Source organism: Pseudomonas sp. SWRI77 (genome assembly GCF_014269105.1).
In the GTDB taxonomy this organism is placed as follows: Bacteria; Pseudomonadota; Gammaproteobacteria; order Pseudomonadales; family Pseudomonadaceae; genus Aquipseudomonas; species Aquipseudomonas capeferrum.
On record NZ_JABWRV010000026.1, the window covers coordinates 1 to 57,671 of the forward strand.

General features: G+C 63.3%; 46 protein-coding genes, 1 tRNA gene and 2 pseudogenes (1 of these 49 running past the window's edge). 25 read left to right on the forward strand and 24 right to left on the reverse strand.

The window, feature by feature from the left end; genetic code table 11:
* Nucleotides 1-148: 148 nt before the first annotated feature.
* Nucleotides 149-1,462 carry an ATP-binding protein gene (locus tag HU766_RS21540; RefSeq protein WP_033703234.1) on the reverse strand — a complete coding sequence of 438 codons (1,314 nt, stop codon included), beginning with the start codon at nt 1,460-1,462 and terminating at the stop codon, nt 149-151.
* Nucleotides 1,463-1,475: 13 nt separating this feature from the next.
* The gene (ompR, locus tag HU766_RS21545; RefSeq protein WP_033703235.1) at nt 1,476-2,216 is read right to left on the reverse strand and encodes a two-component system response regulator OmpR; all 741 of its coding nucleotides are present in this window, start codon (nt 2,214-2,216) and stop codon (nt 1,476-1,478) included.
* Nucleotides 2,217-2,443: 227 nt separating this feature from the next.
* On the opposite strand from ompR, the gene HU766_RS21550 reads away from it, so the two are divergent.
* From HU766_RS21550 to HU766_RS21570, 5 genes are all read left to right on the forward strand, one after another.
* Nucleotides 2,444-4,768 (forward strand): Tex family protein, encoded by a 2,325-nt coding sequence (locus HU766_RS21550; protein ID WP_033703236.1) that lies wholly within the window; start codon nt 2,444-2,446, stop codon nt 4,766-4,768.
* A complete protein-coding gene (locus tag HU766_RS21555) occupies nt 4,768-5,151 on the forward strand; it encodes a PaaI family thioesterase (protein ID WP_186660445.1) in 384 nt (127 codons plus the stop codon). Before HU766_RS21550 ends, HU766_RS21555 begins: the two co-directional genes overlap by 1 nt.
* A 153-nt stretch (nt 5,152-5,304) precedes the next feature.
* Complete coding sequence (gene gshA / locus HU766_RS21560) at nt 5,305-6,882, forward strand: glutamate--cysteine ligase (RefSeq protein WP_186660447.1); 1,578 nt, start codon at nt 5,305-5,307, stop codon at nt 6,880-6,882.
* Nucleotides 6,882-7,517 (forward strand): TetR/AcrR family transcriptional regulator, encoded by a 636-nt coding sequence (locus HU766_RS21565; protein ID WP_095064969.1) that lies wholly within the window; start codon nt 6,882-6,884, stop codon nt 7,515-7,517. The genes gshA and HU766_RS21565 overlap by 1 nt, the downstream gene beginning before the upstream one ends.
* Nucleotides 7,518-7,603: 86 nt before the next feature.
* Nucleotides 7,604-12,763, forward strand: coding sequence for a DUF6543 domain-containing protein (locus HU766_RS21570; RefSeq protein WP_186660449.1), 5,160 nt, complete (start codon nt 7,604-7,606; stop codon nt 12,761-12,763).
* Nucleotides 12,764-12,841: 78 nt separating this feature from the next.
* Here HU766_RS21570 and HU766_RS21575 read toward each other — a convergent pair whose 3' ends face one another.
* The 8 genes from HU766_RS21575 to HU766_RS21610 form a co-directional block, all read right to left on the reverse strand.
* Nucleotides 12,842-13,057, reverse strand: coding sequence for a molybdopterin-binding protein (locus HU766_RS21575; RefSeq protein ID WP_008095172.1), 216 nt, complete (start codon nt 13,055-13,057; stop codon nt 12,842-12,844).
* Nucleotides 13,058-13,101: 44 nt separating this feature from the next.
* Nucleotides 13,102-13,914 (reverse strand): aliphatic sulfonates ABC transporter ATP-binding protein, encoded by an 813-nt coding sequence (gene ssuB / locus HU766_RS21580; protein ID WP_186660451.1) that lies wholly within the window; start codon nt 13,912-13,914, stop codon nt 13,102-13,104.
* A complete protein-coding gene (ssuC, locus tag HU766_RS21585; RefSeq protein WP_033703241.1) occupies nt 13,911-14,708 on the reverse strand; it encodes an aliphatic sulfonate ABC transporter permease SsuC in 798 nt (265 codons plus the stop codon). The genes ssuB and ssuC overlap by 4 nt, the downstream gene beginning before the upstream one ends.
* Before the next feature lie 10 nt (nt 14,709-14,718).
* Complete coding sequence (gene ssuD, locus HU766_RS21590) at nt 14,719-15,867, reverse strand: FMNH2-dependent alkanesulfonate monooxygenase (protein WP_186660453.1); 1,149 nt, start codon at nt 15,865-15,867, stop codon at nt 14,719-14,721.
* A 60-nt stretch (nt 15,868-15,927) separates the two neighbouring features.
* Nucleotides 15,928-16,893 carry a sulfonate ABC transporter substrate-binding protein gene (locus HU766_RS21595; RefSeq protein ID WP_186660455.1) on the reverse strand — a complete coding sequence of 322 codons (966 nt, stop codon included), beginning with the start codon at nt 16,891-16,893 and terminating at the stop codon, nt 15,928-15,930.
* 84 nt (nt 16,894-16,977) lie between these two features.
* Nucleotides 16,978-17,571: an NADPH-dependent FMN reductase gene (gene ssuE, locus HU766_RS21600; RefSeq protein ID WP_186660457.1), complete on the reverse strand. Its 594-nt coding sequence runs from the start codon at nt 17,569-17,571 to the stop codon at nt 16,978-16,980.
* Between the two features lie 220 nt (nt 17,572-17,791).
* The gene (locus HU766_RS21605; protein ID WP_033703245.1) at nt 17,792-18,430 is read right to left on the reverse strand and encodes a peroxiredoxin; all 639 of its coding nucleotides are present in this window, start codon (nt 18,428-18,430) and stop codon (nt 17,792-17,794) included.
* Between the two features lie 567 nt (nt 18,431-18,997).
* Entirely contained in the window at nt 18,998-20,326 is a 1,329-nt protein-coding gene (locus HU766_RS21610) for an OprD family porin (RefSeq protein WP_033703246.1), read from the reverse strand.
* Between the two features lie 514 nt (nt 20,327-20,840).
* Between HU766_RS21610 and tauA the strand changes: the two genes are divergently transcribed.
* The 4 genes from tauA to tauD are packed head-to-tail and all read left to right on the forward strand — an operon-like array spanning nt 20,841 to nt 24,327.
* On the forward strand, nt 20,841-21,812 hold the full coding sequence (tauA, locus tag HU766_RS21615; protein ID WP_033703247.1) for a taurine ABC transporter substrate-binding protein: 972 nt from the start codon (nt 20,841-20,843) through the stop codon (nt 21,810-21,812).
* 13 nt (nt 21,813-21,825) lie between these two features.
* Nucleotides 21,826-22,614, forward strand: a complete 789-nt coding sequence (tauB, locus tag HU766_RS21620; RefSeq protein ID WP_186660459.1) for a taurine ABC transporter ATP-binding subunit — start codon at nt 21,826-21,828, stop codon at nt 22,612-22,614.
* Nucleotides 22,611-23,450: a taurine ABC transporter permease TauC gene (gene tauC / locus HU766_RS21625; RefSeq protein WP_033703249.1), complete on the forward strand. Its 840-nt coding sequence runs from the start codon at nt 22,611-22,613 to the stop codon at nt 23,448-23,450. Before tauB ends, tauC begins: the two co-directional genes overlap by 4 nt.
* A gap of 43 nt (nt 23,451-23,493) precedes the next feature.
* A complete protein-coding gene (tauD, locus tag HU766_RS21630) occupies nt 23,494-24,327 on the forward strand; it encodes a taurine dioxygenase (RefSeq protein WP_033703251.1) in 834 nt (277 codons plus the stop codon).
* Nucleotides 24,328-24,448: 121 nt separating this feature from the next.
* Here tauD and betT read toward each other — a convergent pair whose 3' ends face one another.
* Together betT and epsC are read right to left on the reverse strand one after the other, a co-directional pair.
* Nucleotides 24,449-26,410, reverse strand: a complete 1,962-nt coding sequence (gene betT / locus HU766_RS21635; protein WP_167334472.1) for a choline transporter BetT — start codon at nt 26,408-26,410, stop codon at nt 24,449-24,451.
* Between the two features lie 250 nt (nt 26,411-26,660).
* On the reverse strand, nt 26,661-27,593 hold the full coding sequence (gene epsC / locus HU766_RS21640; protein ID WP_186660461.1) for a serine O-acetyltransferase EpsC: 933 nt from the start codon (nt 27,591-27,593) through the stop codon (nt 26,661-26,663).
* Nucleotides 27,594-27,864: 271 nt separating this feature from the next.
* Between epsC and tcyJ the strand changes: the two genes are divergently transcribed.
* The 9 genes from tcyJ (at nt 27,865) to HU766_RS21685 (ending at nt 36,841) form a co-directional block, all read left to right on the forward strand.
* A complete protein-coding gene (gene tcyJ / locus HU766_RS21645; RefSeq protein ID WP_095064963.1) occupies nt 27,865-28,659 on the forward strand; it encodes a cystine ABC transporter substrate-binding protein in 795 nt (264 codons plus the stop codon).
* A complete protein-coding gene (gene tcyL / locus HU766_RS21650) occupies nt 28,656-29,324 on the forward strand; it encodes a cystine ABC transporter permease (RefSeq protein WP_033703258.1) in 669 nt (222 codons plus the stop codon). The genes tcyJ and tcyL overlap by 4 nt, the downstream gene beginning before the upstream one ends.
* Before the next feature lie 2 nt (nt 29,325-29,326).
* Nucleotides 29,327-30,085 (forward strand): L-cystine ABC transporter ATP-binding protein TcyN, encoded by a 759-nt coding sequence (tcyN, locus tag HU766_RS21655; protein WP_186660463.1) that lies wholly within the window; start codon nt 29,327-29,329, stop codon nt 30,083-30,085.
* Between the two features lie 266 nt (nt 30,086-30,351).
* The gene (locus tag HU766_RS21660) at nt 30,352-31,593 is read left to right on the forward strand and encodes an SfnB family sulfur acquisition oxidoreductase (RefSeq protein ID WP_095064957.1); all 1,242 of its coding nucleotides are present in this window, start codon (nt 30,352-30,354) and stop codon (nt 31,591-31,593) included.
* A 137-nt stretch (nt 31,594-31,730) separates the two neighbouring features.
* Entirely contained in the window at nt 31,731-32,912 is a 1,182-nt protein-coding gene (locus HU766_RS21665; RefSeq protein WP_186660465.1) for an SfnB family sulfur acquisition oxidoreductase, read from the forward strand.
* Nucleotides 32,912-34,303 carry an LLM class flavin-dependent oxidoreductase gene (locus HU766_RS21670; protein ID WP_186660469.1) on the forward strand — a complete coding sequence of 464 codons (1,392 nt, stop codon included), beginning with the start codon at nt 32,912-32,914 and terminating at the stop codon, nt 34,301-34,303. Before HU766_RS21665 ends, HU766_RS21670 begins: the two co-directional genes overlap by 1 nt.
* Complete coding sequence (locus HU766_RS21675; RefSeq protein ID WP_186660471.1) at nt 34,296-35,096, forward strand: MetQ/NlpA family ABC transporter substrate-binding protein; 801 nt, start codon at nt 34,296-34,298, stop codon at nt 35,094-35,096. The genes HU766_RS21670 and HU766_RS21675 overlap by 8 nt, the downstream gene beginning before the upstream one ends.
* A 1-nt stretch (nt 35,097) precedes the next feature.
* The gene (locus HU766_RS21680) at nt 35,098-36,207 is read left to right on the forward strand and encodes an ATP-binding cassette domain-containing protein (RefSeq protein ID WP_186660482.1); all 1,110 of its coding nucleotides are present in this window, start codon (nt 35,098-35,100) and stop codon (nt 36,205-36,207) included.
* Nucleotides 36,197-36,841, forward strand: coding sequence for a methionine ABC transporter permease (locus HU766_RS21685; RefSeq protein ID WP_033703266.1), 645 nt, complete (start codon nt 36,197-36,199; stop codon nt 36,839-36,841). Before HU766_RS21680 ends, HU766_RS21685 begins: the two co-directional genes overlap by 11 nt.
* A 47-nt stretch (nt 36,842-36,888) precedes the next feature.
* Here HU766_RS21685 and dibA read toward each other — a convergent pair whose 3' ends face one another.
* Complete coding sequence (dibA, locus tag HU766_RS21690) at nt 36,889-38,784, reverse strand: phosphodiesterase DibA (protein ID WP_186660492.1); 1,896 nt, start codon at nt 38,782-38,784, stop codon at nt 36,889-36,891.
* Nucleotides 38,785-38,931: 147 nt separating this feature from the next.
* On the opposite strand from dibA, the gene desA reads away from it, so the two are divergent.
* A complete protein-coding gene (desA, locus tag HU766_RS21695; RefSeq protein ID WP_186660494.1) occupies nt 38,932-40,116 on the forward strand; it encodes a delta-9 fatty acid desaturase DesA in 1,185 nt (394 codons plus the stop codon).
* 100 nt (nt 40,117-40,216) lie between these two features.
* Nucleotides 40,217-41,248 (forward strand): sensor domain-containing diguanylate cyclase, encoded by a 1,032-nt coding sequence (locus HU766_RS21700; RefSeq protein WP_186660496.1) that lies wholly within the window; start codon nt 40,217-40,219, stop codon nt 41,246-41,248.
* Nucleotides 41,249-41,370: 122 nt separating this feature from the next.
* Here the strand turns inward: HU766_RS21700 and HU766_RS21705 are convergent, their stop codons facing one another.
* From HU766_RS21705 to HU766_RS21720, 4 genes and pseudogenes are all read right to left on the reverse strand, one after another.
* Complete coding sequence (locus HU766_RS21705; protein WP_186660498.1) at nt 41,371-42,639, reverse strand: response regulator; 1,269 nt, start codon at nt 42,637-42,639, stop codon at nt 41,371-41,373.
* 136 nt (nt 42,640-42,775) lie between these two features.
* Nucleotides 42,776-44,053 carry a 4-aminobutyrate--2-oxoglutarate transaminase gene (gene gabT / locus HU766_RS21710; protein ID WP_033703273.1) on the reverse strand — a complete coding sequence of 426 codons (1,278 nt, stop codon included), beginning with the start codon at nt 44,051-44,053 and terminating at the stop codon, nt 42,776-42,778.
* Between the two features lie 182 nt (nt 44,054-44,235).
* Nucleotides 44,236-45,678 carry an NADP-dependent succinate-semialdehyde dehydrogenase gene (gene gabD, locus HU766_RS21715; RefSeq protein ID WP_186660500.1) on the reverse strand — a complete coding sequence of 481 codons (1,443 nt, stop codon included), beginning with the start codon at nt 45,676-45,678 and terminating at the stop codon, nt 44,236-44,238.
* A 340-nt stretch (nt 45,679-46,018) separates the two neighbouring features.
* Nucleotides 46,019-46,499 (reverse strand): annotated as a pseudogene (locus HU766_RS21720) (aryl-sulfate sulfotransferase); the annotation flags it as partial.
* Nucleotides 46,500-46,724: 225 nt separating this feature from the next.
* Here HU766_RS21720 and HU766_RS21725 point away from each other — a divergent pair.
* Both HU766_RS21725 and HU766_RS21730 read left to right on the forward strand, forming a co-directional pair.
* Nucleotides 46,725-46,801: transfer RNA gene (locus HU766_RS21725), tRNA-Arg, on the forward strand.
* 161 nt (nt 46,802-46,962) lie between these two features.
* Nucleotides 46,963-48,693 carry a dipeptidase gene (locus HU766_RS21730; protein WP_186660502.1) on the forward strand — a complete coding sequence of 577 codons (1,731 nt, stop codon included), beginning with the start codon at nt 46,963-46,965 and terminating at the stop codon, nt 48,691-48,693.
* A 39-nt stretch (nt 48,694-48,732) separates the two neighbouring features.
* On the opposite strand, the gene HU766_RS21735 is transcribed toward HU766_RS21730, so the two are convergent.
* From HU766_RS21735 to HU766_RS21745, 3 genes are read right to left on the reverse strand one after another with little or no spacing between them, the layout of a single operon-like run.
* Entirely contained in the window at nt 48,733-49,566 is an 834-nt protein-coding gene (locus HU766_RS21735; RefSeq protein ID WP_186660504.1) for a hypothetical protein, read from the reverse strand.
* Nucleotides 49,563-51,176: a hypothetical protein gene (locus HU766_RS21740; protein WP_186660506.1), complete on the reverse strand. Its 1,614-nt coding sequence runs from the start codon at nt 51,174-51,176 to the stop codon at nt 49,563-49,565. Before HU766_RS21740 ends, HU766_RS21735 begins: the two co-directional genes overlap by 4 nt.
* Nucleotides 51,177-51,198: 22 nt before the next feature.
* Nucleotides 51,199-52,731, reverse strand: coding sequence for an OmpA family protein (locus tag HU766_RS21745; RefSeq protein ID WP_186660508.1), 1,533 nt, complete (start codon nt 52,729-52,731; stop codon nt 51,199-51,201).
* 254 nt (nt 52,732-52,985) lie between these two features.
* On the opposite strand from HU766_RS21745, the pseudogene HU766_RS21750 reads away from it, so the two are divergent.
* A pseudogene (locus tag HU766_RS21750) lies at nt 52,986-53,422 on the forward strand (CBS domain-containing protein).
* 6 nt (nt 53,423-53,428) lie between these two features.
* Here HU766_RS21750 and HU766_RS21755 read toward each other — a convergent pair.
* From HU766_RS21755 to HU766_RS21765, 3 genes are all read right to left on the reverse strand, one after another.
* A complete protein-coding gene (locus tag HU766_RS21755) occupies nt 53,429-54,067 on the reverse strand; it encodes a hypothetical protein (RefSeq protein WP_033703287.1) in 639 nt (212 codons plus the stop codon).
* Nucleotides 54,068-54,136: 69 nt separating this feature from the next.
* The gene (locus HU766_RS21760) at nt 54,137-54,379 is read right to left on the reverse strand and encodes a DUF2789 domain-containing protein (RefSeq protein ID WP_186660510.1); all 243 of its coding nucleotides are present in this window, start codon (nt 54,377-54,379) and stop codon (nt 54,137-54,139) included.
* Between the two features lie 61 nt (nt 54,380-54,440).
* On the reverse strand, nt 54,441-54,899 hold the full coding sequence (locus tag HU766_RS21765; protein ID WP_033703289.1) for a YbaK/EbsC family protein: 459 nt from the start codon (nt 54,897-54,899) through the stop codon (nt 54,441-54,443).
* A gap of 97 nt (nt 54,900-54,996) precedes the next feature.
* Here HU766_RS21765 and HU766_RS21770 point away from each other — a divergent pair, with 97 nt between their 5' ends.
* Both HU766_RS21770 and HU766_RS21775 read left to right on the forward strand, forming a co-directional pair.
* A complete protein-coding gene (locus HU766_RS21770) occupies nt 54,997-56,328 on the forward strand; it encodes a nodulation protein NfeD (RefSeq protein ID WP_186660512.1) in 1,332 nt (443 codons plus the stop codon).
* An 11-nt stretch (nt 56,329-56,339) separates the two neighbouring features.
* Nucleotides 56,340-57,092 carry a slipin family protein gene (locus tag HU766_RS21775; protein WP_027595137.1) on the forward strand — a complete coding sequence of 251 codons (753 nt, stop codon included), beginning with the start codon at nt 56,340-56,342 and terminating at the stop codon, nt 57,090-57,092.
* Between the two features lie 77 nt (nt 57,093-57,169).
* On the opposite strand, the gene HU766_RS21780 is transcribed toward HU766_RS21775, so the two are convergent.
* On the reverse strand, nt 57,170-57,671 hold the 3' portion of the coding sequence (locus HU766_RS21780; protein ID WP_033703291.1) for a LysE family transporter. The gene runs 131 nt beyond the window's last position; 502 of the gene's 633 nt are visible here — the last part of the coding sequence; its start codon lies off the right edge, out of view; it ends in the stop codon at nt 57,170-57,172.

Genomic DNA, 57,671 nt, shown 5'->3' on the forward strand with positions numbered 1-57,671 from the left:
TGTTGGCCAGAAGCGAAAAGCTTCCTCGAATAGGCCTGATACATAGATGCAACCGGGTTCCAATGCTCAAAAGCAGCTAGACAATGTGGGCGAGTCCATACATAGGAGCGGGTTTGTGTCGCGATGGGCCGCAAAGCGGCCCCGGCAATCACACGGCATTACGCGGCAGCAAAAGCCCCAACGGCAACCTCACCCGCGCCTCGATCCCGCCACCGGACCGATTGCGCAGCTCCACATTGCCGCCATGCTGGGCCGCGATCCGCTTGACGATCGCCAGGCCCAACCCGGTGCCCTTGCCACCCCGGGCGCGGTCCCCACGAATGAACGGGTTGAAGATGGTCTCCAGCTCCGACTCGTCGATCCCCGTGCCCCGGTCCAGCACGCTGAGCACCACGTAAGGCGCGCTCTCGTCGCCCGAAACATAGGCGGCCACTTCGACCCCTTTGCCGGCATGGTGCAAGGCGTTGCCGATCAGGTTGCCCAGCATGCGCTTGAGCGAAACCCGCCGCAGCGGGAACGGCGGTATCGGCTCAAGGCACAGGCGTACCCGCTCGTGCGGCTGGTTGTACGGCGCCACCACTTCGCGCACCAGGTCGGCCAGGTCGACCTCCTCCACCGGCTCGTCACGGCCATCGCGGATGAACGCCAGGAACTGGTCGAGAATCGCGTCCATGTCCTCGATGTCGCGAACCATGTCATCGCTCAAGTCGTTGTCGCTGTCCAACAGCGAAAGCGACAGGCGCAGCCGCGTCAGCGGTGTACGCAGGTCGTGGGAAACCCCTGCCAGCATCAACTCACGCTCACGCCCTGCCTGCTCGACATCCTCGGCCATCTGGTTGAACGCACGGTACACCTCGGTCATTTCGCTGGGAGTGTCGCTGATCGGCAAGCGCACGCTACGCCCCTGGCCCAGTTGCCGGGCGGCGAACACCAAGCGCTTGAGCGGCTGGTTAAGCTGGCGTACGAATATCCAGGCCGACGCGGTGGACAGCAGGCCGATGGCCAGGAACCAGCCGAGCACGTTCCAGATCTTCTGCCCACGCAGCGGATGCGGGTACAACGGCACCTTGAGCCAGCCAGGGCCGAGGCTCGGCGCATTGACCCACAACGCCGGTGGCGCGTGGATGCGCAGACGTACCTCGGTGTCTTCGCCCAGCTCGGCCTGCATCTGCCGCTGGTAAATCTCGCTGTAAGGCCAGTGTTGCTCGCCTTCGGGTACCCCAGAGCCGGTCACCCGGATCAGCCCTGCGGCTTCGGCGATCTTGTCGCGGTTTTCTTCATCGGCAGCCCAATAGGCGCGCAAGGTCAGTGCCACACCATGGCTGTACTGACGGTCGACCAGCACATCCTCGTTCATCAGCAGATAAACGAGGGTCAGCGCCTTGGAAAACAGGACGACGATCAGCACCAGCCACAGCGTGCGGGCGAAGAAGCTTTGCGGAAACCACAGCGGCGTTTTCATCGACGGCAAGGCATCATTTGCCGGCGTTTCCGTCTGGTACGAAGACGTAGCCCACGCCCCAGACCGTCTGGATATAACGTGGCTTGGACGGGTCCGGCTCGATCATGCGGCGCAGGCGCGAGATCTGTACGTCGATGGAGCGCTCCAGGGCGTCCCATTCACGGCCACGGGCCAGGTTCATCAGCTTGTCGCGGGTCAGCGGTTCACGCGCATGCATGACCAGCGCCTTGAGCACGGCGAACTCACCGGTGGTGAGCATGTGCACTTCGTCGCCGCGCTTGAGCTCGCGGGTAGCCAGGGACAGCTCGTAATCACCGAAGGTGACCGATTCGTCCTCGCTGCCCGGGGCGCCGGGCACACTCGGCGCCTGGCGGCGCAGCACGGCCTTGACCCGGGCCATCAGCTCGTCGGGGTTGAACGGCTTACCCAGGTAATCGTCGGCGCCCAGCTCCAGCCCCTTGATGCGGCTGAGCTCGTCGCCCTTGGCGGTGAGCATGATGATCGGGATCTGGTTGTTCGACTGGCGCAGGCGCCTGCACGCGGTCAGGCCGTCCTCGCCAGGCAGCATCAGGTCGAGCACGACCAGGTTGAAGACCTCACGCGACAGCAGGCGGTCCATCTGCTCGGTATTGGGCACCGCGCGGGCACGGTAGCCCTTGCTGGTGAAGAAACGTTCCAGCAGGCTGCTCAGCCCGGGATCGTCGTCGACGATGAGAATCTTGTCACCTTCAGCGGTGTTTGCAGTGCCGGTCATGAATAACTCCTCTGGTATCGCCGCGCATTATGGCGTAGCCATTGCAACGCGTGCCGTGAGCATTGTTAGCAGATTTTTCCCCCAGCGCCAGTTCCGGGCCTCTCGGGCTGGCTTGGCGCCATCACCGCAAGCCGATCACGATGGGTATAATGCGCGGCTTTCATCCAGCGCCGTCAGGCTCCGAGCCCGCGCGCGGCCCCCGTATTCACAATTGTCAGGTGGTTTACATGGACAGCATCAACAGCCGTATCGCCGAGGAACTGGGCGTACGCCCACAACAGGTCGAAGCGGCCGTGGGCCTGTTGGACGAAGGCTCGACCGTGCCCTTCATCGCCCGTTACCGCAAGGAAGTGACCGGCAGCCTGGACGATACCCAGCTGCGCCACCTGGAAGAGCGCCTGCGCTACCTGCGCGAACTCGACGAGCGCCGCGCCAGCATCCTGTCCAGCATCGAGGAACAGGGCAAACTGACCCCGGAGCTGGCCCGCGAGATCAAGTTGGCCGACACCAAGACCCGCCTCGAAGACCTTTACCTGCCGTACAAGCAAAAGCGCCGCACCAAGGGCCAGATCGCCCTGGAAGCCGGCCTTGGCGAGCTGGCCGACGGCTTGTTCAACGACCCGCAGCTGGCCCCGGAAACCGAAGCGGCACGCTTCGTCGACGCCGAAAAAGGCGTGGCCGATGTCAAGGCGGCCCTGGAGGGCGCCAAATACATCCTCATGGAGCGCTTCGCCGAAGACGCCGCCCTGCTCGACAAGCTGCGCAACTTCCTCAAGCAGGAGGCCGTGCTCAGCGCCCGCGTGGTGGCCGGCAAGGAAGAAGAAGGCGCCAAGTTCCGCGACTACTTCGCCCATGACGAACTGCTGCGCAGCGCCCCGTCGCACCGTGCCCTGGCGATTTTCCGCGGGCGCAACGAAGGCATCCTCAGTGCCTCGTTGAAGGTCGGCGAAGAACTGCCCGGCACCCTGCACCCCTGCGAAGTCATGATCGGCGGCCACTTCGGCCTGGAAAACCGCAGCCGCCCGGCCGACAAGTGGCTGGCCGAGGTGGTGCGCTGGACCTGGAAGGTCAAGCTGTACACCCACCTGGAAACCGACCTGTTCGGTGAACTGCGCGACAACGCCGAGGGCGAGGCAATCAATGTCTTCGCCCACAACCTGCACGACCTGTTGCTGGCCGCCCCAGCCGGGCCGCGCGCCACCCTGGGCCTGGACCCGGGCCTGCGCACCGGCTGCAAGATCGCCGTGGTCGATGCCACCGGCAAGCTGCTGGACACCGCCACCGTCTACCCGCACGCACCGCGAAACGACTGGGACCGCACCCTCTCCGTGCTGGCCGCCCTGTGCGCCAAGCACTCGGTGGAGTTGGTGGCAATCGGCAACGGCACCGCCAGCCGCGAGAGCGACAAGCTGGTGGCCGAACTGGTCAAGAAATACCCGGCCCTGAAGGTCACCAAGGTCATGGTCTCCGAGGCTGGCGCTTCGGTGTACTCGGCCTCGGAACTGGCCGCCCGCGAATTCCCGGACCTGGACGTGTCGATCCGCGGCGCTGTTTCCATCGCCCGCCGCCTGCAGGACCCGTTGGCCGAACTGGTGAAGATCGACCCGAAATCCATCGGCGTCGGCCAGTACCAGCATGACGTGTCCCAGCTCAAGCTGGCCCGCGGCCTGGACGCGGTGGTCGAGGACTGCGTGAACGCCGTGGGGGTGGACGTCAATACCGCCTCGGTGGCGCTGCTGACCCGTATCTCGGGCCTCAACGCAACCCTGGCGCAGAACATCGTGGCGCACCGAGACGCCAACGGCCCGTTCGCCACCCGCGCAGCGCTGAAAAAGGTCAGCCGCCTGGGTGAAAAAACCTTCGAACAGGCCGCCGGCTTCCTTCGTGTAATGAACGGTGACAACCCGCTCGACGCCTCTGCCGTGCACCCGGAAGCCTACCCGCTGGTGCAGCGCATCGCCGCCGGCACCGACCGCGATATCCGCTCGCTGATCGGCGACAGCAGCTTCCTCAAGCGCCTCGACCCGAAGAAGTTCACCGACGAGACCTTCGGCCTGCCGACCGTCACCGACATTCTCCAGGAGCTGGACAAGCCCGGCCGCGACCCACGCCCTGAGTTCAAGACCGCGACCTTCCAGGACGGCGTCGAAGACCTCAAGGACCTGGAGCCCGGCATGATCCTCGAAGGCGTGGTCACCAACGTCACCAACTTCGGTGCCTTCGTCGACATTGGCGTGCATCAGGACGGCCTGGTGCACATCTCGGCGCTGTCGGAAAAGTTCGTCAAGGACCCGCGTGAAGCGGTCAAGGCCGGCGACGTGGTCAAGGTCAAGGTCATGGAAGTGGACATCCCGCGCAAGCGTGTCGGCCTGTCCATGCGCATGGGCGATACCCCGGGCGAGAAGGTCGAAGGCAACCGGGGTGGCGGCCGTGGCAACGGTGGCAATCGCCAGCAGCAGGCGCCACGCCCGCGTGAAACCACCACCGCAGCCCCGGCCAACAATGCCATGGCCTCGTTGTTCGCCAACGCCAAGCAACTGAAGAAGAAGTGATGGACGTCCCGCGCGAATACGTCGAAAGCGCCTTCAGCCAGTTGCTCGGCTGCCGCCTGCAACGCCTGGACACCGGCGTTGCCGAAGTGGCCCTGGCGCTTGCGCCGCAATTGCGCAACAGGGGGCAGAAACTGCACGGTGGGGCGATCTTCAGCCTGGTGGACATCGCCATGGGCCTGGCCTGCTCGGCCAGCCATGGCTTCGACCAGCAAAGCGTCACCATCGAATGCAAGATCAACTACATGCGCGCCGTCAGCGACGGCGAGGTCGTGTGCAGCGCCCGCGTATTGCACGCCGGGCGGCGCACCCTGGTGGTCGACGCCGACGTAGTCCAAGGCGACAAGCTGGTGGCCAAAGCGCAAGGAACCTTCGCGGTTCTCTAGCTCACCAAGCACTATCTGCGGTATTTTCAGCAGTGCGCTGGCACTGCTGGAACCGCGTAAACCAGGCGACAACGCCAGTTCCTTTCTCCCTACCCTTGTAGACCGTTATCTCCACCCCCATATTGGGGCGACTGACGCGTGAAGGAATCCATCTTGAGCGACCTCCTCAACCGCCGCCTGAGCCTGCTCGGCGCCAATCTTCCCCTGCTCAAGCAGTGCCTGCACGGTATTGAGCGAGAATGCCTGCGCGTGACCGATGAAGGTCGCCTGGCCCAGACGCCGCACCCGGAAGCGTTGGGTTCGGCGCTGACCAATGAGCAGATCACTACCGATTATTCCGAGTCGCTGCTGGAGTTCATCACCCCGGCCCTCGCAGACCCGGCCCAGGTGTTGGAGAACCTCGAAGAGATCCACCGCTTCGTCTACACCAAGCTGGGTGACGAGTACCTGTGGAGCCCGTCGATGCCCTGTGCGTTGCCGGCCGAGGAAGACATCCCGATCGCCGAATACGGCAGCTCCAACATCGGCAAGCTCAAGCACGTGTACCGCAAAGGCCTGGCCCTGCGCTACGGCCGCACCATGCAGTGCATCGCGGGCATCCATTACAACTTCTCGCTGCCAGAGACGCTGTGGCCCTTGCTGCGCGCAAGTGAAGGCAGCGAAGAAGACGCGCGCGACTATCAGTCGTCGGCCTACATCGCGCTGATCCGCAACTTCCGCCGCTACAGCTGGCTGCTGATGTACCTGTTCGGCGCCTCGCCGACACTGGACAAAGGCTTCCTGCGTGGCCGCCCGCACCAACTCGAAGAGCTGGACGCCGACACCCTGTTCCTGCCCTACGCCACCAGCCTGCGCATGAGTGACCTGGGTTACCAGAGCAACGCCCAGGCCGGCCTCACGCCCTGCTACAACAACCTGGCCAGCTACACCGACAGCCTGCGCAAGGCGGTGGGCACGCCCTACCCGCCCTACGTCGAGGTCGGTACCCACGTGGATGGCGAGTGGGTGCAACTGAACACCAACATCCTGCAGATCGAGAACGAGTACTACTCGAACATCCGCCCCAAGCGCGTCACCTACACCGGCGAGCGGCCGATCCAGGCCCTGACCTCCCGTGGCGTGCAGTACGTCGAAGTGCGCTGCCTGGACATCAACCCGTTCCTGCCCGTCGGCATCGACCTGCCCGAGGCGCGTTTCCTCGATGCATTCCTGCTGTTCTGCGCGCTTGAAGAAAGCCCGCAACTGGACAACGGCGAGTGCGGCCAGTGCACCAGCAACTTCCTGACCGTGGTCAAGGAAGGTCGCCGCCCTGGCCTGCAACTGCAGCGCGATGGCCAACCGATCGGTCTGCAGGCGTGGGCCGGCGAACTGATCACGCGCATTCGCGCGCTGGCCGACCTGCTCGACCAGGCACACGGCAGTGACGAGCACGCCAAGGCACTGGATGCCCAACAGGCCAAGGTCGACGACGCTTCGCTGACCCCATCGGCCCAAGTACTGGCGCGCATGACCGAACACGACGAGAGCTTTATCCAGTTCTCGCTGCGCCAGAGCCGTGTCCATGCCGAGAGCTTGCGCGAACAACCGTTGAGCAGCGCGCGCCAGCAGGCCTTCGAAACGCTCGCCCGCGAGTCCCTGGCCAAGCAGAGCGAGCTTGAACAGACCGAAGTCGGCGACTTCGACCTGTTCGTCGGTGCCTACCAGGCCAGCATCCTGGCGATCAGCAACTGATGAGCCGCACCGCCTCCCTTCGCAAGCCGCGCGCCAGCAGCCAGGCCAGGATCGAAGCGATCCTGGCGGCGGCTCGCGAGCTTCTGGCAGAGCAAGGGGTCGCGGGGCTGTCGATCTACAGCGTTGCCGAACGGGCACAAATCCCGCCTTCGTCGGTGTATCACTTCTTCGCCAGCGTGCCCGCCTTGCTCGAGGCGTTGACCGCCGATGTGCATCGGGCCTTTCGCGAAGCCCTAAGCGCCCCCATCGACAGCGCTGCGTTCAATACCTGGCACCAACTGTCACGGCTGATCGAGCAGCGCATGCTCGACATCTACAACGAAGACGCCGCAGCGCGCCAACTGATCCTTGCCCAGCATGGCCTGAGCGAAGTGGTGCAGGCTGACCGCCAGCACGACATGGAGCTGGGCGAGCTGATGCACAGGCTGTTCGACCAGCACTTCCAGCTGCCAACAATGCCGACCGATGTGGATGTGTTTGCCTTGGCCATGGAATTGAGCGACCGGGTGTATGCCCGCTCGATGCAGCTGCATGAACAGATCACCCCGCGTATGGCCGAGGAAGGCATGCGGGTATTCGAAGCGTATCTGGGGCTCTACCTGCCGCCGTTCCTGGGAAAACGCCACACACACTGAACGAGCAACATGTAACGCAGTTCGCCTCCGATCGAACGTTGAAATGGGCGCTCCTCTCCAGCACTCAGCCAACGTGGATCACGACCATGCCTCATTCTTTCGACTTGTCAGCCGACACCACGCCCATCGGCCTGGACGACTTCGCCAGCCCCCTGCCCCTGCCCACCACCCCCTGGATTATCGCCGGACGCGGTAATGCCCTCGGCAAGGCCGACCTGCGACGACGCCAGGCGGTCAAGGCACTGAATAGCGTGTTCAACCAGGCGCAGCTGCAGCCTTCACCTGGGCACGCCAGCTACTGGGACGCACGTATGCCCGGGCAGTCGATAGCACGCAGGGCCTTTGCCGAGCAGCAGTTGCACGCGCATTTCCAGAGCGCGCTGGAGCTCAACTACGGGCTTGACCGAATCGCAACGAAGGCCTGGAAGCTGGGCCAGCTGGACAGCAGCAGCCGGTATGCGCAACTGCACTGGCATCAGCCAGGCATCCCCGTAGGGGCCTGCCCCACTGCGCTACTGATCACGCCCGCGGGCGATGACGAGCCCTGGCTGCTGTACCGGCCCGACGGCCACAACCCGGTACGCGCCTTCCACAGCGAAGCGGCCCTGCTGCAGTGGGCCCACGAGCATCGGGACCGCCTGTGGCGCACCCCGCCCACCGCGCTGGCCAGCGACAGCGACAGCACGTTCATCGCCGTCATCGCGCTCCCGGGTGATGGCTTCGCCGGCCTGCTCAACAGCCTGCTGACCGGCCAGGGCATGCAACTGCAGGTCGAGCTGCCCGACGCATTGAGCGAGGAGCTGGCTCGGCTGGTCAGTGCCGATGAAGCGTTGGCGGAGGACGAGGTGCATTTCGATTCACTCGACGAACGCTTGCCACTCGGCTGGCGCAAGCAGCGCATCGACCGCCAGGAACAGCTGCTGGCCGCCTACCTGGGCAGCGATACCGGGCCAGGCTCTGCACGCCTGGCGGAGCTGCAGGCCCAGCAAGCCAAGCTCGATGCCCAGGACGCCCTACTGCAACAAGTGCTGGCTGCGCTTCCCGAGTCGCCCACGCCGGAAACCTGGGGGCAAATGCACGGCGAAAACAGTAGGTTCGAACACCTCAGCCAGCACTTTGCAAAGGCCTTGCTGCTGGAGGCCGAGTTCCAACAACACTTGGGGGACCTGAGCGAATCGCGCCTGCAATGGGTTCGCCAACTGGTGGAGCGGCCAAACCCCAGCCTGCAACGGCAGGTCGTGCCCAGCGCTCTGAAACTGGTGGTGGGCCCTCGCAGTTGGGCCCTGACGGGCTTCATCACCCTCCGGGCGATACCCCAGGACGCCACGGGTGAAGCAGACAGCGCCTTGCTGCTCTACAAACCCGGGCACGACGGTGGCCTGGCCTGTTACCCGGACCAGGCCCAACTGGCCGAACGACTGCTGAACACGTTGCAGGGCGCCTGGCCAGAAGTGCTGCTGGAAAGCGTCTGGCCGCAGGACATCGATGCGCTCCTTGAGCTGATCGACAGCGGCGAGCACATACCAGCCCTGATCAGCGAACCCATCACCACCCACGCTTTCGATTACCTGGCCTCGACCCACGTGGCCCTGCTGACCCAGGCCGCCCCCTCGTCGCGCCTGCAACTGCGCTGGAAACTGGGCGCCAGCAACAACGCCGCCAGGATCCAGGCGTTCGAACGGCTGGCCGAGCGTAACCGCACTGCCAACCTGCACACCCGCCTGCATTCACTGAGCCACCTTGATGCGCCCCAGCGCGAGGCACTGGCGGCGCAGTTCGACGCATTGCGCGTCAGCATGCTGGCTGCCAGCGGCTTACTGGCGAGGGACCTGCCTGAGCGCGGGGCGTTTTCACGCAACCTGATGAACGGGCACCTGCGCCAGTCACTCGGCCTGACGACGCTGCCCCAAGTCACCCTGGACATCGCCGACCGCACAGGCAAGCAGCGTATCCCGCTGCCGGAGTCCGGCTTCGCCAATGCCTACAAAGAGGTCACGACGTTCAGTGCCGAACGTAGCCACGTGCCCCTTGAGCAATTTCTGCTGTGGGCATTGGACGACGACCTGACCTTGCGCCTGGCCAACGCCAACATCGTAATCGAAGACACGACGGCGACGCCTGACCTGCAACAAAAGCTCAACCACAGCTACATTGCCACCCTGGTGCAGACACTGGATGTGGCTGGCGCCTACGAGCAGCAGATACGCGATACCTTCAAGGGCAACGCGGAGCAATCCGACTGGCAGGCACAATGGCGCCAGGAAACGCTCCGCGGGCCCTTCGAGCACCAGTTGAAGATCCTGCTGTTGAGCCGGCCCGATACCCTGGATGCACACGGCATGGAGGTATTCGAGCTGTTCTGCCGCGAACAGCAGGGCACCACGCTTACCCGCACCATCGATCACCATGCACTCGACCTGCGGCCTGGCGTAGCTGCGGACGGTAGCAGCGACCGCGTGACGCTTTCAGACATCTTCCTGCTCAAGCCGGCGAGCGGGCCGTGCCTGCTGTTGCTACCCGATGCCCCCAACGGCAAGGTCATCAGCCACTACGAAAACAGCGAGCAGGCATGCCAGGCGCTGGAGGACATGGCCATCGACGAGGCCATGCGCACCTACCTCGCCAGCCGCCCGCTGGAAGGTGACACACGCACGCACCTGTCCTATATCAACCAGGCGCTGCTAAAGCGGTTCACCGGTTTCATCGGCGTGGGTAATGCCCGTTCAGAGCCGATCGCCCAGGTGCGAGCCAACCTGCAGATGGGCCGGCTGATCCTCGAACACCGCGCCTCGTCGCGCAGCCAGGTCGACCTGTACCTGGAAAGCGAGGCGATGCGCCACGGGCGGGTATACGACTACCTCAAACTGGCGCTGGGCTTCGTGCCCGGCGTAGGTACCGCGATTGCCCTCTACGATGGCTGGAGCGCCGCCAATGCCAGCGTCGAGGCATTTCTGCGGAGTGACCCTGGCGAGGGGGTCGAGCACCTGAACAGCGTGTTCCTGTCGTTGGTCGATGCGCTCTTCGATGTGGTGCCTGCCGCCTCTGTGTCGCGCTCGTCCACTGCACTTGCACGCACCCGCACCCACTTGCGCCAGCGCCTCGAAGGGTTGCGGCCCACCACCGTGACCCGCCGGGGGCGCACCGACCCCTTCAGCGGTTATGAAACCGAAGCGCCCTCGGGCCACTGGCGCGACCACCCCGAGGTTCACGGCAAGGGTGTCAACCGGCATGCCGAGACCGGCAACGACTTCATCGTCAGCCAGGGGCTGCACTATCAGGTCGAGTGGGACGCGACCTATCGCACCTGGCGCCTCAAGGGCAGCGCAGCACGCAGCTACAAGCAGCCTGTGAAGCTCGACGAGCTGGGCTCCTGGCAGCCCCACGGCAGCCTGAGCGGGCGTATCGTCGACGGTGGGCTGGCAGGCGGTGGCGCCTACCTCGGCAGGCTGTACCAGCAGGGCTGGCAGCACCTGCGCGGCTACCTTGGCCGGCAGCCCGCGTTGCTATCGCCTAGGCAGGTGGTGCAAGACATCGAAAATGGCCGCGTTGCACACCAAGCCCGTCTCACCGAAAAAGTCTCGGCCTGGAACACCGCACGCGGAGTTGGCCCCAATGGCCCTCAAGGCACACCGGCGCCGTTGCCCGCCATCAGGCAGGCGCTACAGGAGTCCATCGAGCAATTGGAAGCCTTCGTGACATTTCATGAGCAAAGCCTGGAGCGACTGCACAGAATCAAGCCACAGCTGGGTCGCCACTACCAAGGCATGCACAACCAAATGGCCTATAACCTGGGCAGGCAGCACCCCACCTTGATCGTACAACTCAATCTGCGGATGCAGGATGAATACACCCGGATCAAACAGCTCGAACAAGCCTTGGACGCCGCCAGCGACAACTCCTTTGAGCTCCTGCGGCAGATGAGGGGTGCTCAGGAGCGCTTCTGCCACACACTCGGCAAGCTGGAATACGAATTCCATCGAGTGGCAAGGGTCACCCAAAAACTGCGCGGCAATGAGCTCACCGTCTACCAACAAACACTCGATAGACTGCAGATGCCGATGCACCCTCATGAGTACCGAACCGTAAGACTGGCCATCGAACTGAGCCACATCGTCCCGCTGCCAAGCCGGCCAAGCTATGACTACCTGTTGATGCAACGTCAGGTGAGGCAGGAAATCACCGACCTGAGGAGCCTGTTGTTCAGCCATCAAGATCTGGCGACTGCGGGCCTGAGCCGCACCCAGGAGCACCGCTTCCTGCGCCAGCTCAAAGACCGCTATCAGCGCTTTGGCAACTACATGACCAGTTGGCAGGACGACTTCCCTGATTACATCACACCGCAAAGCACCCAGCGAATGCGCCATTCGTTGGCCCAACTGATCGCCGAAGTCGAGGCAGGCATCGACGCCTCAGCCCCCATCACGCGAAAGCCAAACCGTCATCGCGGGCCGAGCAGGCCCCGTCTGTTCGAAACCGTGGACCAACAGTTGTTGATAGGCAGTGAGATCACCATCGACGGCCAGCCGCAGATGCAGGTCAGCAACAGACTGAACCAGGAAACACACATCACCTTCACCCGTACCGCCGATAACTTGTGGCAACCCAGAAGTGTGCAGCCTGCCGCGGCCGCAGCCGACCTGATGGTACTGGTGGCCGCCGCGCGCAAGCGATTGGGCAATGTCGCCGCGCAGCAAGCCAAGCTACAGCAGTACAAGGCCCTGAACATGGCCCCTGCCAGCCTGCAAGACCTGGCCATTGGTTATGCCACGACGCTGGAGGACCTGGCGCGGGACATCGCCCGCCGGGGAGGGAGCGCGCTGACCGAGGCTCAGCGCCAGCTTACAGGCAGTGTCGAACAGGCTGCAGGCGAACTGCGCAGGGTGGGTCGGCAATTGCGCATCGACCAGACCAAAGCCACACAGCGCCCTGAGCCTGGTCATCTGGATTACCTGCAAAGCCAAGGTGAGGTGCGGATCGGTTGGTCACGCGTGCTGGAGCCGGCCAAGAACAGGCAGGGCCAAGCTATCGAGTATCTGGAGGAGTACCGCATCGACGATGCGGCCACTAGCAGCCCTCTGTGGTATGCGCACTTCCACTTCAAGCGCAGGCCAGCACAAGGCTTTGCACGGCTCGAGGCCGGTCACATCAAGCTTGCCCACGAACGCAATCTGGGCGCGGGCGCCTGGCGCGGCGCCCTCACGGAAAGCCAGGCCAACAAACTGTTTGGCGGGTTGCGACCCGCTTAGGGCTAAAGGGTACGGGCCGCCTGGCGGCCCATTCGCGGATCAAGCCCGCGACTGGGTCGCACAGCGCCGCCACTGCCATTACAGCTTGGCGATGGACACTTCGGTGGATTTGACGAACGCGATCACTTCACTGCCCACCTGCAGCTCCAACTCTTTGACCGAGCGGGTGGTGATCACCGAAGTGACGATGCCGGAGGCAGTCTGTACGTCGATTTCCGACAGTACCGGGCCTTCGAGGATTTCCTTCACGGTGCCTTTGAACTGGTTGCGGACGTTGATGGCTTTGATAGTCATGGCTTGATTCCTTCTCTTCGGCTTCAGTGAGGTAAGTGGGTCATTCAGTGCGCCCAACGCAGTTGCGTGGGCAAAGGGGCTACAGGGTCCGGCTCGGGCGCAGTGCCCGGTACCGACAGAACACGGTTGAGCACTTCGCTTTCCAGCGCCGCCAAGCGGTGCGAACCCCGCGCCCTTGGCCGGGCCAGGTCAACAGTGAGGTCGAGCCCGACCTCGCCGTCTTCGATCAAAATCACCCGGTCAGCCACGGCAACCGCTTCGCTGACATCGTGGGTAACCAGCAATACGGTAAAACCGTGCTGACGCCAGAGGCGTTCGATCAGTTGCTGCATCTCGATACGGGTCAGCGCATCCAGGGCTCCCAGCGGCTCATCGAGCAGCAACAGGCGAGGCTGGTGGATCAGTGCCCGGGCCAGCGCTACACGCTGCTTCTGGCCGCCGGAAAGTGCCGCCGGCCATTCATTGGCGCGGTCAGCCAGGCCAACCGCCTCCAATGCGTCCAGCGCACGCGGGCGCCAGTTGCCAGACAGGCCCAGGCCGACGTTGTCGATCACCTTCTTCCACGGCAGCAGCCGAGCGTCCTGGAACATCAGCCGCGTTTCCTCGCGGGCTTCGGCCAACGGCGCAGCACCGGCCAGCAGTTGACCGGCGCTTGGCTGGTCGAGCCCGGCCAGCAAGCGCAACAAGGTGCTCTTGCCGCAGCCGCTGCGGCCGACGATGGCGACGAACTGGCCGGCCGGGATGTGCAGGTCGATGCCTTTGAGCACTTCACGCTGGCCAAAGGTCTTGCGCAGGCCGTTGGATGCCAGGGGGATGCCACGCAGCAGGCGTGGCGGCTGTTCCTTGAGCACGGTCATGCGCCCTCCTTCCTGGCAACTTGATAAGCCGGGTGCCAGCGCAGCCAGACGCGCTCCAGGCCGCGGGCGGCGAGGTCGGCCAACTTGCCAAGCACGGCGTACAGAACGATGGCCAAAACCACCACGTCGGTCTGCAGGAACTCACGGGCGTTCATCGCCAGGTAACCGATGCCGGCATTGGCCGAAATGGTTTCTGCCACGATCAGGGTCAGCCACATGAAGCCCAGGGCAAAGCGCACGCCGACCAGAATCGAGGGCAGCGCACCGGGCAAGATCACCTGGCGGAACAGGCCGAAACCGGACAGGCCATAGCTGCGCGCCATCTCCACCAGCGCCGGGTCAACGTTGCGGATACCGTGGTAGGTGTTGAGGTAGATCGGAAACAGCGTGCCCAGGGCGACCAGGAAGATCTTTGCCGACTCGTCGATACCGAACCACAGGATCACCAGTGGGATCAGCGCCAGGTGCGGCACGTTGCGGATCATCTGCACCGAGCTGTCGAGCAGGCGTTCGCCCCAGTTCGACAGGCCAGTGATAAAGCCCAGCACCAGGCCGATGCTGCCGCCAATGACGAAACCAAGCCCGGCACGCCAGCCACTGATAGCCAGGTGGGTCCAGATCTCGCCGCTGCGCACCAGCTCGACACCCGCGCTGACCACCGCGCTGGGTGCCGGCAGGATGCGGGTCGACAGCCAGCCCGCGCTGACCGCCAACTGCCAGGCTGCCAGCAGCAGTACCGGCAGGGCCCACGGCGCCAGGCGCTGAGCCAGGGTGGAAGAAGTTGCACGACTCATGGTCCGGCCCTCAGCTCTGCGACACGGACTTGGGCAGGATGTCGTTGGCCACCATCTCGCCGAACGGGCTCACGTAACCACCGGCTTTCGGTTGCTCCGGGCGCTGCACGTCGAGATGCGGGAACAACAGCTCGGCCACGCGGTAGGACTCTTCCAGGTGTGGGTAACCCGAGAAGATGAACGTATCGATGCCCAGCTCGGCGTATTCCTTGACCCGGGCCGCCACGGTCGGGCCATCGCCGACCAACGCAGTACCGGCACCACCACGCACCAGGCCGACACCCGCCCACAGGTTGGGGCTGACTTCCAGGTTGTCGCGATTGCCGCCATGCAGGGCTGCCATGCGCTGCTGGCCAACCGAATCGAAGCGCGCCAGCGAGGCCTGGGCACGGGCGATGGTGTCATCGTCCAGGTGCGAAATCAGGCGGCCGGCTGCGGCCCAGGCTTCTTCGTTGGTTTCACGCACGATCACGTGCAGGCGGATGCCAAAGCGTACTTCACGGCCTTGAGCGGCAGCCTTTTCGCGCACCTGGGCGATTTTTTCAGCCACGGCGGCAGGTGGCTCGCCCCAGGTCAGGTACAGCTCGACCTGCTCGGCAGCCAGGTCCTGGGCCGCTTCGGACGAACCGCCGAAATACAGCGGCGGGCGTGGTTGCTGAATCGGCGGGTACAGCAGCTTGGCACCCTTTACCTGAATGTGCTTACCGTCGTAATCGACGCTTTCGCCTTCCAGCACCTTGCGCCAGATGCGAGTGAACTCGACCGAGGCTTCGTAGCGTTCTTCATGGCTCAGGTGCAGGCCGTCACCGGCCAGTTCGTCCGGGTCGCCCCCGGTCACCAGGTTGAACAGTGCACGGCCATTGGACAAGCGGTCCAGGGTCGCGGCCTGACGCGCCGCCACGGTCGGCGAAATGATGCCGGGGCGCAGGGCAACCAGAAATTTCAGATGCTGGGTCACTGGAATCAGCGACGCTGCCACCAGCCAGGAATCCTCGCAAGAACGCCCGGTAGGGATCAGCACCCCACCAAAACCGAGGCGGTCGGCAGCTTGGGCAATCTGCTGCAGGTAGCCATGGTCGACTGCGCGCGCGCCGTCGGACGTGCCCAGGTACTTGCCGTCACCATGGGTCGGGAGGAACCAGAAAATGTTAAGGCTCATTGGAGTTGTCTCCTCAAGGGTGGCTCAAGCCGGAGCGGCGCCCCGGCGCAGGCAAATCAATCAAGGCGCACTGGCGACCTTGGCCGGGGGTGTCCAGATCACGTCCTTGATGCTCAGCGGCTTGGGAATAAGCTTGAGTGCCTGGAATGTGTCGGCGATCTTCTGTTGTGCGGCCACCACCTCAGGGGTGAGCGGCGCGGCGCCGTAGCCTTGGCGCTTGACCGAGGTCAGGGTGATGTCGGCAGGCAGCCCCAGCAGCGATGCGACCTGGTCGGTGACCTCCTGCGGGTTGGCCTGGGACCACTCGCCCACAGCGCGCACTTGCTCGATCAAGGTGCTGATCACAGCCGGGTGCCGAGTGGCGTAGTCACGGGTGGCGAGGTAGAACTGATGGTTGTCGACCAGGCCCTTGCCGTCACGCAGGGTGCGTGCCTGCAGCTGCTGCTCGGCGGCAGCCTGGTAAGGGTCCCAGATTACCCAGGCATCGACGCTGCCGCGCTCGAACGCAGCACGGGCATCGGCTGGAGGCAGGTAAACCGGTTGGATGTCGCTGTACTTGAGGCCAGCGTCTTCCAGCGCACGCACCAGCAGGTAGTGAACGTTCGAGCCATTGTTAAGCGCGACCTTCTTGCCTTTGAGTTCTTTCACCGACTGGATCGGCGAACCCTTGGCTACCAGGATCGCTTCGCTGTGCGGCGCAGGCGGCTCGTAGGCGACATAGAGCAGGTCGGCACCGGCGGCCTGGGCGAACACGGGCGGTGTTTCGCCGGTGACGCCGAAGTCGATGGAGCCGACGTTCAGCCCTTCGAGCAGCTGCGGGCCACCGGGGAATTCGGTCCATTGCACGTGCACGCCCTGTTCGGCCAGGCGCTTCTCCAGCGTGCCCTTGGCCTTGAGCAGCACCAGTGTGCCGTATTTCTGGTAACCGATGCGCAGGCTCTCGGCCTGGGCTTGGGTGATGGCGCCGAAGGACACAGCCGCCGCAAACAGGGCGACCAGACCACGACGCAAGAAGACTGTGCGCATGGCGCTCTCCTGTGCGAATAGGGTTCGGGTTGCACCTGCTGGCCTCGTTGACGGGCGAGTAAGGTGGTACAGCAGTAAGGCGGGTCAGATGCTCCAGCGGGCGCTGATCAGCCGCTCATTCAATACACCGGGCGCTACCGGCCGCGGCCGACGAGCCAGGGCAACGTGGAACGTTTCCAGCGAGTCATGCAGACGTTCTTGCAGGGCGCTCGCCAGCTGGGCTGGCTTGCTGCCTTCTGCGTAGGCGACCTGGCTGTCGTCGGCGAAGATCCCTTGCAGGGTCTCTTGCGCCTTGAGTGCCGAAAGCACCGGTTTCAACGCGTAATCCACCGCCAGCATGTGGGCGATGCTGCCGCCGGTGGCAATTGGCAACACGATCTTGTGCTCCAAGGCGCGTTCGGGCAGCAGGTCGAGCAACGTCTTCAGCGCACCGGCAAACGAGGCCTTGTACACCGGGGTGGCGACGATCAGGCCATCGGCTTGAGCCACCAGTTGCTGAAAGTGCTGCACCTGCGGGCTGTCGAAGCGTGCATGCAGCAGGTCTTCGGCGGGGAAGTCACGGACCTGGAACGTCACCACTTCAACGCCGCGGTCCTGCAGCCACTGGCGCGAGCGCTCGAGCAGCACGCCAGAGCGTGAACGGGTACCAGGGCTACCACCGATTGAGACGACCAGCATTGCAGCGCTTCCTTGTGTTCTGTTGGAGTGACATTAACAGCCTGCTTATATATCTAGAAATCATATTTTTTCATTTGTTTATTCCTTATTGTTATTTATATGGTTTGCGGTTTTGAGGCTGCTCTGCGGCCCCAAGCTGCGCAAATCCCAGGCAAAAAAAAGGGCCGTCGAAACGGCCCGAAAAACCCTGCATGGCTAAGAGCAATACAACGAGGATCCTTTAACGATTAGGCTGCGGCGTCAGGCGCAGGTAGGGCTTTACCGCTCGATACCCTTTGGGGAAGCGCTGCTTGATCTCTTCCTCATCTTTGAGCGAAGGCACGATCACCACTTCGTCACCGTCCTGCCAGTTACCTGGCGTGGCGACCTTGTAGTTGTCGGTCAGCTGCAGCGAATCGATCACCCGCAAGATTTCGTTGAAGTTGCGCCCGGTACTGGCCGGGTAGGTAATGGTCAGGCGCACCTTCTTGTTCGGGTCGATGACGAACAGCGAGCGCACGGTCAGGGTGTCGTTCGCATTCGGGTGAATCAAATCGTACAGGTCGGAAACCTTGCGGTCGGCGTCGGCGATGATCGGGAAGTTGACCACAGTGTTCTGGGTCTCGTTGATGTCATCGATCCACTTGTGGTGCGAGTCGACCGGGTCCACCGACAGCGCGATGGCCTTGACCCCACGCTTGGCGAAGTCGTCCTTGAGCTTGGCGGTCAGGCCCAGTTCGGTGGTGCACACCGGGGTGAAGTCGGCCGGGTGAGAGAACAGCACACCCCAACTGTTGCCGAGCCACTCATGAAAACGGATCTTGCCTTCACTGGAATCCTGTTCGAAATCGGGGGCGATATCGCCGAGTTTGAGGCTCATGGGGTGCGGCTCCTGTGCTGTGTTCTGGCCTGGTGAAGTTCAATGTGCCTGCATTCGGTTAAAAACAAAAAGAATAAATACTGATTTATTCATAACCTAATAGCATACGAAATCGCAGAATCGAGTAGGAGGCGGGTTCACACCCGCCGTCCTCTCACACCACCGTGCGTACGGTTCCGTACACGGCGGTTCAGGTTATGCGGCTAAGCCGGTTGATCGTATCCAGTATCGAGACCAGTCCGAGTCGATCCCATATTTACGTCACAGCGTTCCGTGCAAGTATTGGGCTTTGACGATTATGGCCGCCTTACCCCGCTGCGCCGCCTCTATCCGCTTCCTGTTCGTCAGGCCAGCATTTTGCCTCGGGCTTCCTTCAGATTCGCAGTCACCCGCGACACCCTTGCCTCTGGCTAACACTTCCCCTTGCCGGGTGTGTAGAGGACTTTCACCTCCAAGCCACCAGCGTGGCCACCACAGCCAAGCTGGTTGCGCTAGCGCGCAACGCGCCATGCCTGGCGCACCACAAAAAAGCCTCGCACTAGGCGAGGCTCCTTGTTCAGCTACGGCTTACAGGAAGTTGTAAGTGTAGTTGAAGATCAGACGGGTCTGATCCTGGTCAGCCAGGGAGCTGGTGCCAGTACCGCGGTAGACACCGTGACGCAGGCTGGCGCCCAGGCCCTTGAAGGTGCCTTCCTGGATGACGTAGTCGACGCGGGCGTCACGTTCCCATTCACTGAAGGTACCGTTGCCGTTGGCGTTCTTGCCGTCTTCACCTTTCAGGTAGGAGACCGAGGCTTTCAGGCCTGGCACGCCCAGACGCGCGAAGTCATACGAGTACTGACCGAAGGTGGTGTTTTCACCGGCCTTGGCGAACTGGTTGATCATGCTGTCGGTGAACAGGTAGAAGCTCGAACCACCGGCGCCTTCGTTGCGGCCATTGCCGTCAACCACGTTGCCTTGGTTCAGCCAGACGAAGCCACCGTCGTCATTGACGCGCTGGTGGCCCAGCATCAATGCATGGCCACCCAGGGTGTAGGTGAACATGGCGGTCCAGGTCTTGTTGTCGACCTCGCCAGCGTTCTTGGCATAACCGCCGTTGTTGCTGAAGCGGTAGCCGGCTTCACCGTTCTTGCCGTCGCTGCTGCTGTCGAAGTAGCGCAGGTCGGTCTTGAACGACTGGTCGTCAGCGATCTTGAACACGTGGGTCGCGCCCAGGAAGTGCTGCTTGTAGAAGTCTTCCAGGTTCGAGTAGTAGTACTGCAGGGTCAGGTCTGGAGTGAGCTTGTAGTCCAGGCCGCCGTAGCGGAACTTGTTGCTGTCCTGGGTAGCGCCCGCCACGGACAGGCCGGTACGGTTGCTCGAAGCACGGCCCATGGCGTGGGTCAGCTGACCGGCATTGACGGTCAGGTTGTCGATTTCCTTCGACTGGATGGTGCCACCCTCGAAGGTCTGCGGCAGCAGACGACCATCGTTGGCAACCAGGATCGGCAGGTTCGGCGCCAGGGCGCTACCGTAGTGAACCTCGGTCTTGGAGAAGCGAGCCTTGGCGTTACCGCCCACGCGCGCCCACTGGCTCACAGCAGAGCCGTCGGTATCGCTGGGGAAGAAGCTGCTGTTGTCAGGGTGCTTGCCGCGGCCGCCATCCAGGTGAATCCCCCACAGGGCCTGGACATCGACGCCGAAACCAACGGTGCCTTCGGTGAAACCGGACAGGTAGTCGAGCTTGAAGCCCTGACCAGACTCGCGGTTGTCAGCACCGCCGTCACGGTTGTCGTTGTTGAAGTACATGGTGCGCGAGCTGAGCGACAGTTTGCTGTCTTCAACGAAACCGGCAGCGCCTGCTTGTTGGGCGAGAACCCCCAGTGCCACGGCCAGAGCCAGGCTGGACTTGTACATGTTTTGCTCCTCTACGTTCTAATTCTTGTGTATCTCTGGCGGCGGGATCTGCTGCCCTGCTCACCGTGGATTGGCGATTTAGTCCCAAAGCGTGACCATAAAGTCAATCGTTTCTAAACGTTTCGCGACTTTGGTCTAAGGCCACCTGCGCTACAGGATAATGACAATCCTATAAATCCAAAATGACCGTTTTATGAATTTGTAAGATTATTCCGGAATATATTAGGAACCTTTACTACCCTTTGTTGTAGACAGGCGCATCAATCATAACTCTCAGTTATTTGCAAACGTTTGCTCATAACCTAATTCCAGCCGGGTCTAAGGGGCAAAGAGCCTAGCAGTCCTCTCGGTTTTCGCCATTGAGACAGGTCACCGGCGATTCCCTGCTCTTGCCGCTCCTGCCTTACAGCAATTGGCTCCTAAGCTAATTCTAAAAAGTTATTTATTTTCTATTTTTTAGATCATTTAGTCTTCTCGCCATCCATCACATCGATTGCCTGACGAGAGGTTCACCATGATCCCGCACGCTCCGCTGCGCCTGTTCGCCGCCCTGACTCTCGCCAGCACCAGCTGGTTGGCCCAGGCTGCTGACCTGACCGTGGCTTACCAGACCACAGTCGACCCGGCCAAAGTGGCCCAGGTTGATGGCGACTACGAAAAAGCCAGCAAGGCCAGCATCGACTGGCGCAAATTCGACAACGGCGCCGATGTGATCACCGCCGTGGCCAGCGGTGACGTGCAAATTGGCTACCTCGGCTCCAGCCCCCTGGCCGCCGCCGCCACCCGCAAGCTGCCGGTCGAAACCTTCCTGATCGCCACCCAGATTGGTGCTGGCGAAGCGCTGGTGGCGCGCGACACCATCAAGACGCCACAAGACCTGATCGGCAAGAAAGTCGCCGTGCCCTTCGTCTCCACCGGCCACTACAGCCTGTTGGCGGCGCTCAAGGCGTGGAACATCGACCCCACCAAGGTGCAGATCCTCAACCTCGCACCACCGGCCATCATTGCGGCCTGGAAGCGCGGTGACATCGACGCCACCTACGTCTGGGACCCGGCCCTGGGCGTGGCCAAGGAAAACGGCAAAGTGCTGATCACCTCGGGTGAACTGGCCGCAAAAGGCGCACCTACCTTCGACGCCTGGATCGTGCGCAAGGACTTCGCCGACAAGCACCCCGACGTGGTCAAGGCCTTCGCCAAGGTCACCCTCGACGCCTACGCCGACTACCGCAAAGACCCGCAAGCCTGGCTGGCCGACAAAGACAACGTGGCCAAGCTGGTCAAGCTGTCCGGCGCCAAGGCCAGCGATATCCCGGTACTGCTGGAAGGCAACGTCTACCCCTTGGCCGCAGACCAGGCCAACGCCCTGGGTGCGCCAACCACCAAAGCACTGACCGACACGGCTAACTTCCTCAAGCAGCAAGGCAAGGTCGACGCCGTGCTGCCGGACTACTCGCCGTACGTCAGCGCCAAGTTCCTGCCTAATTGACCCGGAGCCAGCCATGGCCTTGCTTGAACTGGAGCGCATCAGCGCACAGTACCCCGGCGCCAGCACCCCGGTGCTGGCCGACATCAACCTGAGCCTGGGGCCACGCCAACTGCTGGTGGCCTTGGGGCCGTCCGGCAGCGGCAAGACTTCGCTGCTCAACCTGATCGCCGGCTTCGTGGCCCCCAGCGGCGGGCGCATCAGCCTGGACGGCGTGCCGGTCAAAGGCCCAGGCGCCGAACGCGGCGTGGTGTTCCAGGACGACGCCTTGCTGCCCTGGCAGAACGTGCTGGGCAACGTCGCCTTCGGCCTTGAGCTGGCCGGCGTGCCGCGCGCGCAACGTGAAACCAAGGCCCGCGAGATGCTGGCCCTGGTCGACCTGGAAGGGTTCGCCGAGCGGCGCATCTGGCAATTGTCCGGTGGCCAGAAGCAGCGTGTGGGCCTTGCCCGCGCGCTGGCGGCCGACCCACGGGTACTGCTGATGGACGAACCGTTCGGCGCACTCGACGCGTTCACCCGCGAGCAGATGCAAGAGCTGCTGCTGCAGGTCTGGCAGCGCACCGCCAAGCCGGTGTTCCTGATTACTCACGACATCGAAGAAGCCGTATTCCTCGCCAGCGAGCTGGTGTTGCTGGCCCCCAACCCCGGCCGTGTGGTCGAGCGCCTGCAACTGGACTTCGGCCAGCGCTATGCCGCTGGCGAGTCGGCCCGGGCGATCAAGTCCGACCCACGCTTCATCGAAACCCGCGAGCATGTGCTGGCGCGGGTCTTCTCCCAACGCCAAAGCCTGCAGGAGCGCGCATGAGCAGCCTGGACCTGCCGGTCAACGGCAAGCACGATAGCCACACCCGGCCTGCCGAAAAGACACGCCGCCCGCTTTCCACCCGCTGGATCAGCACCCTGACCCTGGCCAGCCTGCTGCTGGTCTGGTGGCTGGTGACGGCAGCTGGCTGGATCGAGCCGCTGTTCCTGCCCTCGCCCGGCGACATCTTGGCCAGGGCCTGGACCCTGCTGACCCAAGGCTACATGGATGCCAGCCTGTGGCAGCACCTGGGCGCCAGCCTGGGCCGCATCGGCCTGGCCCTGGTGGCCGCGACCCTGACCGCCATTCCGGTCGGTATCGCCATCGGTTACAACCGCGTGGCGCGGGGCATTCTCGACCCGCTGATCGAGTTCTACCGCCCTATCCCGCCGCTGGCCTATCTGCCGCTCATCGTCATCTGGTGCGGCATTGGCGAGCTGTCGAAAGTGCTGCTGATCTACCTGGCGATCTTCGCCCCGATTGCCATCGCCACCGCTACCGGCGTGCGCACTGTCGACCCGACCAAGCTGCGCGCTGCGCAGTCGCTGGGCGCCAGCAAGGCGCAGTTGATCCGTCACGTGATCCTGCCCAGCGCATTGCCCGACATCCTCACCGGCATCCGTATCGGCCTGGGCGTGGGCTGGTCGACCCTGGTGGCCGCAGAACTGATCGCCGCCACCAGCGGCCTGGGCTTCATGGTGCAGTCGGCGGCGCAGTTCCTGGTCACCGACGTGGTGGTGCTGGGCATCCTGCTGATCGCCCTGATCGCCTTTGCCCTGGAGATGAGCTTGCGCGCCCTGCAACGCAAACTGGTGCCCTGGCACGGGCAAAGCCACTGACCACGCCGGCATTTCGGCGCCCACAGAACAGATCGAGACCGACATGAGCCTGACCATCACCCCTCTCAGCCCGGCGCTCGGCGCGCAGATCAGCGGCGTGGACATCAGCCGCGCTATCACCGCCGAGCAGCGCGATGCCATCGAACAGGCGTTGCTCAAGCATCAGGTGCTGTTTTTCCGCGAGCAACCGCTCAACCCGGAGCAGCAGGCCAGCTTCGCTGCCCGCTTTGGTGACCTGCACATCCACCCGATCTACCCCAACGTGCCCGAAACCCCGCAGGTGCTGGTACTCGACACGGCGGTCACCGACGTGCGCGACAATGCGGTATGGCACACCGACGTGACCTTTCTGCCGACCCCGGCCCTGGGCGCGGTACTCAGCGCCAAGCAGCTGCCGGCGTATGGCGGCGACACCCTGTGGGCCAGTGGTATTGCCGCGCTGGAAGCCTTGTCGGCGCCGTTGCGCGCGATGCTCGACGGGCTCACCGCTACCCACGACTTCACCAAGTCATTCCCGCTCGAACGGTTTGGCACAACGCCCGAAGACCTGGCGCGCTGGGAGGCGACACGGCGCAACAACCCGCCGCTGTCGCACCCGGTGATACGCACCCACCCGGTGAGCGGGCGCAAGGCGCTGTTCGTCAACGAGGGGTTCACCACGCGCATCAACGCGTTGAACGAGTATGAAAGCGAAGCGTTGCTCAAGCTGCTGTTCGCCCATGCGACACGGCCGGAGTTCAGCATTCGCTGGCGTTGGCAGGAAAATGATGTGGCGTTCTGGGACAACCGCGTGACCCAGCATTTTGCGGTGGATGATTACCGGCCTGAGCGGCGGGTGATGCACCGGGCGACGATCCTGGGGGATGCGCCGTTCTGAAAATTGATGGGGCCTGCACCGGCCTCTTCGCGGGGCAAGTCGGATCGCCGCACCGCCGCTCCCACAAGTACCCCGCTGCTCTCAGGCATTGTGCGGAATCTGTGGGAGCGGCCGTTAGGGTCTAGCGGACCAGGTGCAGGTACTGCATGTGCCGCTCGTACTGGTCGAGGATGTCGTTGATGATCTGCTCCTTGCTGTAGCCCACCAGGTCGTAGTTCTGGCTGCCTTCGCTCAGGTGCACCTCCGCCCGGTAATAGCGGCGGTTTTTCAACTCCTGCGTACCCAGCCCACCCAATGCAAACGACGGCGTGAAATAGCCACGCATCTGCACCTGGTAGATGAACGGTTGCTCTTCACCATGGCCGATCTTCAGGCTGACGTTGTCATGGCTGGGGTCGTCCTGGGTAATCAGCACCAGGCCCTTCTGCTCGAACACTTCACGCACATCGGCAATCGCCGGGCGCACCACGTCGTCCATGAAGCGGTACACCTCATCACGCGACGGAAAGTGCACCGCCTGGCTCAGGCGCTGGCGCCAGCCACCACGCCCGCGGCGTGACTGGGCGAACGGGGCCAGCGAATGCATCTGCGCGATCTGCCGCTGGGACTCCAGGTAGAACGCCTTGTGCAGCCCCCACATCATGCACAGCAAGATCAGCGAGAACGGCAGCGAGGTCAGCACCACCGCCGACTTCAGCGAATCGATGCTGCCGGCAAACAGCAGCGCGCTGGTGATCAGCGCGGTCATCGCACCCCAGAAGATCCGCAACCAGTTAGGCCCGTCTTCATCCGGGTCACCGCCCTTGGCCGACAAGGTCGACAACACCACGGTGCCCGAGTCGGCCGAAGTGACGAAGAACACGAAACTGATGAACACCGTCGTCGCGATCACCGCCTTGCTCCAGGGATACGTTTCCAGCAGCAGGTACAGGCTCATCGACGGGTTATCCAGGGCAGACTGGCCAAGCGCGGTCATGCCGTGGTTGATGACCTGGTCCAGGGCGCTGTTGCCGAAGATCGACATCCACGCCAGGGTGAAGCCCAGGGGGATCAGCAACACGCCGAAGACGAATTCGCGGATGGTACGGCCACGCGAGATGCGCGCAATGAACAAGCCCACGAAGGGCGCCCAGGCAATCCACCAGGCCCAGTAGAACACCGTCCAGCCGCCCAGCCAGTCGCGGTTTTCACCGTAGGCATAGACGTCGAAGCTCTTGCGTGGCAAGGCGCCGAGGTAATCACCCAGGTTCTGGATCAGCGTATTGAACAGGTGCTGGGTGGGGCCGGCGAACAGCACGAACAGCAGCAGGGCGCAGGCCAGGAACAGGTTGATGTCGCTCATCACCCGCACGCCCTTCTCCACCCCGGCGACCGCCACGGCCACCGCCGCCCCCATCATCAAGGTGATCAGGGCCACCTGCACCCACTGGCTGTGGCTGATACCGAACAGGTAGTCGAGGCCGGCGTTCAGGTGCAACACGCCAAAGCCCATGTCGGCGCCCAGGCCAAACACCGTGGCAATGATGCCGAAGCCGTCCACCGCGTAGCCGATCGGCCCGTTGATACGTTTGCCGATCAGCGGGTACAGCGCCGAGCGCAGGGCCAGTGGCAGGTTATGCCGGTAGGCGAAGTAGGCCAGTGCCATGCCGACGAAGGCAAACACACCCCAGCCGTGCAGGCCCCAGTGCAGGAACAGGATCTGCATCGCCTGGCGCCCGGCCTCTGCCGTGCCCGCTTCGCCCTGGGGCGGCTGCAGCATGTGGGTCAGGGGTTCGGACACGCAGAAGAAGAACAGCGTGATGCTGATGCCGGCGGCAAACAGCATGCCGGCCCAGGACAGGTAGCTGAACTCGGGTTCGTCGTGGTCGGCACCGAGTTTGATCTTGCCGTAGCCGGACAAGGCGGTGACCACCACGAAGACCAGGTACAGCGTCATCGCCAGCATGTAGTACCAGCCGACCGTGTTGGCCGCCCAGTTCTGCGCCGCCAGCAACCAGTCGCCGGCAGCTTGCGGGTTGATGATGACCACCAGGCCGAAGAGAAGGATGAAGCTTGCCGCGAAATAGAACACCGGGGGGTTCATGCGGATCTTGCCATTGGCAAGGGATGGGTTCGGTGCACTCATCGGGCATGCACCTCGTCGAGTGACGAAAGGTTCGGAATGAACGGGTTCAGCAAAGGAATCCTCCTGTTGAACACCGGCAGCGGACCAGCGTTTGTCATTGAACAAGCGTTCAAGTTAAACATGGATCGGGATTTGATGCGAACCGCGGTGCTGATCGGCACATGGCAGGCCCGGCCCTTTCGCGGGGCCAGGCTGCAAATAGCTTAGGTCAGTTCTTGTCCTGGCAATCGAGCTGCAGGTTCGCCTGGGTAATGTTGCTCTCGGCCGGCACGCTGCGGGTCAGCCACACGTTACCGCCAATGGTCGAGCCCTTGCCGATGGTAATGCGCCCCAGGATCGTCGCCCCCGCATAGATCACCACATCGTCCTCGACGATGGGGTGGCGCGGCAGGCCTTTGTGCAGCGTCCCCGACTCATCGCTGGGGAAGCGCTTGGCGCCCAGGGTCACGGCCTGGTAGATACGCACACGCTCGCCGATGATGGCCGTCTCGCCAATCACCACCCCGGTGCCATGGTCGATGAAGAAGCTCGGCCCGATCTGCGCCCCGGGGTGGATGTCGATACCGGTTGCCGAATGCGCCAGCTCCGAACTGATACGGGCCAGCAGCGGCAGGCCCGCCTGGTACAGATGGTGCGCCAAACGGTGATGGATGATCGCCAGAATGCCGGGGTAGCACAGCAGCACTTCGTCAACACTGCGCGCCGCCGGGTCGCCGTGGTAGGCGGCCAGCACGTCGGTGTCGAGCAGCACGCGCAAGTTGGGCAACGCCGCGGCAAAGGCCTGGATCAGGCGCAGGGCCTGGGCATCGACGGCTGCCAGGTCGCCCTGGCTGTGCCGGGCGGCGTAGCGCAGCTCCAGGCGGGCCTGGGCCAGTAACGCGGTCAAGGCGGCGTCCAGGGTGTGGCCTACGTAGAAATCCTCGCTCTCTTCACGCAGGTCGACCGGCCCCAGCCGCATGGGGAACAGCGCCCCGCACAACTGTTCGAGGACTTGCCGCATGGCCTCGCGAGAAGGCAGTTCGCGCCCACCCTGCTCGCCAATGCTGCGGCCATTGCGGCTGCGCCACTGCTCGCGGGCGCTGCGCAAACCACTGACGATGCTGTGCAGCTGCCAATGGGCGGATGTTGGTTGTTCGCTCACGGTGTTCTCCTGCCTGGGGCCAATCTGTCGTTATGCAATCCACTCTACGGCAAATCCATCCCTTGGAAAAAACAACGCTTTATTCCATCCTGCGCTAAGTAGGGCATAAGCCGCGATGACGGCGCCAGCATCCTGGCCTAACCTCAAAGCTGACCTACCTCGACAGAAAAACAAAAAAGGAATAATAAGATAATTTTTTATTATTTCCTGGCCTAAGCGGCCAACTCTATAGTCGCCACCCACCACTTCCACAACAAGCGCGGGGCCTGACATGTCGAAATTCGCCAAACCGCTACTCAACGCCAGCCTGGCCATCCTGCTGGGTGCCGGCCTGCTCAGCCAGGCGTTCGCCGGCGAGCAATTGAAGACCATCCAGGAAAAGGGCGTGATCAACGTCGGTCTGGAAGGCACCTACCCGCCCTTCAGCTTCCAGGACGAAAACGGCAAGCTGAGCGGCTTCGAAGTCGAGCTTTCCGAGCTGCTGGCCAAGGAGCTGGGGGTCAAGGCCAAGGTTCAACCGACCAAATGGGATGGCATCCTCGCGGCACTGGAGTCCAAGCGGCTGGATGTGGTGATCAACCAGGTGACCATTTCCGAAGAGCGCAAGAAGAAGTACGACTTCTCCGAGCCCTACACCGTCTCTGGCATTCAGGCGCTGATCCTGAAGAAGAAGGCCGAACAGCTGAACATCAAGACCGCGCAGGACCTGGCAGGCAAGAAGGTCGGCGTGGGCCTGGGCACCAACTACGAACAATGGGTGAAGCAGGACGTGCCGAAAGCGGACGTGCGCACCTACGAGGATGACCCGAGCAAGTTCGCCGACCTGCGCAACGGCCGCATCGACGCCATCCTGATCGACCGCCTGGCCGCGTTGGAATACGCGCAAAAAGCCAAGGACACGGAACTGGCCGGTGACGCCTTCTCGCGTCTGGAAAGCGGCGTGGCCCTGCGCAAGGGCGAGCCTGAACTGCTGGCGGCCATCAACAAGGCCATCGACAAGCTCAAAGCCGACGGCACGTTGGCCAAGCTGTCGGAAAAATACTTCGGTGCCGATGTCACCAAATGATCGCTGAAAGCCTGCAACTCGTTGTCGATTCCACGCCCTTCCTGCTGAAGGGCGCGGGTTATACGGTGCTGCTCAGTGTCGGCGGCATGTTCTTCGGCCTGGTGCTGGGCTTTGCCCTGGCCCTGATGCGGCTGTCGAAGATCTTGCCGCTGGACTGGCTGGCACGCATCTACGTGTCGTTCTTCCGGGGCACGCCGCTGCTGGTGCAGCTGTTCGTGATCTACTTCGGCATGCCGCAGATCGGTATCGAACTCGACCCGATCCCGGCCTCGCTGATCGGCCTGTCGCTGAACATGGCCGCCTATATCTGCGAAATCCTGCGGGCGGCGATTTCCTCGATCGACCGTGGCCAGTGGGAGGCCGCCGCCAGCATTGGCATGACCCGCACCCAGGCCATGCGCCGGGCAATCTTGCCGCAGGCTTTGCGCACAGCCTTGCCGCCGCTGGGCAACAGCTTCATCTCGCTGGTCAAGGACACCGCCCTGGCGGCGACCATTCAGGTGCCCGAGCTGTTCCGCCAGGCCCAGCTGATTACTGCGCGCACCTTCGAAGTCTTCACCATGTACCTGGCTGTGGCCGTTATCTACTGGATACTTTGCAGTATCCTCGCGCACTTCCAGAACCGCATGGAAGCGCGGGTCAACCAACATGACCAGGAGCACTGAGCATGATCGTAGTCAAGGGCCTGTCCAAGCAGTTCAAGGGCCAGACCGTGCTCAACGGCATCGACCTTACCGTGCAGCCGGGCGAAGTGGTCGCCATCATCGGCCCCAGCGGCTCTGGCAAGACCACCTTCCTGCGCTGCCTGAACCTGCTGGAAACCCCCGACGCGGGGCAGATCCAGATCGGCGCCATCAGCATCGATGCCAATCGCCCGCTGGGCGGTCAGCAAAGTGCGATCCGCCGGTTGCGCCAGCAGGCCGGGTTCGTGTTCCAGAACTTCAACCTGTTCCCGCACCGCACTGCCCTGGAGAACGTGATCGAGGGGCCGGTGATCGTCAAGAAAACGCCCCGCGACCAAGCCGTGGCGCTGGGGCGCAAGCTGTTGGCCAAGGTCGGCCTGGCGGGCAAGGAAGACGCCTACCCCCGGCGCCTGTCCGGTGGCCAGCAGCAGCGGGTAGCCATTGCCCGTGCCCTGGCCATGGAGCCTGAGGTGATCCTGTTCGACGAACCCACCTCGGCGCTCGACCCCGAGCTGGTCGGTGAAGTGCTCGCCACCATCCGCGGCCTCGCCGAAGAGAAGCGCACCATGATCATCGTCACCCACGAGATGAGCTTTGCGCGGGATGTGGCGAACCGGGTGATCTTCTTCGACAAGGGGGTGATCGTCGAGCAGGGCGAGGCCAAGGCGTTGTTTGCCGCGCCCAAGGAAGAACGTACTCGGCAGTTCTTGCGCAAGTTTCTCGGTACTGCGGCTTCCGAGTAAGCCTGCACCGACCTCTTCGCGGGTTTGCCCGCGATAGGGGCCGGCACACCCTGTGTACCTCTCAACTTCTATATATATTCCAAAAGGTTAGTTCATAATCTTTTAATAAGCCATTAGGGTATATACACCGGACCACCGGACCAGCAAACGTCTGTCGCCATCAGCTGAAGCGACACAACTACTTTTGTGAGGTTAGGAATGGTCAGGATCACAATCACCCCAGTGCGTATCGCCAGGGCATTGAGTGCAGCCAAGGAGCGGTACTGATGTCCAGCCAGCCAAATACCCTTTTCCACAGCGACCTCGACAGCTCGCCCCTGCTGCTGCCAGCCAAGGTGCTGCGCAACGACGCCGAAGCCCTGCAAGCTGCTCGCGAGCTGGCCGATGTGGCCCGTGAGCAGGCCGCGCGCCGCGACCAGCAACGCAAGCTGCCGTGGGCAGAGATCGAGCAGTTCACCCGCAGCGGCCTGGGCAGCATCAGCGTACCCAAGGCCCACGGCGGCCCTGATGTCTCGTTCGAAACCGTCGCCGAAGTATTCCGCCTGATCAGTGCCGCCGACCCGGCCCTGGGGCAGATCCCGCAGAATCAGTTCGGCATGCTGCAGTTGCTGCGCCTGACGGCCACCGAGGCACAGCAGGCGGTGATCTTCCGCAGCGTGCTGGACGGCTGGCGCATCGGCAACGCCGGCCCCGAGCGCGGCACCAAAGACACCCTGACCCTGAAGGCGAAGATCACCCTCACGGGCGACGGCTATCGCATCAGTGGCGAAAAGTTCTACTCCACTGGTGCCCTGTTCGCCCACTGGGTGGCGGTCAAGGCGCTGGATGACGAGGGCCGCCAGCGCCTGGCCTTCGTCCGCCGTGGCAGCCCGGGCCTGCGCATCGTCGATGACTGGTCCGGTTTCGGCCAACGCACCACTGCCAGCGGCACCGTGCTGCTCGACCAGGTGCCGGTGGACGCGGAACTGGTGATCGACAACTGGCGCCAGCGTGACATCCCCAATATCCAGGGGGCAGCCTCGCAGTTGATCCAGGCCGCCATCGACGCCGGCATCGCCGAAGCAGCCATCGAAGAGGCCATCCGCTTTGTGCGGGAGAAGTCGCGGCCGTGGATCGAGGCCAAGGTCGAGCGCGCCAGCGACGACCCGTATGTGATTGCCGATATCGGCCGCCTCAAGCTTGAGCTGCACGCTGCCGAGGCGCTGCTGCGCAAGGCGGCGCGGGTACTCGATGAGGTCAATGCAGCGCCAGTGGACGCAACCGCTGCGGCCCGCGCTTCGATCGCCGTGGCCGAGGCCAAGGTGTTGACCACCGAAATCAGCCTGCAGGCCAGCGAGAAGCTGTTCGAGCTGGCCGGCAGCCGCGCCACCCTTGCCGAGTTCAACCTCGACCGCCACTGGCGCAATGCCCGGGTGCACACCCTGCATGACCCGGTGCGCTGGAAGTACCACGCGGTGGGGGCCTACCACCTCAACGGCACCCTGCCTGCTCGGCATTCCTGGATCTGATTTTTTGGCCCTGGGGGCTGCTGTGCAGCCCTTTCGCGACGCAAGGCCGCTCCTACAGACAGCCCCCGATCCCTGTAGGAGCGGCCTTGCGTCGCGAAAGGGCCGCGAAGCGGCCCCAAAGGCCCCGGAGAAACACCATGACCACAAACATCATCACCCACGACACCCAAGCCCTGGCCATCGCCGAAGACATCGCCCAGCAACTGCGCCGCGACAGCGCCCTGCGCGACCGCGAGCGCCGCCTGCCCCTCGCCGAGCTCGACCTGTTCACCCGCTCTGGCCTGTGGGCCATCAGCGTACCCAAGGTCTTCGGCGGCGCCGGTGTCTCCAACGTTACCCTGGCCAAGGTCATCGCCCGCATTGCCCAGGCCGACGCCTCGCTCGGGCAAATACCGCAAAACCATTTCTACGCCCTGGAAGTGCTGCGCGTAAACGGCAGCCCCGAGCAGCAACAGCGCCTGTACGCCGAAGTGCTGGCGGGCCGGCGCTTCGGCAATGCCTTGGCCGAGCTGGGCACGAAAACCGCCAACGACCGCACCACCCGCCTGACCCGAGATGGCGACGGCTTTCGTATCAATGGCCGCAAGTTCTACGCCACCGGCGCCCTTTACGCCCAGCGCATCCCCACCTCGGTGATCGACGAAGACGGCGTGCAGCAACTGGCCTTCGTCCCCGCCGACAGCCAGGGCCTGCAGGTGATCGACGACTGGAGCGGTTTTGGCCAGCGCACCACCGGCAGTGGCTCGGTGGTATTCGACAACGTGTGGGTGCGCACCGAAGACGTCGTGCCGTTCCAGAGCGCCTTCGAACGCCCGACCCCGGTCGGCCCACTGGCACAGATCCTCCACGCTGCCATCGACACCGGCATCGCCCGCGCCGCCTACGAGGATGCCCTGCACTTCGTGCGCACCCGCAGCCGCCCCTGGGTCGACTCGGGCCTGGACAAGGCCAGCGAAGACCCACTGACCCTGAAAAGCTTCGGCCAGCTCGCAATCCGCCTGCACGCCACCGAAGCCCTGCTGGAACGCGCGGGCGAATACCTCGACCGCGCCCAGCAGGACAGCAGCGCCGACAACGTCGCCGCCGCCTCCATCGCCGTGGCCGAAGCACGCGCCATCAGCACCGAAATCTCCCTCGCCGCCGGTACCACGCTGTTCGAACTGGCCGGCAGCCAGGCCACCCTGGCCGAGCACAACCTCGACCGCCACTGGCGCAACGCCCGGGTGCACACCCTGCACGACCCGGTGCGCTGGAAGTACCACGCCATCGGCAACTACTACCTCAACAACGAAAACCCGCCGCGCCGGGGGACCATCTGATGGCCAAGCAGATGCTGCTCAATGCCTTCAACATGAACTGCATCGGGCATATCAACCATGGCCTGTGGACCCACCCGCGGGACACCTCGACCCAGTACAAGACCCTCGCGTACTGGACCGACCTGGCCCGCCTGCTGGAACGGGGGCTGTTTGACGGGCTGTTCATCGCCGACATCGTCGGCACCTACGATATTTATGGCCAGTCGCTGGAGGTGACCCTCAAGGAGTCGATCCAGCTGCCGGTCAACGACCCCTTGCTGCTGGTTTCGGCCATGGCCGCAGTCACCCGCCACCTGGGCTTCGGCCTTACCGCCAACCTCACGTACGAAGCGCCCTACCTGTTCGCCCGCCGCCTCTCCACCCTCGACCACCTGAGTAATGGCCGGGTCGGCTGGAACATCGTCACCGGCTACCTCGACAGCGCTGCCCGCGCCGTGGGACTGGCGCAGCAACCCGAGCACGACCGCCGCTACGACCAGGCCGACGAATACCTGCAGGTGCTGTACAAACTGCTCGAAGGTAGCTGGGCCGACGATGCCGTGGTCGCCGACCGCGAGCAGCGCATCTACGCCCAGCCCGACAAGGTGCGCAAGGTCAGCCACCACGGCGAGTTCTACAACGTCGAGGGCTACCACCTGAGCGAGCCGTCACCGCAGCGCACACCGGTGCTGTTCCAGGCGGGCAGCTCCACGCGTGGCCTGGCGTTCGCCGGCAACCATGCCGAATGCGTGTTCATCAGCGGCCAGGACAAAACCGCCACCCGCGCCCAGGTCGACAAGGTACGCGCCGCCGCCCAGGCAGCCGGCCGCGACCCGCAGGCCATCAAGGTGTTCATGGGCATCACGGTGATCGTCGCCGCCACCGAGCAACAGGCCCAGGCCAAGCATGCCGAGTACCTGCGTCATGCCAGCCCAGAGGCTGGCGTTGCGCACTTCGCCGCCTCCACCGGCATCGATTTTGCGGCCTTTGGGCTGGACGAGCCGATCGGTTTCAGCAAGGGCAACGCCATTCAGTCGGCCACCCGCCAGCTGCAGGAAAACGCCTGGACCCGCCGCCGTCTGCTTGAGCAACACGCCCTGGGCGGCCGCTACGTGACCTTGGTCGGCACACCCGAGCAGGTCGCCGATGCGTTGATCGCCTGGCTCGACGAAACCGGGCTGGACGGCTTCAACCTGACCCGCACCGTCACCCCGGAAAGCTTTGAAGACTTCATCGACCTGGTCATCCCGCAACTGCAACAGCGTGGCCGTTACAAGACCGCCTACGCCGAAGGCACCCTGCGCGCGAAGCTGTTCGACACCGACCACCCGCACCTGCCCGCCAGCCACCCCGGCTCGGCCTACCGCTTCACCCCAACCCCTGCCCCGACTGGAGCCTTGCACCATGCTTGAGAAACTGTTCCGGCCCGTCGCGGCCATGGCCTTCACCCTCGGCCTGTACGCCAGCGCGATCGCCGCCGAGCCCTTGAAGATCGGCACCACCTCAGCCTTCGCCATCCCACTGGAAGCCGCCGTGGAAGAGGCTCACAAGCAGGGCCTGGAGGTGAAGCTGATCGAGTTCAGCGACTGGATCGCACCCAATGTCAGCCTCAACAGCGGCGACATCGACGTGAACTACTTCCAGCACATCCCGTTCCTGGAAAACGCCAAGGCCGCCGCAGGCTTCAACCTGGTGCCTTACGCGCCGGGCATCATCAACAACGTCGGCTTGTACGCCAAGCGATACAAAAGCTTCGCCGAGCTTCCCGAAGGCGCCAGCGTGGCCATCGCCAACGACCCGATCAACAGCGGCCGTGGCCTGCAGCTGCTGGCCAAGGCCGGGCTGATCACGCTCAAGCCGGGGGTCGGCTACAAGGCTACCGAGGACGACATCGTCGCCAACCCCAAGAAACTGAAGATTCTGCAGGTCGAGGCGGTGCAACTGGTGCGCGCCTATGACGACGCCGACCTGGTCCAGGGCTACCCGGCCTACATCCGCCTGGCCAACACCTTCGACGCCACCTCGGCGCTGCTGTTCGACGGCCTGGAAAACAAGGAGTACGTGATCCAGTTCGTCATCCGTCCGCAAAACAAGGACGACCCCCGCCTGGCCAAGTTCGTCGACATCTACCAGCACTCGCCCGCCGTGCGCGCGGCGTTGAACAAAGCCCACGGCAACCTCTACCAGGCCGGTTGGGAGGGCTGACATGAGCCAGGCCAGCGCACTCAGGGCGCCGACACCACAACCATTGCCGCCAACGGCCAAGGAACAGGCCCTGCGCCCCGACGTCAATGAAGCCCATGTGCGCTTCATCGGCCTGGGCAAGACCTACCCTGGCCAGGCGCAGCCCGCCTTGCACGGCATCGACCTGAACATTCGCCGGGGTGAGATCTTCGGCATCATCGGCCGCAGCGGCGCCGGCAAGTCATCGCTGCTGCGTACCATCAACCGCCTGGAGCAGCCCAGCCAAGGCCGCGTGCTGATCGACCAGGTGGACATCGCGCCATTGGACGAGGACCGCCTGGTCACGCTGCGCCGTCGCATCGGCATGATCTTTCAGCACTTCAACCTGATGTCGGCCAAGACCGTGTGGCAGAACGTCGAGCTGCCGCTGAAGGTGGCCGGGGTGCCCAAGGCCGAACGCCAACGCAAGGTCCGCGAACTGCTGGAGCTGGTTGGCCTGCAGGAAAAGCACCAGGTCTACCCGGCGCAGCTTTCCGGCGGGCAGAAACAGCGGGTCGGTATTGCCCGGGCACTGGTGCACGACCCCGAGATCCTCTTGTGCGACGAGGCCACATCGGCACTGGACCCCGAAACCACGGCCTCGATCCTGGAGCTGCTGCGCGACATCAACCAGCGCCTGGGCCTGACCATCGTACTGATCACCCATGAGATGGCGGTGATCCGCGATATCTGCCACCGCGTGGTAGTACTGGAGCGTGGCGAAGTGGTCGAACAGGGCGAGGTCTGGCGGGTATTCGGGGCGCCACGTCACGAGGTGACCCGCACCTTGCTCGCGCCGTTGCAGGCCAAGCTGCCGGCTAGCTTGCAGGCCAGCCTCAAAGCCAGCCCGGTGAGCCGCGACAGCGCCGTGGTACTCAAGCTGACCCTGCTCGGCGAGCCGGAGCTATCGGCCCTGTTCAACGACCTGGGCGGGCGTGTACGCCTGCTGCAAGGGGGTGTTGAAACCATCGGTGAGCATGCGCTCGGGCAGTTGATCCTGTCGGTGCAGCACTCGCCACACGAAACCCACCAGTTGCTGGCGCGCGCCCGCCGTTGGGCCGAAGACGTGGAGGTATTGGGCCATGTGGTTTGATCGCCTGCTTGAAGGCTTGCTCGATACCCTGCTGATGGTCGGCGTGTCTTCGCTGATCGCCCTGTTGGTCGGGGTACCGATGGCGGTGCTGCTGGTCACCAGCGACAAAGGCGGGATATTCGAGGCGCGCCTGCTTAACCGGGTGTTGGGCGCGTTCGTCAACCTGTTCCGCTCGATCCCGTTTCTGATCCTGATGGTCGCGCTGATACCCTTCACCCGCCTGCTGGTCGGTACTACCTACGGCGTGTGGGCGGCCGTGGTACCGCTGACCATCGCCGCCACACCCTTCTTTGCACGCATTGCCGAAGTGAGCTTGCGCGAAGTCGACCATGGCTTGGTCGAAGCCGCGCAAGCCATGGGCTGCCGGCGCTGGCACATCGTCTGGCATGTGCTGTTGCCCGAAGCGCTGCCGGGCATCGTCGGCGGGTTCACCATCACCCTGGTGACTTTGATCAACTCGTCGGCCATGGCCGGGGCGATTGGCGCCGGTGGGCTGGGGGATATTGCCTATCGCTATGGGTACCAGCGCTTTGACAGCCAGATCATGCTGACCGTGATTGCCATGCTGGTCGCGCTGGTGGCGGTGATTCAGCTGGGTGGGGATCGGTTGGCGAAGGGGTTGAACAAGCGGTGAGCCATTTGGGGGCCGCTGTGCGGCCCCAAGATCATACGGGCACCACCTCACTCCCAATCCAAATCCCCAGCCGGCACCGGCCGCCCAAACCAGTACCCCTGCCCCAACTGACACTGTTCCTGCAGCAAAAAGCTGGCCTGTTCCTGCTGCTCGATGCCCTCGGCATGCACCTGCATGCCCATGCTGCGGGCCAGGGCGATGATCACCCGCACAATCGCAATGTCATCGTCGTCATGCGGCAACCCGGCGACAAAACCCTGGTCGATCTTCAACTTCTGCACCGGCAAGCGCTTGAGCCGCAGCAGCGACGAATAGCCTGTACCGAAATCGTCGATAGCCAAGGTGACCCCCAGCTCACGCAAGCGATGCAGTTGCTCCAGCGCCACTTCCGGGTCTTCCATCACTGCGCTTTCGGTCACTTCCAGTTCGAGCAACGCCGGGTCAAGGCCGGTTTCGTGCAACACCTCGGCCACCTGCCGATACAGCGCGTGCTGGCCAAACAGGCGGCTTGAGATATTCACCGCCACAAAGGCCATTTGCCGGCCTTCACGCTGCCACTGCACCATCTGCCGACACGCCTGGCGCAGCACCCAGGCGTCGATCTCGGCAATCAGCCCGGTGCGCTCGGCGATCGGGATGAATTCGCTCGGGGGCACCAGGCCGCGTTGCGGATGCTGCCAGCGTACCAGCGTCTCGACCCCAACCCGCTTCGCCGTGGCCAGGTCGTGCACCGGCTGGAAGTACGCCCGCAGTTCGTCCTGCTCCAGCGCCCGGCGCAGCTCCCCGGCGGTTTCCACCCGGTGCTGGGCGTGCGCGGTCAGCTCCTCGGTGTACAGCGCATAGCAGGCGCGCCCGCTGCTCTTGGCCTTGAACAACGCCGAGTCGGCGTTACGCAGCAGCTGCTCGGCGCTCAAGGCATCGCTGGGGAACAGGCCGATGCCCACGCTGACACTGATGAACAGGCGATGCCCATCAAACACGAACGGCTCGCGCATACGCTCGATGATGCGCTGCGCCAGCTTGCCGGCCTGGCCGACCTGCTGGCAGTTCTCGGCCAGCACACCGAACTCGTCGCCGCCCAGGCGCGCCAGGGTCACACCGCTGCCCACCACCTCACCCAGGCGCTCGCCCACCAGCTTGAGCAACTGGTCGCCAATGGTGTGGCCAAGCCCGTCGTTGATGCTCTGGAAATGGTCCAGGTCGAGCAGCAGCAAGCCGCAACCGCGCTTGTTGGCTTGCGCCGTGACCAGTGCCTGTTCGACGCGGTCGGTGAACAGCAAGCGGTTGGGCAGGCCGGTCAGCGGGTCGTGATGCGCCAGGTAGGCCAGCTCTTGCTCGGTATGCTTGATCGCGCTGATGTCGCTGAACACCGCCACGTAATGGCTCAGCTCGCCGGCGTCATCGTGTATGGCACGGATGGTTTGCCATTGCGGGTAGATCTCGCCACTTTTGCGGCGGTTCCAGATCTCGCCGCTCCACTCGCCCTTCTCGGCCAGGGTGGCGAAGATCTGCTGATAGAACGCCACGCCATGGCGGCCCGACTTGAACTTGTTCGGGCGCTGGCCAACGACCTCGTCCTGCTGGTAGCCGGTGATGCGCATGAAGGCGCGATTGACGTGCACGATCAAGCCTTGGCGGTCGGTCACCAGTACGCCTTCGAGGGTACTGTCGAACACCGCCGCCGCCATGCGCAGCCGCTCGCGGTCCTCGCCGCGCAGACGCACGCCGATGCCGATGAAATTCAGCAGCCGCGCGCGCGAAACGAAGATCAGCACCGCGCTGAACATCACCCAGATAACCACATTGATCTGCTGCCCCACGGTCAGCGCCAGCGGGTCGTCAGTCATCCCCTGCAGCAGCACTTGGGCCAGCACCAGCCAGAGGATCGACAGCACCACGTAGAGCGCTGCCATGCGCAAGGCGTCGCGAACGGAAACAGACATGTCGGGGGGAGTGGCCCTTGAACGAAGATCAGGCATTATAAAGGTTGAAACATGTCGTGACGTCCTATCTGAATGGGTGACTGGTTTTATTTCCCTGCCAAGGGATAATCATGCCCTTCCCCTGTGTTCTCGAGGGTTTTAACACCTATGTGGTACAACGGCCTGCTCGACTTGTCGGCCTGGCAACTGGTCGGCATCACACTGCTGATGACCCATGTGACCATCGTCAGCGTCACGGTTTACCTGCATCGCTACTCCGCGCACCGGGCCTTGGAGCTCAATGGCGCGCTCAAGCACTTCTTCCGCTTCTGGCTGTGGCTGACCACGGCGCAGAACACCCGCGATTGGACCGCCGTCCACCGCAAGCACCACGCCAAGTGCGAAACCCCGGACGACCCGCACAGCCCGGTACACAAGGGCTTGAGCACGGTCCTGCGCAAAGGCGCCGAACTCTACCGCGAAGAGGCGCGCAACCCCGAAACCTTGCGCATCTACGGCAAGAACTGCCCGGACGACTGGATCGAGCGCAACCTCTACTCGCGCTACAAGCTGGGCGGCATTGCCCTGCTGGCAGTGATCGACCTGCTGCTGTTCGGCACCCTCGGCATCACCGTCTGGGCGGTGCAGATGATGTGGATTCCGTTCTGGGCTGCCGGTGTGGTCAACGGCCTTGGCCATGCGGTGGGCTACCGCAATTTCGAATGCCGTGACGCTGCCACCAACCTGGTGCCGTGGGGCATCGTCATCGGTGGCGAAGAGCTGCACAACAACCACCACACCTACCCCAACTCGGCCAAGCTCTCGGTCAAGCGCTGGGAGTTCGACATGGGCTGGGCCTGGATCCGCCTGTTCTGCATGTTGCGCCTGGCCAAGGTGCAGCGCGTGGCACCGATCGCCCACCGGGTAGAAGGCAAGGCCAACCTGGACATGGACACCGCCATGGCCATCCTCAACAACCGCTTCCAGATCATGGCCCAGTACCGCAAGCTGGTGATCGGCCCGCTGGTCCAGCAGGAACTGGCCAAGGTCGATGCGTCGGTACGCCACCGCTTCCGCCGCGCCAAGCGCCTGCTGTCGCGCGAGACTAGCCTGCTGGAAGACCGCCACCACGTACGCATCGAGTCGCTGCTCGCACACAGCCAGGCGCTCAAGGTCATCTACGAAAAGCGCCTGGCCTTGCAGCAAATCTGGGCGCGCACCAGCGCAAATGGCCACGACATGCTCGCCGCCATGAAGGACTGGGTGCACGAGGCCGAAGCCAGCGGTATTCACGCCCTGCACGACTTCGCCGCACAGCTCAAGACCTACTCCCTGCGCCCGACTGGCGCCTGAAGGCCGTTGATCGGCACGCTCTTCAGGCAGGGCGTGCCGCTCGGAACTTCCCCCTCTGGTTTCGACTCCAACCCGGCACATCGCCCGCGTGGCGGGCCTGATGCTGGCCGCACGCTTCCTTGTCGAGACTCGCTCCGTGCACATGGCCAAAAAACTCCCAACATCCCTGCCCGGCACCCCACCTCCAGAAGCCGCCCAAACCTTGCTGGCCTTGCTTCACGCCCAAGGCGAAGTCGCGCGCCTGAGTGAGCGCGAACAGCTGTTCAGTTCATTGCTCGACAGCGTCAACGCCGTGCTTTGGGCGTTCGACTGGGAAGCCCGCCAGGTGCTGTACGTCAGCCCTGCCTACGAACGCATCTTTGGCCGCCCGGCCAGCCTGGTGCTGGCCGACTACAACGAGTGGCGCGACAGCATCTACCCCGACGACCTCGAATACGCCGAGCGCAGCCTGGCCCAGGTGCTGCTCAAAGGTTCGGTGGAAGACCGCGAGTACCGCATCCTCAATGCCGAAGGCCAGGTGCGCTGGCTGAGCGACAAGTGCTACATCAACGAGCAGCGCGAGGGCGAGCAGCGGGTGATCGTTGTCGGCATCGCCGAGGACATCACCGAGAAGAAGCAGCTTGAAGGCGAACTGCATCGCCTGGCCACCACCGACGTGCTGACCCAAAGCAGCAACCGCCGGCACTTCTTCGAATGCGCCCAACAGGCGTTCGACAGCGCCCGCGAGGACGGCACGCCCCTGGCATTCCTGCTGCTGGACATCGACGACTTCAAGCAGGTCAATGACAGTTACGGCCACCAGGAAGGCGACCAGGTACTGCAACGCATCGCTGACAGCGGCAAAGCCGTGCTACGCCGGGGCGACCAGTTCGGGCGTATTGGTGGCGAGGAGTTTGCGGCAGTGTTCCCTGGCTGCAATGCGCAGGTGGCAGAGCAGATTGCCGAGCGTTTGCAACGCGAGATCCAACGGCTGAGCTTCAGCCATGGCGATCACGAATATGGTGTGACCGTGAGCCAGGGGCTGACGGCGTTGAGCGACGAGGACGAGTCCCTGGACAGCCTGTTCGCCCGCGCCGATGCGGCGATGTACCGGGCCAAACGCCAGGGGAAGAACCAGATCGTACGGGGGTAGTTAGGTGAAATTTGGGGGGGTGTGGATGCCTGGAGATTGTACTTAGGGCCGCTGGGTGCCTGGCTTGGTTTTTTCAGGGCGGCGCTCGATGTTCGCGGCACCCCCAAGCCCAAGACAAGCACTTAACCGCCCTCACCCGCCCCATTTTCGTCCGCAGGTGATTCTTCACCCTGCGGCTTCACCTCAGGGTTTTCCACCTTGCGCAACCGGCTCAGCTCCGGCAAGCCGATCTTCAGCAGCCGCGCAGTCTTGTTACTGGCAACCGACTCCAACCCATGACCCGCCGGCAGCCGCGACAATTGCCCGGCCAGGTTCATCGCCAGGATCTCCCGCGAATACACGCCACCGCCCAGTTGGTAAACCGCCGCGATCAATTCGCGCAGCGCCAGTGGCAAGCGCCAGCGCGTGCGCAATGCCGAACCAAACGCTGCGCCGTATTCATCCAGTGACTGCTGCACCCTGCCCTCGTCCAGCTCCCCACCGGCCAGGCGCCACTCCTGCAGGCAACGCAACACCGCCAGGTCACCCAGGCAGTGCAGCAGCCCCGCGCAGTAGCAACGCCCTTCGTCCAGTTCGAGCATGCGCGCCAGGCTGCGACCGTATTCGGCACAGTGCAGCGAGAGGTTCCAGTAGTGGGCCGCATGCTGCGCCAGCAGCGGGTCACTCAGCCGTGCGCTGCGCTTGAGCGTCATGCCCAGGATCAGGTTCATGCTCTGGGTACTGCCAAGCTTGTTCAACGCCTGTAGCAGGGTCTGCACGGGCGCATCGCGGTGCAGGGCAGCGCTGTTGGCGGCGGCGATCAGCACCGCCGTGACCTGCGGGTCGTTGCGCACTTCCTCTTCGAGCACCTTCAGGTTCAGGCCCTGGGGGTTCAGCGCCCGCTTGATCGCCACCTGCACATCGGCCAGCAGCGGCCCACCATCGGCGGTAGCGCGGCGCTGTTCCAGGTAACCAGGCAGGCTGGCACCCGGCTGCAAGTGCGGCACCGGGCAGGCGATTTCCTCACCCACGGCCAGCAGCAGCTCTTCAAGGCGCTTGCGCAGGTTTTCCAGGTTCAGTGGCTTGCTCAGATAAGCCGTGGGGTGCAACGGCAACGCCTCGCGCACGCTGGCGCTGTCGCTGCGGTTGCTCATCAGAATGAACGGCAACCCAGGGCCCTTGGCGCGCACCTTGCGCAGCAGGTCGAGGCCATCGACGCCGGCCAGCTCACGCGCAGCGATGATCAGGTCGGGCTTGCTCGATAGCGCGGTCAGTGCCTGCGAGCCGTCGGCGCAGACCTGCAGCCGGGCGTCGCAGCGCACGCTGAGCAGCATCTCCTTGAGCATGTCACGCACCCACGGGTCGCCTTCGACTATCAATACGCAAGGTGGGGTGGGGTCTACAGCGCTCATGGCCAACTCCTGAATATCCCTGGCACGCAATCCGTCGCAGCTTCCTCGGCAAGTCCTGCGTCAACCATAGCGCCCCTCAGGTTTTCTGGGCACAAAAAAAACCCGCCGAAGCGGGTTTTTTCAGAAGCGCGTCACATTAGGCCAGTTCAGCGAAGCACTCTTCGATGATGGCCAGGCCTTTGTCCAGCAGCGCGTCTTCGGCGGTCAGCGGGACCAGGATACGCAGGACGTTGCCGTAGGTGCCGCACGACAGCAGGATCAGACCCTTGTCACGTGCCTTGGCAACTACTTGGCCAACAGCAGCGGCATTCGGGGTGTGAGTACCTTTCTCGAAGACTTCGACAGCAATCATCGAGCCCATACCACGGATGTCACCGATGATCGGGTTTTTGTCCTGGATCTTGCGCAGGCCGGCAACCAGGTGCTCGCCAACGGCCTTGCTGCGGTCCAGCAGTTTCTCTTCTTCGAACACTTGGATCACGGCCAGGGCCGCGGCGCAAGCGATCGGCGAACCGGCGTAAGTGCCGCCCAGGCCACCTGGGGCGATGGCGTCCATGTATTCGGCCTTGCCGCACACACCGGCCAGCGGGAAGCCGCCAGCGATCGACTTGGCGAAGGTGGTCAGGTCAGGCGCGACGCCCATCTGCTCCATGGCGAAGAAGGTGCCAGTACGGCCAGCGCCAGTCTGCACTTCGTCGGCGATCAGCAAGATGCCGTGCTGGTCGCACAGGGCGCGCAGGCGCTGCATCAGCTCTTTCGGCGCCGGCAGGAAGCCACCTTCACCCTGAACAGGCTCCAGGATGATCGCGGCGATGTCCTTAGGCTCGGCATCGTTCTTGAAGATGCGCTCGACCGAAGCGATGGCGTCGTCGACGCTCACACCGTGCAGTTCGTTCGGGAACAGTGCGCGGAAGATGCCGCCTGGCATCAGGCCCATGCCAGCGGAGTACGGCACGACCTTGCCGGTCAGGCCCAGGGTCATCATGGTACGGCCGTGGTAAGCGCCGGTGAAGGCGATCACGCCAGCACGGCCAGTGGCGGCACGGGCGATCTTGACGGCGTTTTCAACGGCTTCGGAGCCGGTGGTGACCAGCAGGGTCTTCTTGTCGAAGTTGCCTGGGACCAGCTTGTTGATCTTCTCGCACAGCTCTACGTAGGGTTCGTAGGCCAGCACCTGGAAGCAGGTGTGGCTGACTTTGGTCAGCTGTTCTTGCACAGCTGCAACCACTTTCGGGTGCAGGTGGCCGGTGTTCAGTACAGCGATGCCGCCGGCGAAGTCGATCAGTTCGCGGCCTTCAACGTCGATCACGGTCGAGTTCTTCGCGGTATCAACGAAGATCGGGTGAATTTGGCCGACGCCACGTGGGACGGCAGCTACACGGCGTTGCATCAAGGATTCGTTGGTCTTGCTCATAATGCCCTCATTGCGCCGATCGGAATGGCGCTTTTATTCGGGGGTGGCTGGGAGTGCTCGCGCACAGTATTCGTTGATCGACTGCCGTGAACGCCCTGGCCACCAGGTACTGCATGTAAAAAAGGCCAGCGAGACGTCGCTCTCGCGCCCCGCTGGCAGAGGTGAAGCCTTTTAACCGGTGATCAGACGCTGATGCACAGGTATTTGATTTCGAGGTAGTCCTCGATACCGTATTTGGAACCTTCGCGGCCCAGGCCCGAAGCCTTGATGCCGCCGAACGGCGCGACTTCGTTGGAGATCAGGCCGGTGTTGATGCCGACCATGCCGTATTCCAGGGCCTCGGCAACACGGAACACACGGCTCATGTCACGGGCGTAGAAGTACGAAGCCAGGCCGAACTCGGTGTCGTTGGACATGGCGATGACTTCGGCTTCGTCCTGGAAGCGGAACAGCGGCGCCAACGGGCCGAAGGTCTCTTCCTTGGCGACAGCAGCAGTCTTCGGCACGTTGACCAGAATGGTCGGCTCGAAGAAGTTGCCTTCGATCAGCTTGCCACCGGCCAGCACCTTGGCGCCTTTGGAGACCGCGTCTTCGATGTGCTCCTGGACCTTGGCGACAGCCTTGCCGTCGATCAGCGGGCCGGTGGTGGTGCCGTCTTCCAGACCGTTACCGATCTTCAGCTTGGCCACTGCGGCGGCCAGCTTCTCGGCGAACGCGTCGTAGACGCCGTCCTGCACGTAGATACGGTTGGCGCAGACGCAGGTCTGGCCGTTGTTACGGTACTTGGAGATGATCGCGCCCTCGACGGCCTTGTCCAGGTCGGCGTCGTCGAACACGATAAACGGGGCGTTGCCGCCCAGCTCCAGGGAAACCTTCTTGATGTCCTTGGCGCATTCTTGCATCAGCTGGCGACCGATTTCGGTCGAGCCGGTGAAGGACAGTTTGCGTACCAGGGAGTTGCCGGTCAGCTCGCCGCCGACTTCGCCAGCGCTGCCGGTGACGACGCTCAGCACGCCAGCCGGAATACCGGCACGGTGAGCCAGCTCGACCAGGGCCAGGGCGGAGTACGGGGTCTGCGAAGCAGGCTTGAGCACCATGGTGCAGCCAGCGGCCAGGGCCGGGCCGGCTTTACGGGTGATCATCGCCGCCGGGAAGTTCCACGGGGTAATGGCCGCGGTAACGCCGATTGGCTGCTTGATGACGATCAGGCGCTTGTCGGGCTGATGGCCCGGGATGGTGTCACCGTAGACGCGCTTGGCTTCTTCGGCGAACCACTCGATGAACGAGGCCGCGTAGGCGATTTCGCCCTTGGCTTCGGCCAGTGGCTTGCCTTGCTCGGTGGTCATCAGGCGAGCCAGGTCATCCTGGTTCTCGATCATCAGTTCGAACCAGCGACGCAGCTTGGCCGAACGCTCTTTGGCGGTCAGGGCACGCCAGGCCGGCAGGGCCTTGTCGGCGGCTTCGATGGCGCGGCGGGTTTCCGCGGTGCCCATCTTCGGCACGGTACCGATGACTTCGCCGGTGGCCGGGTTGGTCACCTTGATGGTCTGGCCATTGTCCGCATCCAGCCACTCACCATTGATATAGGCTTGCTGGCGGAACAACTGAGCGTCTTTGAGCTGCATGTCGGCTTCCCGAATTGTTGATTGTTGAAAAGCGCCCAAAGCAGGGCATCGAGCGTTTGAAATCTCAAACGAATGCTAAGCGGCTGCTGGGGTGTAGGACAATAGGCTGTTCGAAAAAAAGAACGAATGGTTGAACAGCCCATCTGAAATCGCCCGCAGAACGGCCGCTACAGGGTAGACGATCGGGCGGGGAGAAATGTGAAAGGGGGGTGTTTGGCGTGAGATTTTCAGTGCCTGTGAGATCGAGCGCCGCCCGCGCGGCGCTCGATTTGCGCCCCACCTCAAAACCCAAGGCAAGCGCCCGAAAGCCACACCCCCCTGATCACAAAACGATCAAACCTCAAAACGCCGTGGCCAAGTCGATCACCAACGCCCGATACCCCACCTTGGCCTCGTCGACCTTGTATTCCACCGCGCGGCTGTAGCTGCCGGTCAGTTTGGTCGGGGCAAAGTCACGCCCCCAGCCGTTGTCGAACACGGCCAGCCAGGCCGTGTGCTGGGTCCACGACCAGTCAAAGCCCTCGCTTTCAACCGGCGTCAGCACCTTGTCCCGCAGCCGCTGCGGCCAGCCTTGGGGCGAGGCGAGGATCCACTTCACCGCCTTGTCGCGGCCAATCTTCACCACCCCTTGATGGCGTGCTGAAACGATGATGCTGTGGCCATCTGCGTCGTAATCGATGGCATTGACGTGCGCCCAGTTGCGCCCGGCACCCACCCCAGCGGTGTCACCCAACGGCAGGTCGCCACGGTACGGGTCGAGGATCTGGTTCAGGCCCCAGAAGTCGAGTACATCCCCCCGCCTCGTTGACCTCGATGATGTGTGAGACAGCCCGCCGCCAACCAGGCCGACGTCACTCCGCCGCTGGTCAGCTTCGACGGGGTCGGTAAAGTCTGCGGCAACCGGCGCGCCGGGTCGAAGGGCTGCGGCCTGAACTGATTGCGCTATGAATGGCTAGCGCGCTGCCACAGGATCACCCCGGGGAAAAACAGCCACAGATCAAGGCGATGGACGCAACCGAAACAGATGGGTATCATGCGTGCGCGTTGCACTCGTAGCTCAGCTGGATAGAGTACTGCCCTCCGAAGGCAGGGGTCGTGGGTTCGAATCCCGCCGAGTGCGCCATCTTCGAAAGCCCTGGGATTATTCCCGGGGCTTTTTCGTTTGTGCGACATGTCGCGTTTCTGGTACTCCCGTACCGCAGAGCATTGGTGTTAGCGTGGGCACCTTCCCGTTTTTCGAACGGGTACCTCCCTACAACGATTCGCGAAGGAATGCGCGCACCCATGCACCTGAAAAAACTCACCGCAACCTCACTGCTGCTGGCCAGTATCGGCCTGTTCAGCGTGCCGGCCCAGGCCAACCTCTCCCAGCAACAATCTGCGGCCATCATCAAGGCCTACGACGGCACCGACCCTGCCGACTTCAAGCAGTTCATCGGCAAGCTCAACGGCAGCGACCTGGCCAAGGCCGACAACCTCGGCGAAACGCTGAGCGCCTACCTGGCCAACAAACCCCTGGCCGTCGAACAGCAAAACGAGATCAACCGCCTGCTGGGCCTGTATACCCGCATCAAGTACGGCAAGGCCGCCACCGAAACCCTGCGTGAACTGGTGGCCATCCCCACCGTCAGCGTCGACGGTGTGCCGCAGCACGAGAACCCGCAATTCCTGAAGATCGCCGACAAGATCAAAGCCCTGGCCGAAGGCTTTGGCCTGAACTTCCGCAATGTCGACAACCGGGTCTACGAGATCACCCTCGGCGAAGGCAAGGAAGTGGTCGGCATCCATGCCCACGCCGATGTGGTGCCGGTCAACCCGGACAACTGGAAGCTGGACGATGGCACCCGCCTCGACCCGTTCAAGGTCACCCTGGTAGGTGACCGCATGTACGGCCGTGGCACCGAAGACGACAAGAACGGCATCGTCGTGGCGCTGTATGCACTGAAAGTGGCCAAGGACGAAAACCTGCCGCTGGCCCGGCAGCTGAAACTGCTGGTGGACACCACCGAAGAGACCAGCGGGGATGCCATCCCCTACTACTTCGAGCGCAACCCGACGCCCGACTACAACCTGGCGCTCGATGGCGGCTACCCGGTGGTGATAGCCGAGAAGGGCTACGGCACGGTGATGGCCAGCTTCGACAAACGCGCCGCCAGCGGCCAGGGCGCTGAAATTACTCACCTCACCGGCGGCCTGGCCACCAACCAGATCCCCACCACCTCGGTAGCCACCCTGGCCAGCGACAAGCCGGCTGAACTGGCCGCAAGCCTGAACAAGGCCGGTGCCGAGTATGTGAAGGGCAATGGCGGTGACTTCAAGATCGACGCCAAGGTGGCTGGCAAGGACGTGCTGCTGACCGTCACCGGCGTCTCGGCCCACTCTTCGGAGCCCGAATCTGGGGTCAACCCGGTGGCGCGCATGCTGGTGTTCATCGATGGCCTGGGCCAACAGGTGCCGCTCAAGCACAACCAGTTCACCGACGCCGCTCGCTATGCCAACGACAACTGGGGCCTGGACTACCTGGGCAAGAAGCTGGGCGTAGGCTTCGAAGATGCGTTCATGGGCCCGCTGACCGCCTCGCTGACCTTCGTCGGCGTGGATGACAAGGGGCTGAAACTGGCGGTGAACCTGCGCATCCCGAAAGGCAAGCCGGTCGCCACGATCAAGCAGGAACTGGTAGCCAGACTGGGCAAATGGACCAGCACCAGCCATGTCCCGGTCGCCTTCGACTACAGCCTCGACGAGCCGATGTTCCGCAACCCGGAAGGCGAATGGGTCAAGGCCCTGCTGGCCGTGGCCAGCGAAAACCTGGGCATGAAACATGAGTTCGGCACCTCGGCGGGTGCCACCTCGGTGCATGACCTGCCCAACGGCGTGCAATTCGGCCTGGCCATGCCTGATGTGAAGTACACCGGGCATAACGACAACGAGTTCAAGACCGTGGAGCAGTTCATGCTGGATCTGCAGGTGGTGAGCGAGATGGTCGCGCGCATCGGGCAGATGCCGAAGCTGTAAGCAAGCACACTGGGGCCGCAGCGCGGCCCCAGTGTCTGATTACCGAAGGTCGGTGCTCAGGCTCGGTGTACCAAAGCCTTCCAGCGTCGCGTTGGACGCATTCAGGTACTGCGCCCAGAAGTTGTTCAGCGCATCCATGGTCTTGCCGGAACGGTAGGCATGCTTCACCGCGTCGGTGACCAGGCCTGCGCCAGACACATACACCCGTGCACCCTGCAGGTCCGCATACAGCCCCTTGCTTTGCGCAAGCTTGAGCTCGCTGGCGACATCCAGCTGCTTGATCTGATTGGCGGCGTAGAAGCTGGTGTAGTCGGAATGCTCGAGCATGTCCGAAATCAGGTACACCACCCGCTCCTGGACACCCTGCTCCTTGCCCATGTCGTCACCCACGCGGCGCAGCGTGTTCATGATCTCGCTCTTGGGGATGTCCTGGCGGGCTTCACGCAGGCCTTTCACGAACAAGCCGCCAAAGCCTGCCTGAAAGGCTTTTTTCTGGGTCGCCAGGCACTGGTCCAGGCCACGCAGTTTGCGCATGTTCACATCGTCACGCACCTCGCCCTGCAACGGCATGTCCAGCTCGCCGGCATACACCAGGCGCTGATACTCACCCGGCAGGAACGCCGAGAAGGTATACAGCCTGACGCGATCGCCCGGCTGCACGAACCGGTCGATCTGGCCCCAGCTGCTGCGTTGCAGGTCTTCAGGCATCGGGATGGTCTGATCGATGATCACCACCAGCTCGCGGCCGGTCCCTGCTGGCTTGATATCGGCCAGGCCGTTGCGCGTGTAGCAGCTCTGCAGGTCGTTGCGTTCGGCGGCCAGCGCTGCACACGGCAGCGCCAGCGCAAGGATCAGGGCCTTGGCAAGCCTCATGACAGCATGCCCTCCTTGTTCGCCGGGAACAGGCCAAGCGCCTTCAGCGCCTGCTGTTGCTCGCGGATATCACGCAGTTGCGCCTCACTGACATTCAGCGCACGGCTGGCGGCAGCCAGGCTTTCTTCCGGCAGGCCGGTGACATCGTGGAAGTCAGACGCCTTGATAGCGGCCGGCTCGACCACTGCCGCAACTGGGGCAGCTGGGGCCGCTGGGGCAACGGCAGGCTGGGGCTCGACCGGCGCGGCGGCGGCGACGGCGACCGCAGCTGGCGCTGGCGCAACGGCTTCAACGGGCCGAACTGGCTTTTCCGGCTTCTCCGAGATTTTGTCTGCCTTGTGCTCGACGAAACTCAGGAAATTGCGGCGGGCGGTATTTTCCCCGTCCAGCGCAGTCAGCACGTTGGCATCGGTGTGATCGCGGCTGGACAACAAGGTCTGCAGGCGACGCAGCTTGTCATCGGCATGGCTGGCGATGGCCGAACGCTGCTGATCCATTGCATCGAGCATCTCTTCGGAGGTGGCGTACTTGTGGGTACGCTGCCAGGCGGTATGCGAGTGCGTACCGGCGAAGAAGTAGCGGCTCGCCAACCACAGGCTGATGCCTTGAATCGCCACGTAGATCAGCGACAGCATCACATAGGTGGTCAGGCTGGCCTTGCGGATCGCCTGCATCTTGTCGTCGATGGTGGCGTTATCCGCTTCATCGTTGATGGCCTGGGACTCTGCCGGCAGGTCGAATGGCGACCCTGCAGTGCTGCTTTGCGAGGACGCTTCGGCACGCATGCCGTTGACCATTTCGGTCTCGATGCTGTCCAGGGTGGCCGAACGGATGACGAAGGCGCCGATGGCCATGGCAACCACGAACACACCACAAGTGATCAACCAGAAGAACTTGCGCGTGACGTTGGCGTTTACATCCTTTACGCGGGCCAGCAGCTGCTCGTAGTCAGGCTTGTCCGAGTCGTCGAACGAGTCTTCCAGGTTGATCGCTTTGTTGGACTTCAGGGAGCGGGAGCGCTTGGAGGGCTCTTCACCTTGCCACCAGTGGCGGGCGCGGGCGACCAGGCTGTTGTGGTGCAACGCGTGCCCGGCGGCTTCGGCAAGAAACGCCGAGGCGACGGCCAGCAGGATCGCCACAAAAGCGGTCAGCCAATGACGGTCGTTGGTGGAGGCATCCATGTTCACCCAGCCGGCGACCACATAGGCGAAGCCCATGGCCTCGACCACCACCAACATCAGTACTACCGCCAATACCCACCACGGGCGCGCAGAACGCCCGGCCTCACCAGCCTTGGACAGGTAATCGAGGTAGGCGCTGTAGGCGTTCGCGTCCTTGGCGTACAGCTTGAATTTTTTGTTGTACACGTTCGCCAGGTTGACTTCGTGGTTGATCCAGCCGTCACCGTCGACCGAAGCTGGCTTGCGCGACAAGCGCGCCACCGTGCCGATCAAGGGGAAGCTGTGCCAGACACGGATCAGAAAGTAGGACACCTCTTCCCAGTAGTTACGCACGATCACCGCCGTGATCAGCAGCGAAAGCAGGCCAGCGGAAAGCAACTGATTAGCGAGAATCAGCGATTTGAGTGCAGCAAGCGAAAAGTCTTCCATTCAGGACGTCCTTGACGGGGATTTATTTTTTGGCCGGGATCGGCTTGTAGGAAGCGACATACGCGTCACTGCCGGCGGCATAGAACAAGGCACCCTCGTTGACTTCGGCGTTGCCTTTGCTGAACACGATATCCATGCAGGAAATCGAGGCCTGGGCATCACTGGCGAAGACCCGGTACAGCACTTCGCTTTCGCCTTCATAGGTGTTGGCCACGGCGTTCATCGTCCGCGTCTTGTGCTGGGTGGGCAGCTTGTAGTCTTCGACCAGCTGAAGGATCGGCTGGCGATCGACCCGGGCGTTCTCGCGCAAGATCGAGACCGGCGACACGGTCACCAGGTGCCCGTTGACCAGGTTGGCCCAGACACGGTTGTTGTAGCCCGGCAGATAGTCCTTGGTGGCGCGCCGCTGCAAGGGCTGGTCATTGGCCATGCTCAGCACTTCACCGGCATTGCGTGGCCGGTCGGCTTCGCAGCTGGACATCGGCATCTGCGCCGCGTAGGCGCTGCTGATCAGCGTGAAACCGCTCTGTTTCGGCTTGATGTTCTGGGCCATGGTCCAGTTGTAGCTGGCAACCGGCGTACCCGCGAAATCGACTTGCGGTCGTGCGCCAGCAACGGCCTTGGCAGTGCTGGTGCTGGTGCTGGTCGCGGCAGGCGTACGCTGCGCCGTGGTGGCTTTGGTCGGCGCAGGCTTGCTGCTCGCTTGCGCCGTGGTGGCCGCCTGACGGGGCTTGGCGGCGGTCGAGGTGCCGTAGTGCAGGTAGCGGGTGTTGCTCGCTTCGGCCTGGGCACGCATTACCAGGGCCTGTTCGTTTGCCAGCTCGACGATTTCCACGCGGCGGTTCTTGCCACGTAGCAGCGGGTCGCTGTTGTCGGCGATCGGGCGCGATGCCCCGGCCCCTTGGTAGTAGATCGCGCCGGCCGGGATGCCGGCCTGCAGCATGACCTTGCCGACCGTCTTGGCGCGGCGCTCGGACAGCTTCTGGTTGAACTCGGCATTACCCACCGCATCGCTGTGGCCAACGATCAGCAGGCGACGTGCTTGCGCCTCCTTGGCGGCAGCCTGCTTGTCGCTGGCCGCAGGCTTGGCATACATCTGCGCCAGCTTGGCCACGGCCCGCTGGCCGCTTGCGGTCAGTTGGTCGGAGCCGGTGGCGAACATGCCGGTGTCCTCGATCTGAGTCACCAGGCCTGCCTGTTCAGGCACCGCCGTTACCACGGCGGCCGAGGCGACCGTCAACTGCTCGGTGGTGATCTTCAGGTTTTCTTCCTTGGCGATGCGGTCAAGCTCCTGCAGGCGGGACTGCCACACATAACCGACGACGCAACCCAAGGCGCCGCCAGCTGCGGCGCCCGGCAAGATGCCGTCCTTGCCTTTGAGGGCATAACCGGCAGCCCCCCCGGCCACGGCCCCGACACCACAGAGCACTGGCAGGCCGTAGTCCTTGCCAATGTCTTTCACAGTCTTGGAAATACTCTCCCTCTGTTGGCTGCTGCAACCGGCAGCGATCATGAAGGCGCAGCTTAGCGCTGTAAGGCGAAACATACTTTGCATTGCGGCTCCTTGCCGAACGAGGTCTAGATGATGGCAACTTGACATGCATTGTCACAGATTATTGGGAACATTACCGCCCCCAGGAAGGTCCCCAGCACACTAAATCTGGCCTGCCTCCTGCGCGAAGTACGCAATCGGCTCAACCATGACGTTTTTCAATCGCCTCCATGCCGTTTCCTGCATTGCCGTGCAGAGCGCCGTGCCGGATGCTTTATTTACTTGGAGACAACGCTTTTTCCACCGCAGAGGCCCGTATGAAAAACGTCGAACAAATCCTCAAAACCAAGTCGAAACACCAGACCGTTTACACCATCGGCCCTGACGACTCGGTGCTGGAGGCGCTCAAGCTGCTCGCGGAGAAGAATATCGGCGCACTGCCGGTGGTGGAGAACAACCAGGTGGTGGGCATCGTCAGCGAACGCGATTACGCCCGCAAGCTGGTGCTCAAGGGCCGTTCGTCAGCGGCAACACCGGTGCGCGAGATCATGAGCGCCCGGTGATCACGGTCGAACCCAAGCACAACCTGGAATACTGCATGAACCAGATGACCAACCTGCATTTGCGTCACCTGCCGGTGGTCAGCAACGGCGAGCTGCTCGGCCTGTTGTCGATCGGCGACCTGGTAAAGGAAACCATTGCCGAGCAGGCCAACCTGATCCTGCAGCTGGAGCAGTACATCCGCGGCGAATGAACCGCGTCAATGGTAGGCGCGCTCCAGTTCGTCCAGTTGATGGTCGAAGCTGCGCAGGCGCGCCGACCAGGTATACACCAGCACTTCAAGGTCGCGATTGAGCACTGCGGTGGTACCGTTGCCGGTACAGGTGGGCTCGCCCAGGTCGAGCTGGTAGCGCTCACGGGCCATGGCCGCCGCCACACTGGACAAGTCCCGCGCGTTGGCCAGCCAATGGTGTTGGTGATCGTGGATTTCGCGGTCAAGCGCCCGGCACTGGCGCTTGAGGGCATCCAGGCTCTGCTCCAGGGGCGTGCCTTTGAGCTCGCCCATGACCTCTTCGAACGTACGCCCGGAATGCCAGTAGCTACCCCAGAAATAGCGGTCGAACACCGTTTCGACCCGGCGCAGGGCCACCTTGGTGTTCCAGATGGTCAGCAACGTTCGCCCCTGAATCACTTCGCGCTTGTTCAGGTGCAAGTGCTGCCAGGCGATCCAGGTCAGCGCCACCAGCGCAACCGCCACGGTGACCGCGGCGGCGGCGTAGAGAAACTGCACCGCCTGGTTCATCTGTTGCGTCTGCCTGATGCCATAGAAGTAACTGGCCGTCAGCGTGCCCAGGATCGTCACGGAGCACCAGAAGCCTGGTGCGTAGGGATCTTTCATCGCGCTATCCCCTTATTGTTTTCCTGAGCATAGCAACGGCCAATCACTCGTCAGGTGCCGCTCGGCGCTTTATTTTCGGGGGCGACGCAACGCTTCGTTGAGTTGGTCGAAGGGCACCGCCCAATCGGCATCTTCATTGATGCTGTCCTTCAGGAAACTGCGCTGGGCGTCGGTCCAGAACGGGGCATCCACCAGCTTGATCTCGTTTTGCAGCGGTGAATGGCTGGTGATGAATTGATCGATACTCAAGGCATCGTCAGGCAAGCCCAGCTGTTTGAAAAGGTCTGCAAATGGGTGGGTAGGTGCTTCCATGGTTCCTCCTGAAAGCCGGCCAGGCCGTCTACGACGCCCGCCCGGCATTGGTTTGAGAACATCAGCACAGCTCACGCACTTCGGCGTGCGGCACCAGCTTCATGAACTGCTCCATGCTCATGTGGATCAGGTGATCGTGGTCACCTGCCTCCAGGTAGACATCACCTTGGCGGGTAAGGGTCGGGTCGAGCATCATTTTTATCGCGTAGGCATCGCCAAGCGCCGGTACCGCGCCCCGTTCGCAATCACCGAACAGGCTCGGCAAGCCGCTTTCGCGGGTCAGTTGCCAGGCGCCGGACATGCGTACCTTGCTCATGTCCAGGTGCCGGTTGGCCGGTAGCACGGCCATGATGTAGTTGCCATGCCGGTCATCGAGCATCACCGACTTGGCGACACGCTCGGCGGGCACGCCGGCCGTGCGGGCCGATTCCAGGCTGGTGGCCGAATGTGGATGGGGAATGATGTCGTAGTCGCAGTTGGCCTTGTCCAGGCGAGCCTGCAGCGTCTTTGCCATGCGCATGATGCACCTCCGCAGTTACCCCCAATCTTCAATTTTAGGCCTTGGGCCGCCAGCCATGACTAAACTTGTGTAATAGAGGCGAACGAGGTGACGACAGGTGGCCGCTCGCTGGTGGCGCTGGCTGTTGCTGTTGATGCTGCTCGGGTTGACGCCGAGCGGCCAGGCCGCGCCCGGAGCGGTCTGGGTGTTGAGCATCGACGATGCCATCGGCCCGGCCAGTGCAGACTACCTGGTGCGCAGCCTGGACCAGGCCCAGGCGCAGGGCGCGCAACTGGTGGTCATTCGCATGGATACGCCCGGCGGCCTGGACAGCGCCATGCGCCAGATGATCAAGGCAATACTCGCCAGCCCCGTGCCTGTTGCAAGCTTCGTCGCCCCCAGCGGGGCGCGGGCTGCCAGTGCCGGCACCTATATCCTCTATGCCAGCCATGTTGCAGCCATGGCCCCAGGGACCAACCTGGGGGCTGCCACACCGGTGCAGATCGGCGGCGCCCCCAAGGACGACAAGGCCAGGGCCGGTGACGATGCGCAAACCCTCGCCCGCAAACAGGTCAATGACGCCGCCGCCTACATACGGGGCCTGGCGCAGCTGCGCGGGCGCAATGCCGATTGGGCGGAGAAGGCGGTGCGTGAAGCGGTCAGCCTGTCTGCCAACGAGGCCATGCAACTGAAGGTGATCGACTTGGTGGCGAACGACCTGCCCGACCTGCTGCGCCAGCTTGATGGCAAGACGCTGGAGGTTGCCGGCCAACCACGGCAACTGCACACCGGCGATGCCAGCCTGGTCGAGCACCTGCCGGACTGGCGCACGCGCTTGCTGGCGGTGATCACCAACCCCAGCGTGGCGCTGATGCTGATCATGGTCGGCGTGTACGGCCTGCTGTTCGAGTTCATGAACCCTGGCTCCGCCGTTGGCGGCGTGATCGGCGGCATCTGCCTGCTGTTGGCGCTGTATGCCCTGCAGTTGCTGCCGGTGAGCTACGCCGGAGTCGCGCTGATTTTGCTTGGGCTGGCCTTTATGATCGCCGAAGCGTTCTTGCCCAGCTTTGGCGTGGTCGGTTTTGGCGGCATCGTTGCGTTCGTGGTCGGTGCGGTCATCTTGATGGATACCGATGCCCCCGGCTTTGGCATCCCCTTGGCGTTGATCGCCAGCCTGGCACTGCTTTCGGCGCTGTTCATCGGTGGCGTGCTGAGCATGGCGCTGAAAGCGCGCAAACGCGCCTTGGTCAGCGGTGATGCCGGCCTGGTCGGCAGCCTGGCCACCGTCACCCAGGTGCTGGCAGACAACCCGTACTGCGGCTCGGTACAGGCGCAGGGCGAACAGTGGCAGGTACAGTGCGCGACGCCACTGCAACCTGGCCAACACGTGCGCGTCATGGCGCGTCGCGGCGTGATGCTGGAGGTAAGCGCCGCTGCACCTTCGCCGTAAGGAGAATGACGATGTTCATGCAATTGGGTTTCGGCGCCCTGCTGATGCTGCTGGGCGTGCTGTTGCTGTCGGCGTTCCGTATCTTGCGAGAGTACGAGCGCGGCGTGGTGTTCCAGCTCGGGCGCTTCTGGCAGGTCAAAGGGCCGGGGCTGATCTTGCTGATCCCGGTCATCCAGCAGATGGTCCGAGTAGACTTGCGCACGGTCGTGCTGGATGTGCCGCCGCAGGATGTGATCACCCGCGACAACGTCTCGGTAAAGGTCAATGCGGTGCTGTACTTCCGCGTGCTCGACCCCCAGAAGGCAATCATTCAGGTCGAGGACTTTCTCGTCGCCACCAGCCAGCTGGCCCAGACCACCTTGCGCGCAGTGCTCGGCAAGCACGAACTGGACGAGCTGCTGGCCGAACGCGAGCAGCTCAACGCCGACATACGCCAAGTGCTGGATGCGCAAACCGATGCCTGGGGCATCAAAGTGGCCAATGTCGAGATCAAGCACGTCGACCTCAATGAATCGATGGTGCGTGCCATCGCACGCCAGGCCGAGGCCGAACGTGAACGGCGGGCCAAGGTGATCCATGCCGAAGGGGAATTGCAGGCGTCCGAGAAACTGATGCAGGCGGCGCAGATGCTCAGCAAGGAGCCGGGAGCCATGCAGTTGCGCTATATGCAGACGCTGGGGGCGATAGCCGGAGACAAGAGCTCGACCATCGTGTTTCCGCTGCCGTTGGATTTGCTCAAGGGGTTTGTGGAAAAACCGAAATAGCGGGGGAGCGGCGGTGCGGCGATCCGACTTGCCCCGCGAACACCGGCGAAGCCGGTGCCATCACTCGCGGGCTTTTTTCAGATAGGCGCGCGGCGCAGGGTCGCCAGGAAGGTCGCCGCGCCGAGGAACAACCCGGCAAAGGTACGGTTCAGCCGCTTCTGCTGCTTGGGCGTACGCAGCAGGCGCAGCACGCGCGAAGCCAGGCCGGTGTAACCCGCCATCACCAGCATGTCGACGGTGATCATGGTCACGGTGATTGCCACGTACTGCGGCAGCAGCGCTTCATGGGGATTGATGAACTGCGGCAGCACCGCCAGCATGAACACCAAGGCCTTGGGGTTGCTGACGTTGACCAGAAAACCACGGAACACCAGGCTCAGCGGTTTACCGATGGGGCGTACGGCAGGCTCGTCGCTCATGTCCATCGGCAACGCACGCCATTGCTTGTAGGCGAGGTACACCAGGTAGGCGACGCCAAACCACTTGATGATCGTGAAGGCAGTGGCGGACGCAGCAAGGATGGCGCCGACGCCGGCGGCAATGATGGCGATCTGCACAATCAGGCCAATCTGCAGGCCC

Bases quoted from the DNA above. Each gene is read 5' to 3' on its own strand.
- HU766_RS21540 (WP_033703234.1), bottom strand. From the start codon at position 1,462: ATGAAAACGCCGCTGTGGTTTCCGCAAAGCTTCTTCGCCCGCACGCTG.
- ompR (WP_033703235.1), bottom strand. From the start codon at position 2,216: ATGACCGGCACTGCAAACACCGCTGAAGGTGACAAGATTCTCATCGTC.
- HU766_RS21550 (WP_033703236.1), top strand. From the start codon at position 2,444: ATGGACAGCATCAACAGCCGTATCGCCGAGGAACTGGGCGTACGCCCA.
- HU766_RS21555 (WP_186660445.1), top strand. From the start codon at position 4,768: ATGGACGTCCCGCGCGAATACGTCGAAAGCGCCTTCAGCCAGTTGCTC.
- HU766_RS21565 (WP_095064969.1), top strand. From the start codon at position 6,882: ATGAGCCGCACCGCCTCCCTTCGCAAGCCGCGCGCCAGCAGCCAGGCC.
- HU766_RS21570 (WP_186660449.1), top strand. From the start codon at position 7,604: ATGCCTCATTCTTTCGACTTGTCAGCCGACACCACGCCCATCGGCCTG.
- HU766_RS21575 (WP_008095172.1), bottom strand. From the start codon at position 13,057: ATGACTATCAAAGCCATCAACGTCCGCAACCAGTTCAAAGGCACCGTG.
- ssuB (WP_186660451.1), bottom strand. From the start codon at position 13,914: ATGACCGTGCTCAAGGAACAGCCGCCACGCCTGCTGCGTGGCATCCCC.
- ssuC (WP_033703241.1), bottom strand. From the start codon at position 14,708: ATGAGTCGTGCAACTTCTTCCACCCTGGCTCAGCGCCTGGCGCCGTGG.
- ssuD (WP_186660453.1), bottom strand. From the start codon at position 15,867: ATGAGCCTTAACATTTTCTGGTTCCTCCCGACCCATGGTGACGGCAAG.
- HU766_RS21595 (WP_186660455.1), bottom strand. From the start codon at position 16,893: ATGCGCACAGTCTTCTTGCGTCGTGGTCTGGTCGCCCTGTTTGCGGCG.
- ssuE (WP_186660457.1), bottom strand. From the start codon at position 17,571: ATGCTGGTCGTCTCAATCGGTGGTAGCCCTGGTACCCGTTCACGCTCT.
- HU766_RS21605 (WP_033703245.1), bottom strand. From the start codon at position 18,430: ATGAGCCTCAAACTCGGCGATATCGCCCCCGATTTCGAACAGGATTCC.
- HU766_RS21610 (WP_033703246.1), bottom strand. From the start codon at position 20,326: ATGTACAAGTCCAGCCTGGCTCTGGCCGTGGCACTGGGGGTTCTCGCC.
- tauA (WP_033703247.1), top strand. From the start codon at position 20,841: ATGATCCCGCACGCTCCGCTGCGCCTGTTCGCCGCCCTGACTCTCGCC.
- tauB (WP_186660459.1), top strand. From the start codon at position 21,826: ATGGCCTTGCTTGAACTGGAGCGCATCAGCGCACAGTACCCCGGCGCC.
- tauC (WP_033703249.1), top strand. From the start codon at position 22,611: ATGAGCAGCCTGGACCTGCCGGTCAACGGCAAGCACGATAGCCACACC.
- tauD (WP_033703251.1), top strand. From the start codon at position 23,494: ATGAGCCTGACCATCACCCCTCTCAGCCCGGCGCTCGGCGCGCAGATC.
- betT (WP_167334472.1), bottom strand. From the start codon at position 26,410: ATGAACCCCCCGGTGTTCTATTTCGCGGCAAGCTTCATCCTTCTCTTC.
- tcyJ (WP_095064963.1), top strand. From the start codon at position 27,865: ATGTCGAAATTCGCCAAACCGCTACTCAACGCCAGCCTGGCCATCCTG.
- tcyL (WP_033703258.1), top strand. From the start codon at position 28,656: ATGATCGCTGAAAGCCTGCAACTCGTTGTCGATTCCACGCCCTTCCTG.
- tcyN (WP_186660463.1), top strand. From the start codon at position 29,327: ATGATCGTAGTCAAGGGCCTGTCCAAGCAGTTCAAGGGCCAGACCGTG.
- HU766_RS21660 (WP_095064957.1), top strand. From the start codon at position 30,352: ATGTCCAGCCAGCCAAATACCCTTTTCCACAGCGACCTCGACAGCTCG.
- HU766_RS21665 (WP_186660465.1), top strand. From the start codon at position 31,731: ATGACCACAAACATCATCACCCACGACACCCAAGCCCTGGCCATCGCC.
- HU766_RS21670 (WP_186660469.1), top strand. From the start codon at position 32,912: ATGGCCAAGCAGATGCTGCTCAATGCCTTCAACATGAACTGCATCGGG.
- HU766_RS21675 (WP_186660471.1), top strand. From the start codon at position 34,296: ATGCTTGAGAAACTGTTCCGGCCCGTCGCGGCCATGGCCTTCACCCTC.
- HU766_RS21680 (WP_186660482.1), top strand. From the start codon at position 35,098: ATGAGCCAGGCCAGCGCACTCAGGGCGCCGACACCACAACCATTGCCG.
- HU766_RS21685 (WP_033703266.1), top strand. From the start codon at position 36,197: ATGTGGTTTGATCGCCTGCTTGAAGGCTTGCTCGATACCCTGCTGATG.
- dibA (WP_186660492.1), bottom strand. From the start codon at position 38,784: ATGTCTGTTTCCGTTCGCGACGCCTTGCGCATGGCAGCGCTCTACGTG.
- desA (WP_186660494.1), top strand. From the start codon at position 38,932: ATGTGGTACAACGGCCTGCTCGACTTGTCGGCCTGGCAACTGGTCGGC.
- HU766_RS21700 (WP_186660496.1), top strand. From the start codon at position 40,217: ATGCTGGCCGCACGCTTCCTTGTCGAGACTCGCTCCGTGCACATGGCC.
- HU766_RS21705 (WP_186660498.1), bottom strand. From the start codon at position 42,639: ATGAGCGCTGTAGACCCCACCCCACCTTGCGTATTGATAGTCGAAGGC.
- gabT (WP_033703273.1), bottom strand. From the start codon at position 44,053: ATGAGCAAGACCAACGAATCCTTGATGCAACGCCGTGTAGCTGCCGTC.
- gabD (WP_186660500.1), bottom strand. From the start codon at position 45,678: ATGCAGCTCAAAGACGCTCAGTTGTTCCGCCAGCAAGCCTATATCAAT.
- HU766_RS21730 (WP_186660502.1), top strand. From the start codon at position 46,963: ATGCACCTGAAAAAACTCACCGCAACCTCACTGCTGCTGGCCAGTATC.
- HU766_RS21735 (WP_186660504.1), bottom strand. From the start codon at position 49,566: ATGAGGCTTGCCAAGGCCCTGATCCTTGCGCTGGCGCTGCCGTGTGCA.
- HU766_RS21740 (WP_186660506.1), bottom strand. From the start codon at position 51,176: ATGGAAGACTTTTCGCTTGCTGCACTCAAATCGCTGATTCTCGCTAAT.
- HU766_RS21745 (WP_186660508.1), bottom strand. From the start codon at position 52,731: ATGCAAAGTATGTTTCGCCTTACAGCGCTAAGCTGCGCCTTCATGATC.
- HU766_RS21755 (WP_033703287.1), bottom strand. From the start codon at position 54,067: ATGAAAGATCCCTACGCACCAGGCTTCTGGTGCTCCGTGACGATCCTG.
- HU766_RS21760 (WP_186660510.1), bottom strand. From the start codon at position 54,379: ATGGAAGCACCTACCCACCCATTTGCAGACCTTTTCAAACAGCTGGGC.
- HU766_RS21765 (WP_033703289.1), bottom strand. From the start codon at position 54,899: ATGCGCATGGCAAAGACGCTGCAGGCTCGCCTGGACAAGGCCAACTGC.
- HU766_RS21775 (WP_027595137.1), top strand. From the start codon at position 56,340: ATGTTCATGCAATTGGGTTTCGGCGCCCTGCTGATGCTGCTGGGCGTG.